At 64.3% G+C, this 55813-nt stretch carries 53 protein-coding genes and 2 pseudogenes (2 of these 55 only partly in view); 19 read left to right on the top strand and 36 right to left on the bottom strand.

The genetic code is table 11. From position 1 onward, the window contains the following. The 3 genes in view from puuE to AVO45_RS17350 are tightly spaced (at most 54 nt apart) and all read left to right on the top strand, a layout consistent with a single transcriptional unit that may run on beyond the window. Positions 1–970, top strand: partial view of an allantoinase PuuE gene (gene puuE / locus AVO45_RS17360; protein ID WP_068349642.1) — the 3' portion only. The gene continues 443 nt to the left of window position 1, outside the view; the window shows 970 of its 1413 coding nt (coding positions 444–1413); its start codon lies beyond the left edge, outside the window; the stop codon is at positions 968–970. Then, entirely contained in the window at positions 967–1452 is a 486-nt protein-coding gene (locus AVO45_RS17355) for an ureidoglycolate lyase (protein ID WP_068349540.1), read from the top strand. Before puuE ends, AVO45_RS17355 begins: the two co-directional genes overlap by 4 nt. A gap of 54 nt (positions 1453–1506) precedes the next feature. Continuing rightward, entirely contained in the window at positions 1507–2931 is a 1425-nt protein-coding gene (locus AVO45_RS17350) for a uracil-xanthine permease family protein (protein WP_068349539.1), read from the top strand. A 195-nt stretch (positions 2932–3126) separates the two neighbouring features. Here AVO45_RS17350 and bhcD read toward each other — a convergent pair whose 3' ends face one another. The 4 genes from bhcD to bhcA all read right to left on the bottom strand — a co-directional run bounded on the left by bhcD (position 3127) and on the right by bhcA (position 7564). Beyond that, a complete protein-coding gene (gene bhcD / locus AVO45_RS17345) occupies positions 3127–4092 on the bottom strand; it encodes an iminosuccinate reductase BhcD (protein WP_068349537.1) in 966 nt (321 codons plus the stop codon). Positions 4093–4199: 107 nt separating this feature from the next. Beyond that, positions 4200–5363 carry a 3-hydroxy-D-aspartate aldolase BhcC gene (gene bhcC, locus AVO45_RS17340; RefSeq protein ID WP_068349535.1) on the bottom strand — a complete coding sequence of 388 codons (1164 nt, stop codon included), beginning with the start codon at positions 5361–5363 and terminating at the stop codon, positions 4200–4202. Between the two features lie 42 nt (positions 5364–5405). Next, complete coding sequence (bhcB, locus tag AVO45_RS17335; protein WP_068349533.1) at positions 5406–6374, bottom strand: beta-hydroxyaspartate dehydratase BhcB; 969 nt, start codon at positions 6372–6374, stop codon at positions 5406–5408. Further along, entirely contained in the window at positions 6374–7564 is a 1191-nt protein-coding gene (gene bhcA, locus AVO45_RS17330) for an L-aspartate--glyoxylate aminotransferase BhcA (protein ID WP_068349532.1), read from the bottom strand. Before bhcA ends, bhcB begins: the two co-directional genes overlap by 1 nt. A 168-nt stretch (positions 7565–7732) precedes the next feature. Here bhcA and bhcR point away from each other — a divergent pair, with 168 nt between their 5' ends. Next, on the top strand, positions 7733–8581 hold the full coding sequence (gene bhcR / locus AVO45_RS17325) for an HTH-type transcriptional regulator BhcR (protein ID WP_068349640.1): 849 nt from the start codon (positions 7733–7735) through the stop codon (positions 8579–8581). A gap of 108 nt (positions 8582–8689) precedes the next feature. Continuing rightward, a pseudogene (locus AVO45_RS19595) lies at positions 8690–8806 on the top strand (IS481 family transposase); the annotation flags it as partial. Here AVO45_RS19595 and AVO45_RS17320 read toward each other — a convergent pair. The 13 genes and pseudogenes from AVO45_RS17320 to AVO45_RS17260 form a co-directional block, all read right to left on the bottom strand. Continuing rightward, complete coding sequence (locus AVO45_RS17320) at positions 8803–9567, bottom strand: TIGR02186 family protein (RefSeq protein WP_068349531.1); 765 nt, start codon at positions 9565–9567, stop codon at positions 8803–8805. The pseudogene AVO45_RS19595 and the gene AVO45_RS17320 overlap by 4 nt on opposite strands. Before the next feature lie 2 nt (positions 9568–9569). Then, positions 9570–10493 carry a sulfite exporter TauE/SafE family protein gene (locus tag AVO45_RS17315; RefSeq protein ID WP_068349529.1) on the bottom strand — a complete coding sequence of 308 codons (924 nt, stop codon included), beginning with the start codon at positions 10491–10493 and terminating at the stop codon, positions 9570–9572. Between the two features lie 217 nt (positions 10494–10710). Beyond that, positions 10711–11037, bottom strand: a pseudogene (locus AVO45_RS17310) (sulfite exporter TauE/SafE family protein); the annotation flags it as partial. A 91-nt stretch (positions 11038–11128) separates the two neighbouring features. Continuing rightward, positions 11129–12094 (bottom strand): ABC transporter permease, encoded by a 966-nt coding sequence (locus tag AVO45_RS17305; RefSeq protein ID WP_068349526.1) that lies wholly within the window; start codon positions 12092–12094, stop codon positions 11129–11131. Further along, the gene (locus AVO45_RS17300; protein ID WP_068349524.1) at positions 12094–13188 is read right to left on the bottom strand and encodes an ABC transporter permease; all 1095 of its coding nucleotides are present in this window, start codon (positions 13186–13188) and stop codon (positions 12094–12096) included. Before AVO45_RS17300 ends, AVO45_RS17305 begins: the two co-directional genes overlap by 1 nt. 1 nt (position 13189) lies before the next feature. Continuing rightward, positions 13190–14719, bottom strand: a complete 1530-nt coding sequence (locus AVO45_RS17295; RefSeq protein ID WP_068349522.1) for an ABC transporter ATP-binding protein — start codon at positions 14717–14719, stop codon at positions 13190–13192. 122 nt (positions 14720–14841) lie between these two features. After that, complete coding sequence (locus tag AVO45_RS17290; RefSeq protein ID WP_068349521.1) at positions 14842–15840, bottom strand: BMP family lipoprotein; 999 nt, start codon at positions 15838–15840, stop codon at positions 14842–14844. Between the two features lie 159 nt (positions 15841–15999). Beyond that, the gene (gene rimI, locus AVO45_RS17285) at positions 16000–16413 is read right to left on the bottom strand and encodes a ribosomal protein S18-alanine N-acetyltransferase (protein WP_082688860.1); all 414 of its coding nucleotides are present in this window, start codon (positions 16411–16413) and stop codon (positions 16000–16002) included. Next, the gene (gene tsaB / locus AVO45_RS17280; protein ID WP_068349519.1) at positions 16413–17000 is read right to left on the bottom strand and encodes a tRNA (adenosine(37)-N6)-threonylcarbamoyltransferase complex dimerization subunit type 1 TsaB; all 588 of its coding nucleotides are present in this window, start codon (positions 16998–17000) and stop codon (positions 16413–16415) included. Before tsaB ends, rimI begins: the two co-directional genes overlap by 1 nt. Then, on the bottom strand, positions 16990–17553 hold the full coding sequence (locus tag AVO45_RS17275) for a NifU family protein (RefSeq protein ID WP_068349517.1): 564 nt from the start codon (positions 17551–17553) through the stop codon (positions 16990–16992). The genes tsaB and AVO45_RS17275 overlap by 11 nt, the downstream gene beginning before the upstream one ends. Positions 17554–17636: 83 nt before the next feature. Beyond that, on the bottom strand, positions 17637–18092 hold the full coding sequence (locus tag AVO45_RS17270) for a universal stress protein (protein ID WP_068349516.1): 456 nt from the start codon (positions 18090–18092) through the stop codon (positions 17637–17639). Between the two features lie 73 nt (positions 18093–18165). Further along, positions 18166–19029, bottom strand: coding sequence for a branched-chain amino acid aminotransferase (locus AVO45_RS17265; protein ID WP_068349514.1), 864 nt, complete (start codon positions 19027–19029; stop codon positions 18166–18168). A 63-nt stretch (positions 19030–19092) separates the two neighbouring features. Then, the gene (locus tag AVO45_RS17260; protein ID WP_068349513.1) at positions 19093–19551 is read right to left on the bottom strand and encodes an Lrp/AsnC family transcriptional regulator; all 459 of its coding nucleotides are present in this window, start codon (positions 19549–19551) and stop codon (positions 19093–19095) included. Positions 19552–19688: 137 nt separating this feature from the next. Here AVO45_RS17260 and AVO45_RS17255 point away from each other — a divergent pair, with 137 nt between their 5' ends. After that, the gene (locus AVO45_RS17255; protein WP_068349511.1) at positions 19689–20738 is read left to right on the top strand and encodes a Glu/Leu/Phe/Val family dehydrogenase; all 1050 of its coding nucleotides are present in this window, start codon (positions 19689–19691) and stop codon (positions 20736–20738) included. A 72-nt stretch (positions 20739–20810) separates the two neighbouring features. Here AVO45_RS17255 and trpS read toward each other — a convergent pair whose 3' ends face one another. Further along, complete coding sequence (gene trpS / locus AVO45_RS17250) at positions 20811–21839, bottom strand: tryptophan--tRNA ligase (protein ID WP_068349509.1); 1029 nt, start codon at positions 21837–21839, stop codon at positions 20811–20813. 85 nt (positions 21840–21924) lie between these two features. Between trpS and AVO45_RS17245 the strand changes: the two genes are divergently transcribed. Further along, positions 21925–22611, top strand: coding sequence for a rhomboid family intramembrane serine protease (locus tag AVO45_RS17245; RefSeq protein WP_068349507.1), 687 nt, complete (start codon positions 21925–21927; stop codon positions 22609–22611). Between the two features lie 27 nt (positions 22612–22638). Here the strand turns inward: AVO45_RS17245 and AVO45_RS17240 are convergent, their stop codons facing one another. From AVO45_RS17240 to AVO45_RS17220, 5 genes are all read right to left on the bottom strand, one after another. Further along, positions 22639–22830: a YgaP family membrane protein gene (locus tag AVO45_RS17240; protein ID WP_068349505.1), complete on the bottom strand. Its 192-nt coding sequence runs from the start codon at positions 22828–22830 to the stop codon at positions 22639–22641. An 81-nt stretch (positions 22831–22911) separates the two neighbouring features. Beyond that, the gene (locus AVO45_RS17235; RefSeq protein ID WP_068349503.1) at positions 22912–23496 is read right to left on the bottom strand and encodes a Crp/Fnr family transcriptional regulator; all 585 of its coding nucleotides are present in this window, start codon (positions 23494–23496) and stop codon (positions 22912–22914) included. Beyond that, on the bottom strand, positions 23493–25034 hold the full coding sequence (gene murJ / locus AVO45_RS17230; protein WP_068349501.1) for a murein biosynthesis integral membrane protein MurJ: 1542 nt from the start codon (positions 25032–25034) through the stop codon (positions 23493–23495). The genes AVO45_RS17235 and murJ overlap by 4 nt, the downstream gene beginning before the upstream one ends. Beyond that, positions 25031–27850 carry a [protein-PII] uridylyltransferase gene (locus tag AVO45_RS17225; RefSeq protein WP_068349500.1) on the bottom strand — a complete coding sequence of 940 codons (2820 nt, stop codon included), beginning with the start codon at positions 27848–27850 and terminating at the stop codon, positions 25031–25033. The genes murJ and AVO45_RS17225 overlap by 4 nt, the downstream gene beginning before the upstream one ends. Then, positions 27810–28985, bottom strand: a complete 1176-nt coding sequence (locus AVO45_RS17220; RefSeq protein ID WP_068349498.1) for a penicillin-binding protein activator — start codon at positions 28983–28985, stop codon at positions 27810–27812. The genes AVO45_RS17225 and AVO45_RS17220 overlap by 41 nt, the downstream gene beginning before the upstream one ends. A gap of 87 nt (positions 28986–29072) precedes the next feature. On the opposite strand from AVO45_RS17220, the gene rsmI reads away from it, so the two are divergent. From rsmI to gshB, 3 genes are all read left to right on the top strand, one after another. After that, positions 29073–29939: a 16S rRNA (cytidine(1402)-2'-O)-methyltransferase gene (gene rsmI, locus AVO45_RS17215; protein WP_068349496.1), complete on the top strand. Its 867-nt coding sequence runs from the start codon at positions 29073–29075 to the stop codon at positions 29937–29939. Position 29940: 1 nt separating this feature from the next. Further along, positions 29941–30312 (top strand): YraN family protein, encoded by a 372-nt coding sequence (locus AVO45_RS17210; RefSeq protein WP_068349494.1) that lies wholly within the window; start codon positions 29941–29943, stop codon positions 30310–30312. Between the two features lie 61 nt (positions 30313–30373). Beyond that, positions 30374–31306, top strand: a complete 933-nt coding sequence (gene gshB, locus AVO45_RS17205; RefSeq protein ID WP_068349493.1) for a glutathione synthase — start codon at positions 30374–30376, stop codon at positions 31304–31306. On the opposite strand, the gene AVO45_RS17200 is transcribed toward gshB, so the two are convergent. The 4 genes from AVO45_RS17200 to cobU are packed head-to-tail and all read right to left on the bottom strand — an operon-like array spanning position 31303 to position 34723. Continuing rightward, positions 31303–32817: a YifB family Mg chelatase-like AAA ATPase gene (locus AVO45_RS17200; RefSeq protein ID WP_068349491.1), complete on the bottom strand. Its 1515-nt coding sequence runs from the start codon at positions 32815–32817 to the stop codon at positions 31303–31305. The two genes, gshB and AVO45_RS17200, sit on opposite strands and share 4 nt — an antisense overlap. A gap of 57 nt (positions 32818–32874) precedes the next feature. Continuing rightward, positions 32875–33567, bottom strand: coding sequence for a glutathione S-transferase (locus AVO45_RS17195; protein WP_068349490.1), 693 nt, complete (start codon positions 33565–33567; stop codon positions 32875–32877). A 59-nt stretch (positions 33568–33626) separates the two neighbouring features. Continuing rightward, positions 33627–34205: a histidine phosphatase family protein gene (locus AVO45_RS17190; RefSeq protein ID WP_068349487.1), complete on the bottom strand. Its 579-nt coding sequence runs from the start codon at positions 34203–34205 to the stop codon at positions 33627–33629. Further along, positions 34202–34723, bottom strand: coding sequence for a bifunctional adenosylcobinamide kinase/adenosylcobinamide-phosphate guanylyltransferase (gene cobU / locus AVO45_RS17185; RefSeq protein WP_068349485.1), 522 nt, complete (start codon positions 34721–34723; stop codon positions 34202–34204). The genes AVO45_RS17190 and cobU overlap by 4 nt, the downstream gene beginning before the upstream one ends. Positions 34724–34823: 100 nt before the next feature. Between cobU and AVO45_RS17180 the strand changes: the two genes are divergently transcribed. The 5 genes from AVO45_RS17180 to AVO45_RS17160 all read left to right on the top strand — a co-directional run bounded on the left by AVO45_RS17180 (position 34824) and on the right by AVO45_RS17160 (position 39360). Next, complete coding sequence (locus AVO45_RS17180; protein WP_068349483.1) at positions 34824–35702, top strand: RNA polymerase factor sigma-32; 879 nt, start codon at positions 34824–34826, stop codon at positions 35700–35702. Then, on the top strand, positions 35699–36526 hold the full coding sequence (locus AVO45_RS17175; protein WP_068349481.1) for a ChaN family lipoprotein: 828 nt from the start codon (positions 35699–35701) through the stop codon (positions 36524–36526). Before AVO45_RS17180 ends, AVO45_RS17175 begins: the two co-directional genes overlap by 4 nt. Positions 36527–36604: 78 nt before the next feature. Continuing rightward, the gene (coaBC, locus tag AVO45_RS17170; RefSeq protein WP_068349480.1) at positions 36605–37801 is read left to right on the top strand and encodes a bifunctional phosphopantothenoylcysteine decarboxylase/phosphopantothenate--cysteine ligase CoaBC; all 1197 of its coding nucleotides are present in this window, start codon (positions 36605–36607) and stop codon (positions 37799–37801) included. A 54-nt stretch (positions 37802–37855) separates the two neighbouring features. Further along, positions 37856–38311, top strand: a complete 456-nt coding sequence (gene dut, locus AVO45_RS17165; protein ID WP_068349478.1) for a dUTP diphosphatase — start codon at positions 37856–37858, stop codon at positions 38309–38311. Continuing rightward, positions 38311–39360 (top strand): HesA/MoeB/ThiF family protein, encoded by a 1050-nt coding sequence (locus tag AVO45_RS17160; RefSeq protein WP_068349476.1) that lies wholly within the window; start codon positions 38311–38313, stop codon positions 39358–39360. Before dut ends, AVO45_RS17160 begins: the two co-directional genes overlap by 1 nt. 92 nt (positions 39361–39452) lie before the next feature. Here AVO45_RS17160 and AVO45_RS17155 read toward each other — a convergent pair whose 3' ends face one another. Beyond that, positions 39453–40664 carry a trans-sulfuration enzyme family protein gene (locus AVO45_RS17155; RefSeq protein ID WP_068349474.1) on the bottom strand — a complete coding sequence of 404 codons (1212 nt, stop codon included), beginning with the start codon at positions 40662–40664 and terminating at the stop codon, positions 39453–39455. Between the two features lie 140 nt (positions 40665–40804). Here AVO45_RS17155 and AVO45_RS17150 point away from each other — a divergent pair, with 140 nt between their 5' ends. Continuing rightward, on the top strand, positions 40805–42820 hold the full coding sequence (locus tag AVO45_RS17150; protein WP_068349472.1) for a M3 family metallopeptidase: 2016 nt from the start codon (positions 40805–40807) through the stop codon (positions 42818–42820). A gap of 85 nt (positions 42821–42905) precedes the next feature. Here AVO45_RS17150 and AVO45_RS17145 read toward each other — a convergent pair whose 3' ends face one another. From AVO45_RS17145 to AVO45_RS17120, 6 genes are all read right to left on the bottom strand, one after another. Next, the gene (locus AVO45_RS17145; protein ID WP_068349470.1) at positions 42906–43838 is read right to left on the bottom strand and encodes a 2-hydroxyacid dehydrogenase; all 933 of its coding nucleotides are present in this window, start codon (positions 43836–43838) and stop codon (positions 42906–42908) included. Positions 43839–43857: 19 nt separating this feature from the next. Further along, positions 43858–44997 (bottom strand): rod shape-determining protein RodA, encoded by a 1140-nt coding sequence (rodA, locus tag AVO45_RS17140; protein WP_068349469.1) that lies wholly within the window; start codon positions 44995–44997, stop codon positions 43858–43860. After that, entirely contained in the window at positions 44994–46940 is a 1947-nt protein-coding gene (mrdA, locus tag AVO45_RS17135; protein ID WP_068349468.1) for a penicillin-binding protein 2, read from the bottom strand. The genes rodA and mrdA overlap by 4 nt, the downstream gene beginning before the upstream one ends. Beyond that, positions 46937–47473 (bottom strand): rod shape-determining protein MreD, encoded by a 537-nt coding sequence (locus tag AVO45_RS17130; RefSeq protein ID WP_068349467.1) that lies wholly within the window; start codon positions 47471–47473, stop codon positions 46937–46939. Before AVO45_RS17130 ends, mrdA begins: the two co-directional genes overlap by 4 nt. Continuing rightward, a complete protein-coding gene (gene mreC / locus AVO45_RS17125; RefSeq protein WP_068349465.1) occupies positions 47466–48368 on the bottom strand; it encodes a rod shape-determining protein MreC in 903 nt (300 codons plus the stop codon). Before mreC ends, AVO45_RS17130 begins: the two co-directional genes overlap by 8 nt. A 61-nt stretch (positions 48369–48429) precedes the next feature. Then, positions 48430–49476 carry a rod shape-determining protein gene (locus tag AVO45_RS17120; RefSeq protein WP_068349464.1) on the bottom strand — a complete coding sequence of 349 codons (1047 nt, stop codon included), beginning with the start codon at positions 49474–49476 and terminating at the stop codon, positions 48430–48432. A gap of 154 nt (positions 49477–49630) precedes the next feature. On the opposite strand from AVO45_RS17120, the gene AVO45_RS17115 reads away from it, so the two are divergent. After that, positions 49631–50425, top strand: a complete 795-nt coding sequence (locus tag AVO45_RS17115) for a 23S rRNA (adenine(2030)-N(6))-methyltransferase RlmJ (protein ID WP_068349463.1) — start codon at positions 49631–49633, stop codon at positions 50423–50425. Positions 50426–50519: 94 nt separating this feature from the next. Then, entirely contained in the window at positions 50520–52262 is a 1743-nt protein-coding gene (locus AVO45_RS17110; protein WP_068349461.1) for an adenylate/guanylate cyclase domain-containing protein, read from the top strand. Between the two features lie 64 nt (positions 52263–52326). Here the strand turns inward: AVO45_RS17110 and AVO45_RS17105 are convergent, their stop codons facing one another. Both AVO45_RS17105 and AVO45_RS17100 read right to left on the bottom strand, forming a co-directional pair. Beyond that, on the bottom strand, positions 52327–53655 hold the full coding sequence (locus AVO45_RS17105; protein ID WP_068349636.1) for an adenylate/guanylate cyclase domain-containing protein: 1329 nt from the start codon (positions 53653–53655) through the stop codon (positions 52327–52329). Positions 53656–53856: 201 nt separating this feature from the next. Next, positions 53857–55431: a 2-isopropylmalate synthase gene (locus AVO45_RS17100; protein ID WP_068349459.1), complete on the bottom strand. Its 1575-nt coding sequence runs from the start codon at positions 55429–55431 to the stop codon at positions 53857–53859. 285 nt (positions 55432–55716) lie between these two features. Between AVO45_RS17100 and AVO45_RS17095 the strand changes: the two genes are divergently transcribed. Beyond that, positions 55717–55813, top strand: partial view of an SDR family NAD(P)-dependent oxidoreductase gene (locus tag AVO45_RS17095; RefSeq protein ID WP_068349635.1) — the start only. 569 nt of this gene lie beyond the right edge of the window; 97 of the gene's 666 nt are visible here — the first part of the coding sequence; the start codon lies at positions 55717–55719; the stop codon falls past the right edge of the window.

Here is a 55813-nt window from a genome sequence, read left to right as displayed (position 1 = left end):
GCATACCGAAGTCACGGGCCAGCGGCCACGCGGATGGTATACCGGCCGCTGTTCGATGAACACCATCGATCTGGTCGCCGCAGAAGGCGATTTTGCCTATGTCGCGGACAGCTATGCCGATGATCTGCCCTATTGGGTCAAGGCGGGCGGCAAGGATCAGCTGATCGTGCCGTACACGATGGATTGCAACGACATGCGCTTTGCGATCCAGGCGGGCTTTACCACCGGTGCGCAGTTCGAAAGCTATCTGAAGGACAGCTTTGACATGCTGTATGCCGAAGGCGAGGCCGGGGCGCCGAAGATGCTCTCGATCGGGTTGCATTGCCGTCTGATCGGGCGGCCCGGCCGCGCAATGGCGCTGAAACGGGCACTGGAGCATTTCGCCAGCCATGACGGTGTCTGGTTCGCCACGCGCGAACAGATCGCGGACCATTGGGCAAGGGAACATCCTCCGGTGAAGCGCCTTGCCCCATCGGAGATGAACAAGGAAAGCTTTGTCGCCGAATTCGGTGGCGTGTTCGAACACAGCCCGTGGATCGCCGAAGGCGCCTTTGACCTGGAGCTTGGCCCGACCCATGACAACGCGGCCGGCATTCACAGCGCGTTGGCGCGGGTGTTTCGCTCGGCCACGACCGAGCAGCGCCTTGGTGTCCTCAACGCGCACCCGGATCTGGCCGGAAAGCTGGCCGCCGCAGGCCGTCTGACCAGGGAAAGCACGGCCGAGCAGGCCGGTGCCGGGCTGGACATGCTGACCGATGAGGAGCGCGCGGAATTCACGGCGCTGAACCAGGCCTATACCTCGAAATTCGGCTTTCCCTTCATCATCGCGGTCAAGGACAACACCAAGGCCAGCATTCTCGAGGCCTTCCACCGCCGCCTGAACAACGACCGGGACACCGAGTTTGCCGAGGCCTGCCGTCAGGTCGAACGGATCGCCGGGTTGCGGCTGATCGAGAAGTTTTCGGCATGAGCCGGACGCTGAAGCTCCGGCCATTGACGGCGCAGGCCTTCGCGCCATTCGGTGACGTCATCGAAGCGGCCGGGGCGGTGGACAAATACATCAACCAGGGCAAATGCGCGCGGTATCACGACCGCGCGCAACTGGATTTCAGCGACGGGCGCGCGGGGATCAGCGTGTTCCAGTCGCAAGCCTTCAACCTGCCCATCACACTGGACATGGTCGAACGTCACCCGGATGGCAGCCAGGCCTTCCTGCCGCTGTCTGACAAGCCGTTCGTGGTGGTGGTGGCGCCCGACATCGACGGCACGCCGGGCCAGCCCCTCGCCTTCAAGACCGCGCCGGGTCAGGGGGTGAACTATCACCGCAACACCTGGCATGGCGTGCTGACGCCGCTTTTTGCGCCGGGACTGTTCGCCGTTGTCGACCGTATCGGAAGCGGCCCCAACCTCGAGGAACACTGGTTCCAGGAGGCGTACACGATCACAGATTAGCGCAACCGCCGGAGGAGGAGCCGGCTTGCGCATCACCAGGGAGGGAAAGACCCAATGTCAGATGCAACTATCGGTACCCCGGAACAGCTCCGGGATCCGAATTACTCGCCGCCGATCCTCAAGGCGGTTCCACTGGGCATTCAGCATGTGCTGGCGATGTTCGTGTCCAATGTCACGCCGGCCATCATCGTCTGCGGTGCAGCCGGGTTCGGGTTCGGATCGAACAGCCCTGATTTTCCGCAGATGATCTACATGATCCAGATGTCGATGTTTTTTGCCGGCGTCGCGACTCTGTTCCAGTCGGTCGGGGTCGGCCCCGTCGGCGCCCGATTGCCGATCGTGCAGGGCACATCCTTTGCGTTCATTCCGATCATGATCCCGCTGGTGGCGGGCAAAGGGGTCGATGCAATCGCCGTGCTGATGGGGGGCATCGTCGTCGGCGGCCTGTTCCACGCCTTCCTCGGCCTGTTCATCGGCCGCATCCGGTTCGCGCTGCCGCCGCTGGTCACCGGGCTGGTGGTCACGATGATCGGCCTGGCGCTGGTCAAGGTCGGCATTCAATACGCGGCCGGAGGCGTGCCCGCGATCGGCACCGAGGAATACGGATCGGGGCTGAACTGGTTCATGGCCGGAACCGTGATCGTCGTGACGCTGGGTCTGAAATTCTTTGCCCGCGGCATGTTGTCGGTTTCGGCGGTTCTGATCGGTCTTCTGGTCGGGTATGCCGTGGCCTTTGCACTTGGCCAGGTGAATCTGGGCAATGTCGGCCGCGCCGCGTCCTTCGCTCTGCCCAATCCGCTGCATTTCGGGCTGGAATTCTCGGTGGCTGCGATCGTCGGCTTCTGCGCGATGTCCTTCGTCTCGGCGGTGGAAACCGTGGGCGACGTTTCGGGGATCACCAAGGGCGGCGCCGGGCGCGAGGCCACCGACAAGGAAATCCAGGGCGCGACATTCGCCGACGGTATCGGCACCGCCATCTCGGGGCTGTTTGGCGCGCTGCCGAACACCTCGTTCAGCCAGAATGTCGGCCTGATCGCCATGACCGGGGTCATGAGCCGCATGGTCGTCACCATCGGCGCGATTTTCCTGATCCTGTGCGGGCTGATCCCGAAGATCGGCGCGATCATCTCGTCGATCCCGATCGAGGTTCTGGGCGGCGGCGTCATCGTGATGTTCGGGATGGTGGTTGCCGCTGGCATCTCGATGCTGTCCGACGTGAACTGGAACCGCCGCAATATGGTGATCTTCGCGATCTCGCTGAGCTTGGGCCTTGGCCTGCAGCTTGAGCCCGACGCACTGCAATACCTGCCTGGAACGCTCAAGGTTCTGGCCACATCCGGGATTCTGCCGGCGGCGGTCATCGCGATCGTGTTGAACCTGCTGCTGCCCGAGGAACTGTCGGACGAGGCCACCGAAGAGGTCTCGGGCGGTCTGGCCGGCCATGGCCGCGGGTCACTTGGCAACGACGATCACGTGTGATCGATCGGGACAACACGCCCGGCGCACAGCCGGGCCAACACCAAGGCGGCGCAGGTGACTGCGCCGCTTTTTTTTGGTCGCCAGGCGGTTGCCACTGGCCATGAAAAACCCCGCTCGATGAGCGGGGCAGAAGTGGACACGGAGGCGACGTGCCCCGCTGCGACCCCGGCACGGGCCGGTCGCAGCGGTCCATGTTCAGAAATCGACCTCGATCGCGATGCCCTTGCGCACCGCAAGCTCGACCACCGAAGCGGCCACCGCAAGATCCTGAAGCCCGACACCGGTTCCGTCGAACAGGGTGATCTGGTCATCCGACGACCGGCCCGGATGGGTGCCGTTGATCACCGCGCCCAGCTGCGCCACGTCGCTTTCCTTGATCAGCCCCTCGGCCACCGCGTGCTGGGCTTCTCCGATGGTGACGGACTGCGCCACCTCGTCGGTGAACACGCCGGCCCCGGCCAGCAGTGCCGATTCGACCTCCTGCTTGCCCTTGGTGTCGGTCCCCATGCAGGCGACATGGGTCCCGGCACTCACATGATCTGCCATCAGCGACGGTGCGAAGGCGGATGTGATCGAGATGATCACATCCGCTTGCCGCATCCCGTCCAGTGGGACAGCCTCGAACGGAATGCCGGCTTCGGCGGCGACCTTCTCGATATTCGGCAGCATCTCGGGGTGATAATTCCAGCCGATGACCTTCTCGAAGTTGCGCTGTTCCAGCGCTGCCCGGAGCTGAAAGGCCGCCTGGTGGCCCGCGCCGATCATGCCGAGAATCTTGGCGTCGGTGCGCGCAAGATGCTTGATCGACACCGAAGATGCCGCCGCCGTGCGCAAGGCGGTCAGCAGGTTGCCCCCGACCATTGCCGTGGGCCTGCCGGTGTCTGGATCGAACAGGAAGACGGTTGACTGATGGTTGATCAACCCGTGCTTTTCCAGGTTGTTCGGCCAATAGCCGCCCGCCTTCAGACCCAGCGTCAGCCCGGCCCGGTCGAACCCTCCCTTGAAGCCGTAAAGCGCATCCTCGTGACCGATGGCCTCGCGCACGACGGGGAAGTTGTAGGCATCGCCTGATGCCATGGACGCAAAGACCTGTTCGACGGCATCAAAGGCCGCTTCGCGGGTCATCAGATCGGCGATCTCGCGTTCGGGAACAATCAACATGGGTTTCTCCACTGGATATTTGTGCGCCCGCGCGACGGTGCCGGAAAGCGCATGTCACACGGGCGGCTGTCCGGCGCATCCGGCCGGACCGTGCTGTTTGATATTGCTCAGTAGGCGCGGCCGCGGGCGGATACCGGCCAGACGCATTCGACCTTGCCGTTGCGGACGCCGACATACCAGTCGTGCACATTCGCGGTCGGGTCGCAGTGGCCCGGCACCAGCCTCAGCTTGTCATTGACCTTCAGCACGCCCTTCGGGTCCATGACGACGCCGTGCTCGTCCGAGCATTTGACGTATTCCACATCGTCGCGGCCAAAAACGACCGGCAGGCCGCTGTCCACCGATTGCGCCTTGAGGCCCGCATCCACGATCGCCTTGTCCGGCTTTGCATGGCTCATGACGCTGGTCAGAATGAAAAAGGCGTTTTCCCATTCGCCCTGATCGATCCGGTTGCCGTCCTTGTCGAGGATCCGGCCATAGTCGGCATCCATGAAGGCGTAGGAGCCACACTGAAGCTCGTTGTACACGCCCGAGTTCGACTCGAAATAGTAAGAGCCGGTTCCGCCGCCCGAGACCAGCTCGCAGGTGATGCCCACGGCCTTCAGGCCGTCAACGGCGTCTTTCACCATCGCGATGGCGATATCCAGCTTTTCCTTGCGCGCCTCGTAGCTGTCGAGGTGCTGCATCGCGCCCTGATAGGCCTGAATGCCGGCGAATTTCAGGTTCGGCGCCGCTTCCACGGCCTTGGCGATCTCGACCACCTCGGGCGTGGTGGTGACGCCGCAGCGCCCTGCGCCGCAGTCGATTTCGACGAAGACTTCGATTTGCGTGCCGTGTTTGACGGCGGCGGCGGACAGTTCGGCCACGTTGTCGAGATCATCGACACAGACGATGATGCGGCTGCCCAGCTTGGGCAGACGGGCCAGACGGTCGATCTTGGCCGGATCCCGCACTTGGTTCGAGACCAGGACGTCCCTGATGCCGCCCCGGACGAAAACCTCGGCCTCGGACACTTTCTGACAGCAGACGCCGACGGCGCCGCCCAGCCTTTCCTGCAGTTTTGCCACATCCACCGATTTGTGCATCTTGCCGTGTACCCGGTGCCGCATGTCATGCGCCTTGGCATAATCGCCCATCTTCCGGATGTTGCGTTCGAGCGCATCCAGATCCAGCACAAGGCAGGGGGTCTGGATGTCCGCTTCGTCCATGCCGGGCTTGGCCGGGATGTCGAAGCCCACTTCGAATGCGTCGAGATTGGTCATGTCTTTCATGTCCGTTTCCTGTGTCGGGTTGCGTTTCAATTGTGCCAGGGGTCAGGCAGCCAGCCAGGGCAGTCTGTCCAGATCGACATTGCCCCCGGTGATGATCACGCCGACGCGTTTGCCCCGAAAGGCGTCGGGATTTTTCAGCACCGTCGCCAGCGGCACCGCCGAGGACGGCTCCATCACCACGCGCAGGTGTTTCCAGGTCAGTTTCATCGCGTCGACAATCTCCTGCTCGGTCGCGGTGTAGATCTCCGAGACATGGTTGGACACGAAGTGCCAGGTCAGTTCCTTCAGCGGCACCAGCAGCCCATCCGCGATGGTCTTGGGCGCGTCGTCGGCGATGATGTGACCGGCCTTGAAGCTGCGATAGGCGTCGTCGGCCTGTTCCGGTTCGGCCGCGATGATCCGGGTTTCCGGGGCCAGGGTCGACAGGGTCAGGCAGGTGCCCGACACCATGCCCCCGCCGCCGATGGGCGCGACGACCATATCCAGCCCGTCGGTCTGTTCCATGAACTCGCGCGCGCAGGTGCCTTGTCCGGCGATCACCCGAGGGTCGTTGTAGGGATGGACAAAATCTCCGCCCGTGGCCGCCTGGACCTCGGCAAAGGTCGCCTCGCGCGACGAGGTCGACGGTTCACATTCGGTGATCTTGCCGCCATAGCGACGCACGGTGTCCTTCTTGGCCTGCGGTGCGGTGCGCGGCATGACGACATTGCAGGGGATGCCCCGCTTCATTGCTGCATATGACAGGCACGAGGCATGATTGCCCGAGGAATGGGTCGCGACGCCTTTTCTGGCCTGTTCATCGTCCAGGCCGAACACCGCATTTGCAGCGCCGCGCACCTTGAACGCGCCCGGTTCCTGAAAGTTCTCGCATTTGAAGAACAGTTGCGCCCCGGTCAGTTCGTTGAGGTAATCCGACGTCCGGATCGGGGTTCGGCGGATATGAGGCGCGATCCGGTCGTGGGCCGCCAGCATGTCGTCGTAGGTCGGGATGTACATGGTGCAATCCTTCATCAGGCAGCGTCCTTGTGTGCTTCGGCCGGGTGCCCGCGGTAATAGTCCTGTGCGGCGGCCACACCCGAGCCGAGTTTGATGTCCAGCCCCAGATCCGCCATGCACATCTCGGCGGTGGCGATGCCGGACAGGGCCATCACATCCGTCAGGCTTCCCAGATGCCCGATGCGGAACACCTTGCCCGCGACCTCGCCGAGCCCCACACCGAAGGCCACGCCGTATTTCTCGGCCGCATGGGTGACGATGTCGGTCGCGTTGAAACCCTCGGGCGTGCGGATCGCGCTGACCGTGTCGGAATAGACCGACGGGTCCACCGCACATAGGTCGAGGCCCCAGGCGCGCACCGCTGCGCGCACACCCTCGGCAATGCGGTGATGCCGGGCAAAGACGTTCTCCAGACCTTCGCGCAGCAGCAGGTCGCAAGCCTGGTTGAGTCCGTTCAGCAACCCGACGGCGGGGGTATAGGGATAGGCATTGCTGGCATATCCCTTGGCCATGTCGTGCACGTCAAAGAAGGTGCGCGGCAGTGTCCCGGTCCTTGTCGCGTCCATCGCCTTCCGGCTGAACCCGACAATGGCCAGGCCCGCCGGCAGCATGAAGCCTTTCTGCGACCCGGTGACGGCCACGTCCACGCCCCATTCATCGAACCGGAAATCCATGGATGCGATCGAGGACACGCCATCCACGAACAGCATGGCCGGATGACCGGCAGCATCCAATGCGCGGCGCACGGCGGCGATGTCCGATTTCACGCCGGTCGCGGTTTCGTTGTGGGTGGCCAGCACCGCCCTGATCTCGTGGGCCGTGTCTGCCGCCAGAATCTCGGCATAGCGGTCGGCCGGCAGCCCTTCGCCCCAGGCGGTTTCGACGATATCGACCTTCAGCCCGTGCCGCTGACACATGTCGATCCAGCGATGGCTGAACATGCCGTTGCGGGCCGCCAGAACCGTGTCGCCGGCCGACAGGGTGTTGGTCAGCGCGGTTTCCCAGCCCCCGGTCCCCGTGGAGGGGAAGATGAAAATCTCGGCGCTGTCGCTTTTGAGCACCTTCCGGACTCCTTCGCGGGCCGGGTGCAGAATCTGCCCGAACAACGGCGAGCGATGGTCGATGGTCGGCATGTCGCAGGCTTTGCGGAGGCTTTCCGGAATGTTGGTCGGGCCCGGGATGAAAACGGGATTCTGAAAGCTCATGGATGGTCTCCTTGCGTCGTTGGCCCCACAATATCGGGCGGCCCGACGCGGCGAAACTTTTTTGAAATCGCATTTCAAAAAGCCCAGAGCGTGATTTCTTTACTGTTGGCAATATGTTAAATTTTTCATATGGTGAATTAGTTTTTCACTAACGGTTGGATGGTTTTTATGGAATCGCAAGAAAATCGCTCTGGATCTGTCCGGAGAGCCCGGGGCCGGCCGCGCGGGTGGGACGACAAGACGGCCCAGAACACGATCAAATCGCTGGATCGGGCAATGGAAGTGTTCGAACACCTGAGTGAAGCCCAGGGAAAGACATTGAGCACGATTTCCGCGGAAACCGGGCAGGCGCCGGCCACGGTTTACCGCATTCTCGTGACGCTCGAGGGCAGGGGGCTTGTCGAATTCGACCACAAGGAACAGATCTGGCATATCGGGCCGCAAGCCTTCGTGATCGGATCCCGGTTCCTTCGGCGCACCAGCCTTGTGGACCGGGCCCGGCCGATCCTGCGCAAGCTTATGGAGGTCACCGGCGAGACCGCCAACCTGGGAGTCGAGAAGGAAGGCGCGGTGCTGTTCCTGAGCCAGGTGGAGACACATGCCAGCATCCGGGCCTTCTTTCCGCCCGGCACCCTGTCGCCGATGCATGCGTCGGGCATCGGCAAGGCACTGCTGGCGTATATGGACACCGAGCGGCTTGACAGGGTGCTGGCAAGCGCCGAACTGCAAGCTTTCACGGAACGCTCCATTACAGCGCCCGACGCGTTGAGGGCGGACCTCGCCCGGATCCGGGCGCGGGGCTATTCGGTGGACAACGAAGAAAAGAACGCAGGCATGCGCTGCATCGCGGCCCCGGTTTTTGACGCCACCCGCGAGGCCGTTGCCGGGATCTCGGTTTCCGGCCCGACCAGCCGGGTCAGCGAGTCTGAGATCGACCGGCTGAGCCGCCCGGTCATCGAGGCAGCGCAGCGGTTGACGCAGGCCATCGGCGGAACGTTCAACGATCCCCGGACTTGAGGCGCCCCCGCTGCACAGAGGCAGAAGATCCCGGCTGCAGTGGTGGCGTGCGCCGGTTCAGATCCTTACGCAGCAGACCCCGAAATTTTCTAGGACCGCCCGCTTGCCAGGCATGAGGCCCTCAGCGGCCTCACGCTTTACGAATACATCTGCAAGGTCTGGACATCAGAACCAGACAGATTCATCGTCGATCCGATCCGCCAGGTGCCGGGACTGAACACCTAGCTGTTCCTGAGCAGGCGGAAGGCCGTCGATGCGCCCCATCCGGCCGCGATCGCGATGGCCAGCGACATGAGACCGTAAACGATCGGTTGCTGCCGCGACATGGTGTACAGGATGCGCTCCAGCCCGACCTTGCGCACGTGGATGGTGGTTTCGGTGAACGAAACCACCTGCCCCCCCCGCGTAAGGAAGATACGGGTGCTGTATTCCCCTTCGGTCAGATCGGCGGGCATATCGATCGATGTCCGAAACAGGGTTTGCTCGTCCACGGCCACCGTGTTTTCGCGGATCGAGTAGAGCCCGTTGTCGGTGCGAATGCGCACGACGGCATCGGCAAAATCCTGTGCGCTGCGTATGTGCATCGCGGCGCCGACGGACCGGATGGCCCGCTCGATCGAAATGCGATACCTCAGGTCCTCGGTATCCGAGATCACGTCGTGGAAAGGCCCGCTTGTTGCAACCGCATAGAAGCTCGGGGCGGAATCCACCAGAACGCTGTCAGTGTTCACCCAGATGCCGAACTTCTTTTCCTTGCGGCGCACCATGACCGGTTCCGATGGGCCCGAGACCGCAACGATGACCTGCAAAGGTTCTCCTGGCGGGATTGGTGTTTCCCGTTTGATGGCGCCGAACACCAGGATGTTCGACCCGTCGAAATTGGCCGTGATTGCCACGCGATCCTGGCTGAGTCCCAGGACGACCGTCTCTTCCTCGGCGAAAGCGGGCAGGGCGAACAGGACGAGGGCAAGCAGAAAACGCAGCAAGGTCAGTGCCCTCCCAGTTCGCCAAGCGAATACAACTCGGTCGGCTGGAGCAGCAGGTCGGCCGCCAGCTTGCCGCAAACGACCAGCACCAACAGCGCCAGCAGAATCCGCAATTGTTCGGCCTTCATGCGGGCGCCGATCACCGTTCCGAACTGCGCCCCGACGACCCCCCCGACAAGCAGCAGCACGGCGAGCACGACATCGACGGTGAAGTTGGTCGTTGCGTGCAGCATGGTGGTGAACGCCGTCACGAAAATGATCTGGAACAGCGACGTGCCCACCACGACCTTGGTCGGCATACCCAGCAGGTAGATCATCGCGGGCACCATGATGAACCCGCCACCAACGCCCATGATGGCGGACAGAACGCCCACGCTGAGGCCCACGAGCAGCGGCGGTATCACCGAGATGTAGAGGCCGGAGGTGCGGAAGCGCATCTTGAACGGCAAGGCGTGTATCCAGCCACGCTGGCGCCTCTTGGCTGGCGGCGACCCACCCGCCTTGCGCGATCTTCGGATGGCATTGAGGCTTTCGACGAACATCAGCCCGCCGATGACGCCCAGAAAAACGACGTAGCAGAGTTTGACGAGCAGATCGACTTGCCCGAGGCTCTTGAGATAGTTGAAAACGACCACCCCCAACGCGGCCCCGGTCAGGCCGCCCACCAGCAAGACTGCCCCCATTTTCAGATCCACCGTCCTTCGCCGGAAATGCGCCAGCACGCCGGAGAAAGAAGAGGCGACGATCTGATTGGCCTCGGTCGCCACCGCCACCGCCGGCGGGATGCCGATGAAAAACAGCAAGGGCGTCATGAGGAAACCACCGCCGACACCGAACATGCCCGACAGGACACCGACCAGGCCACCCAGCCCCAGCAAAAGGAAGGCGTTGACGGAAACTTCGGCAATGGGGAGGTAGATGTGCATGTTTTTTTCTAGTCTGGCCAGATCACGCCTTGCAACAGGACAAAAATGCTCAGGCGGCGACCCTTGGTGGTGAAAGGGTTCGTTCCGGTTCTTGGTTTCACCAGGCTGGGTGCCTCGGAACGCATGATCAGTGTCCCTCCGGTTCGGAAAGATTTAAAAGATCGACGGGCTGCTGCAGCAACTCGAAAGCAATCTTTGCGGAAACAGCCAGAACCAGCAGGGATAGCAGGATTCTAAGCTGCTCTGCTTTCAGGCGAGCTCCGATTTGGGTGCCAAGTTGAGCGCCAAGCACGCCGCCCATCCGCAGGTCAACCGTTCTTTTCTTGAAATGCGCCAGGACACCCGAGAAAGACGAAGCGACCACCTGATTGGCCGATGTGGCGACGGCCACCGCCGGGGGAATGCCGATCAGAAACAGCAGCGGCGTGATCAGAAAGCCTCCGCCCACGCCGAACATGCCGGACAGCACGCCAACCAAGGCTCCGATGCCCAGAAGGACAAAGGGGCTCACCGAAACTTCAGCGATTGGGAGGTAGACGTGCATGTTCATCTTAGAGCCGCTTTGACATGCAAAATCAACAAAGCAGGCGGCCCTGCAGCGAACAGGACCGCCATTTTTCAGCGAACTGGCTCTATCAGCGTTCCTTCACATAGGGTTCGCCGCCGGCCTTGGGCGGGATCGCCTTGCCCACGAACCCGGCCAGGATCACCACGGTCAGGATGTAGGGAAGCGCATCCATGGCCTGCACCGGGATCACAACCCCGCCCAGGTCGATGTTCTGGAACCGCAGCGCGACGGCTTGCAGCAGGCCGAACAGCAGACAAGCCCACATGGCGTGCCAGGGGCGCCACTTGGCAAAGATCAGGGCCGCCAGCGCGATGAAGCCACGCCCCGCGGTCATGTCCTTTACGAACCCGGCCTGCAGGGCCGTTGCCAGATAGGCGCCGGCGATGCCGCAGAGCACGCCGCAGATGGCCACCGCAGCATAGCGCAGGCCCACGACCGAAACCCCCGCCGTATCGACCGCGGCGGGGTTTTCGCCCACCGCCCGCAGGCGCAGGCCAAAACGGGTGCGATAGAGAACCCACCAGGTCGCCGGAACCGCCAGGAAGGCGATGTAGACCAGCACCGAATGCCCCGAGAGCAGCTCGGAATAGATCGGGCCGACGACGGGAACGCCGCTCAGCGCCTCGGCGAAGGGCCAGTCGATGGGTTCGAACCGCGCGCCACCGAAGAGCGACGGAGTTCGCCCGCCCTGCTGGAACCAGTCCTGCGCGATCAGAACGGTCATGCCGGCGGCCAAAAAGTTGATCGCCACGCCCGAGATCAGCTGGTTGCCCCGGAAGGTGATCGAGGCCAGCCCGTGCAGTCCCGCCAGCAGCAGAGAGGACGCGATCCCGGCCAACAGCCCGAGCCAGACGGACCCGGTGACAGCTGCGACGGCGGCCGAGAAAAAGGCCGACATCAGCATCTTGCCTTCCAGCCCGATGTCGAAGATGCCCGCGCGCTCGGAATAGAGGCCCGCAAGGCAGGCCAGCAGCAGTGGTGTCGCCAGACGGATGGTCGAGTCGAAGATCTGGATGAGTGTCAGGAAATCCATCAGGCCGACCCTTTCCGCAGGCTGAGGAAGAGCTTTTCAAGCGGCATCCGCACCATGTTATCCAGCGCCCCGGTGAACAGGATCACCAGCGCCTGAATGACCACGATCAGCTCGCGCGGGATCGACGTCCACAGCGCCAACTCGGCGCCGCCCTGATAGAGGAACCCGAACAGGAGCGCCGCCAGGAACACGCCGAACGGGTGCGAGCGGCCCATCAGGGCCACGGCGATCCCGATGAAGCCTGCGCCCTCGGTCGAGTTCAGCACCAGCCGTTCGGCCTCGCCCATGACGTTGTTGATCGCCATCAGGCCCGCCAGCGCGCCCGAGATCAGCATGGTGACGATGGTGATCCGAACCGGCGAGATGCCGGCGTAGAGCGCGCCGGTTTCCGAATGTCCATAGGCTCGGATCTCGTATCCCAGACGGGTGCGCCAGATCAGCGCCCAGACCACGAAACAGGCCAGAATGGCCACCAGGAAGGACACGTTGGCCGGTGCGGCCTTGGAAAAGCTGATGCCGATCGGCGCCAGAAGCTCGTGCAGCGTGGGCAGATGCACCGCCTCGGGGAAGCGCTCGGTCGCCGGGTCCATCGAGCCTTCGGGGCGCATCACGTTGACCAGCATGTAGTTCAGGAAAGCCGCGGCGATGAAGTTGAACATGATCGTGGTGATCACGATATGGCTGCCGCGCTTGGCCTGCAGATAGGCCGGAATCGCCGCCCAGGCCGCGCCGAACACCATCGCGGCCGCCATGGCGGCCAGCAGGGCGATGCTCCAATGCGGCCATGGGACATAGAGACAGACCATGGCCACGCCCAAGCCGCCCAGCATCGCCTGGCCTTCGCCGCCGATGTTGAACAGCCGCGCGTGAAAGGCCACCGCGACCGCCAGGCCCGTGAACACGAAATTGGTGGCGTAATACAGTGTATAGCCCCAGCCATAGGTCGAGCCGAGCGCACCCGACACCATCAGCTTGACGGCGGCAACCGGGTCTTCTCCGATACCGAGGATCACCAGCGCCGACAGGATCGCCGCAAGGATCAGGCTGATCAGCGGGATCAGCACCACATCGGCCCATTTGGGCATTTTATCCATGTTACGCGGCCTCCCCCGCAACACCGGCCATCAGCAGGCCCAGTTCTCTTTCATCCGTTTCATGGGGCAGACGTTCGCCCATGATATGACCATCGAACATCACGGCGATCCGGTCGGAGAGCGAGAAGATCTCCTCAAGCTCCACCGAGACCAGCAGGATCGCCTTGCCCTGATCGCGCAGGGCGACGATCTGCTTGTGAATGAATTCGATCGCTCCGATATCGACACCGCGCGTCGGCTGACCCACCAGCAGCAGGTCCGGGTTGCGCTCGATCTCGCGTGCCACGACGATCTTTTGCTGGTTGCCGCCCGAGAAGTTCTTGGCCGCCAACCAGGCATCGGCGGGGCGGACGTCGAATTTCTCGATCTTGCGTTCGGTATCGGCGCGCAGGGCGGCGTTGTCCATGAAGATCCCGCGCTGGTAAGCCGGGTCGCGGTGATAGCCGAAAGCGACGTTTTCCCAGGCATGGAACTCCATGATCAGGCCCTCGCGCTGCCGGTCCTCGGGCACATGGGCGATATGCCTCGCCCGCCGGGCCTGCCCGTCCGCGCCGGGGCCGCTCAGCGGCAGGGACTCACCGTTCAGCCGGATCGAGCCAGTGGCAGGGCGCATCCCGCCCAGCACCTCGAGCAGTTCCGACTGTCCATTCCCGGCGACGCCGGCGATGCCGACGATTTCCCCGGCCCGCACCGTCAGGTCGATACCCTTCACACGCTCGACGCCCGCCTCGTCGGTCACCCGCAGGTTCTCGATCTCGAGGATCGGCTTGCCCGGCTTTGCCGGTGCCTTGTCCACCCGCAGCAGCACCTTGCGACCCACCATCAGCTCGGCCAGTTGCTCGGGGCTGGTTTCCGAGGTCTTGACGGTCGCGGTCATCTCGCCACGGCGCATCACCGAAACCGTATCGGTGGCCTCCATGATCTCGCGCAGCTTGTGGGTGATCAGGATGATCGTCTTGCCCTCTTCCTTCAGGCGGTGAAGGATGCGGAACAGCTGATCCGCCTCGGCCGGGGTCAGCACGCCGGTCGGCTCGTCCAGGATCAGGATCTCGGCCTTGCGGTAGAGCGCCTTGAGGATCTCGACCCGCTGCTGCATGCCGACGCCGATCTCGTCGATGCGCTTGTCGGGATCGACGAAGAGTTCATACTCTTCCTCGAGGTCCTCCAGTTCCTTGCGCGCCTTGGCCAGCGACGGCGCAAGCAGGCCCCCGTCCTCGGCGCCCAGCACGATGTTTTCCAGAACCGTGAAATTCTCGACCAGCTTGAAGTGCTGGAACACCATGCCGATGCCGGCGGCGATGGCCGCCTGGCTGTCGGGGATCTCGGTCTTTTCGCCGTTGATCCAGATCTCTCCGGCGTCGGCCTTGTAGAAGCCGTAGAGAATGCTCATCAGCGTGGACTTGCCCGCGCCGTTCTCGCCGATGATCCCGTGGATCGTACCGGGCGCGACGCTGATGGAAATGTTCTTGTTTGCCTGAACCGGTCCAAAGGATTTCGAGATCCCTTTGAGCTCGATAGCGGGGACGGTCATGTCTTGTCCTCAGGGCAGAAGGGCCGCCCCTCCGATTTGGGTGTCCCTTGCGGGAAATGCCTATTGGTCATCGGAGAGCGGCACAATGGGTGCGGGACGGGGATGCCCCGTCCCGCGCAACATCAGAATTGCAGCGCCGGGCAGCTGTCGTTTTCGTAATAGCTTACGACTTCCAGCTCTCCGTCGATGATCTTCTGGCGGGCCTCGTCCACCGCGGCTTTCATTTCATCGGTGATCAGAGGCGCGTTGTGCTCGTCCAGAGCGTAACCTACGCCGTCTTCGGCCAGGCCAAGGGTGAACACGCCGGTCTCCAGGTTCTCACCGGCCTTCATCGCGTCATACACGGCCACGTCCACGCGCTTGAGCATCGAGGTCAGAACCTTGCCCGGATGCAGGTGGTTCTGGTTGCTGTCCACGCCGATCGACAGGATGCCTTCGTCCGCCGCGGTCTGCAGAACACCCACGCCGGTGCCGCCGGCTGCCGCATAGATCACGTCAGCGCCCTGGCTGATCTGCGCCTTGGTCAGTTCCGACCCCTTCACCGGGTCGTTCCACGCGGCCGGGGTGGTGCCGGTCATGTTGGCGACGATCTTGATGTCGGGGTTCACGGCCTTGGCACCCTGCGCGTAACCGCAGCCAAAGTGGCGAATCAGCGGGATGTCCATGCCGCCGATGAAGCCGACTGTGCCGGTTTTCGAGGCCATCGCCGCCAGCATGCCGACCAGATACGAGCCTTCGTGCTCGGCAAAGCCGATCTGGCGGACGTTCGGTGCGTCCAGCCAGGTGACGTCAACCGCGACGAACTTGGTGTCGGGATAGTCGGGGGCCACTGCGCTCAGCGGATCGGCCATGGCGAAACCCATGGTGATGACCGGGTTTGCGCCAGCCTCGGCAAAGCGGCGCAGGGCCTGTTCGCGCTGGGCTTCGGACTGAAGCTCGATCTCGCGATAGGTTCCGCCGGTTTCGTTGGCCCAGCGCTGCGCGCCGTTGTGGGCGGCCTCGTTGAACGATTTGTCGAACTTGCCGCCCAGATCGAAGATCAGGGCCGGCTCGGCGAGCGCCGCACCCGCAGTCAGCGCAAGGGCCGCCGCAGCACTCATCATGGATTTCATCAAGGTCATTTTGTACTCCCGTTGGTTTTATCGTTCCGGGGCGCAGTTGTGCCCCAAAGCCCCACCCAAAGCGAGCAGAACTGCCGTCATGCTGGCAATTAAGGCCGTTTGCAGGATCGACGGTCAACCGCTTTTTGACCAGATGGTCCGAAATCCGCGAGGCTGCCCTTAGGGCAATGGGCGTTCCATCAGTATCGCATCCACGTTCGTTCCGGTGGGGCGCCGATAGTAGCCCTTGCGAATTCCGCAGCGCGTGTAACCGCAGCTTTCGTAGAGTGCAATGGCCGGAATGTTGTCAGCCGCCACGTCGAGAAAGGCGCGTTTCGCCCCGAGGCGCGCCGCCTCGTTCTGCCAGCTTTCCATCAGAAGGCGGGCAAGGCCCTTGCGCTGGTAGTAAGGGTGCGTGGCGATGGTCAGCAATTCGGCTTCGTCGGCGATCACTTGGAAGACGGCGAAACACTGGTTGTTCCCGACGCTGTGGGTGAAATTGTTGGACAGAAGCTCGCGAAACTCGTCCGCGCGCCAGGGGCGCGACTGGGTGAAGGCCGCCGCGTGGACGACCGCCATTTCTTCGGGGCTCATCAGTCCAGCAAGACCGGAGGGAGGTCGCGCGAAGGGGCCGCGTCCGCCGGTCTGACATAAAGTGGTGCGGGGGGGGCGGCCGTGTCGCGCCACCGCGAAGCCGCGACCCGCGCGACCGCTTCGGCAAGGGATGACGGTGTATCATCGACATGGAGCCGTCCGAGCGACTCCGCTTCGCTTGCGGGAAGCAGGGCCGGTGCCTGACCGGGCGCATGAACATAGAGTTGTTCTCGCGGGGCCGGAATCGCGGGCAGGTGCCCAGCCGGGGCATAGAGAGCCCGCGCCTCGAAGCCGGTCACGCCGACCGCCGGAATGCCAAGACCCAGCGCCAGTCCACGCGCGGCCGAAACCGAGATCCGGATGCCGGTGAAGTTTCCAGGGCCAACCCCCACACCGAGCGCGCGGATCTCGGCCCAGGACGCACCGGTGTCCGCCAGCAACTCCTCCAGCAAGGGCATCAACCGTTCGGCCTGTCCGCGTTTCATTTCCTCGGCGACGGATCGCACGATCCGATCCCCGTGCAACAAAGCGGCCGCGCAATGCGCGGCCGATGTGTCAAAACCGAGGATCAGGGCTTCAGACGGCAACGGGGCGCACCTCTGTCACCTCGGGGATGTAATGGCGCAGCAGGTTCTCGATCCCCATCTTCAGCGTCAGGGTCGAAGAGGGGCACCCGGCGCAGGCACCTTGCATGTGCAGGTAGACCACGCCGCGGTCGAACCCGTGGAAGGTGATGTCGCCGCCGTCCTGAGCCACGGCAGGGCGCACCCGGCTGTCCAGCAATTCCTTGATCTGGTTGACGATTTCGGAATCTTCACCACTGTGTTCCGCATGGCCCGAGGCGCCTTCGCCCTCGGCGCCCATCACCGGCTGACCGGACTGGTAATGCTCCATCACCGCGCCAAGAATGGCGGGCTTGATGTGATCCCATTCGACGCCTTCGGCCTTGGTCACGGTCACGAAATCATTGCCGAAGAAAACGCCGGTCACGCCGTTCACCGCAAAGATGCGGGCCGCCAGCGGCGATTTCACTGCCGCCTCGGCCGAGGGGAAATCGGCGGTGCCCACCTCCAGCACGGTCTGACCGGGCAGAAACTTCAGCGTTGCCGGGTTCGGGGTGGATTCGGTCTGGATGAACATTTGTGACTCCGTGATAGTTGACTTGGATATGCGCCGTCGGTTCTGCCAAGTCAAGAGTTTGGAATGATTCTAAGATTTCCGGTCTAGGTGATCTCTTCGAGCTTCTCCTTGCTCAGGTCGCCCGGCACGATGGTGATCGGGATCGGAAGACTCCCGGAATTCCGGCTGAGCTGGGTGATCAGGGGGCCCGGCCCCTTCTTGTCTGTCCCCGCGCCCAGAACCAGCACCCCGATTTCCGGGTCCGACTTGATATGGGCGATGATCTCGGGTACCGGTTCGCCTTCGCGGATCGCCAGTTCGGGCTCGATGCCCTGCTTGTCCCGCATCCACTTGGCAAAGACCTCGAAATGCGCGTGGATCCGTTCCCGCGCTTCTTCGCGCATGACTTCTCCGACGCCGATCCAGTGATTGAACTCGTCCGGCGGAATCACGGAAAGAATCGTCACGCCGCCGCCGGTATGCGCCGCACGCATGGCCGCGAAACGCATCGCGTTGAGGCATTCACGACTGTCGTCCAAGATGACCAGGAACTTGCGCATCGGTACCCTTTCTGTTTGCCGGGATCATGCCCGACCCAGGATTGGCTGGCAACAGAGTCGATGTAACGCACGATCAGCCGTGCGACGCGGCCCAGTCCCAATAAAGCTCGCGCGCGCGGCGCGCGATCGGCCCGATCTGGTATTGCGTGTCCTCGAATGCCGTCACCGGGGTCACCTTGTTCATGTTGCCCGACATGAACACCTCGTCCGCCCCGTGGAAATCCTCGAAGGTCAGCACGGCTTCGTGCACCTTCACGCCATCCTCGCGCAAGTTCTTCATGTGCCGCGCCCGCGTGATCCCCGCCAAGAAAGTGCCGTTGGCGATGGGGGTGAAAACCTCGCCATCCTTGACCATGAATATGTTGGCCGTGGCGGTCTCGGCCACGTTGCCCATCGCATCGGCCACCAGCGCATTGCCGAACCCCTTGGCACGCGCTTCGCGCAGCATGCGGGCATTGTTCGGGTACAGGCACCCGGCCTTTGCGTTGACCACGGCATTTTCCAGCACCGGGCGGCGGAAGCGGGTGGTGGTCAGCGTGACCGAGGCCGTCGGGGGCGCCAGGGGGATTTCCTCGAGACACACGGCGAAACCGGTCTTGTCCTCTTTCGGAACGATGGCCGTCGCATCTCCGTCGATTCCCCAATACATCGGCCGGATGTAAACGGCCTTGTCCCGGCCATAGGCTTCCAGCCCCTCGCGGATGATCTCGACCATCTGTTCGGTCGAGACCGTCGGGGTCAGCATCAGCGCCTCGGCGGACCGGTTGGTGCGGGCGCAATGCGCCTCGAGGTCGGGGGCCAGGCCATTGACATAGCGCGCGCCGTCGAACACCGACGAGCCCAGCCATGCGCCATGATCGGCAGCGCGCATGATCGGCGTGTCACCGTCATGCCATTTGCCATCGAAATAGGTGCGGATGTTCGTGCCCGTTGCCATTTTTCTCTCCATCGGTTTGGGCAGAGCGTAGGGCCGGGTGGGTCATAGGTCCAGACCTTTTCGTCAGTCCGGCATGGGCAGGGCTTCGCGTTTGACCATGGTGCGCAGGGCGAAGTTCGAGCGCAGGTTGCGAATGCCCGGAATCTGCATCAGCCGGTTCTCGAGAAAGGCATCAAAGGCCGACAGGTCCGGCGCCACGACCCGCAGCAGGATGTCGCGCGAGCCGGTCATCAGGTAACATTCCATGACCTCATCGCACAGGCGGATGGCGCGTTCGAAGGCATCGATGGCCGCGCGGTCCTGCTTGTCGAGTTCCACCGAGACAAAGATCGAAACGCCAAAGCCCAGCTTGCCCGGATCCACCTGCGCGGCGTATCCGGTGATGACTCCCTCCTTTTCCAGCCGGTCCAGGCGGCGCGAACAGGGGGTCGCCGACAGGCCCACGGATTCGGCCAGTTCGGTGATCGTCATGCGCCCGTTTTTCTGCAGGGCGCGTACAATCTTTCGGTCTATGCGGTCCATCGCGAAATGTCACCAAAATCCAATTCGAGATTGGTGAAAAACTCTAACATAAGACGGGTTGGCGGGCAATCTTGGTGAAAATCGCCACGATGTTTGTGGGAAAATCTGTGAACTCACCCGAGGAGAGATACAGAGACATGAAAATCACTACCGTCGATACACCCGAGCACGAGCAAGTCATCCGGTTCGAAGATGCAGCCAGTGGTCTGAAAGGGTTTATCGCCATTCATTCGACTCAGCTGGGCCCTGCTGCGGGTGGGGTTCGGATGCGGCCGTATGGACACCCGGACGAAGCCCTGAACGACGCGCTCCGCCTGTCGCGCGGAATGACCTACAAGAACGCCGCCGCCAATCTGCCCTTGGGGGGCGGAAAGGCCGTCATCATCGGTGACCCGGCAACGGAAAAGACGCCTGCGCTGTTGCGCGCCTTTGGCCGTGCGGTTCAAAGCCTCGAAGGCCGCTACTGGACCGCCGAGGACATGGGCATGAGCCCCGAGGACATGGCCCTGATCGGGCAGGAAACCCGTTTCGTGGCCGGTCTGGCGGATGGCGAGTTCGCCAGCGGCGACCCGTCGCCGATCACGGCCCGCGGCATCTTCAACGCGATCCGCACCACCGCGCGCCATCGCTTCGGTTCGGCGGACCTGACCGGCAAGACGGTTTCCGTGCAGGGGCTGGGCCATGTGGGCTATCACCTGTGCCGCCTGCTGCACGAGGCGGGCGCCAAGCTGATCGTCACCGATATCGATGCCGCGCAGGTTGCCGCGGTCGCCGGGGAATTCGGGGCCACGCCGGTGGCGCCCGACGAGATCTATGCGGTCGAGGCCGAAATTTTCGCCCCCTGCGCCATCGGCGCCGTGCTGAACGAAACCACCATTCCGCAGCTCAAGGTCGGCGCCGTCGCGGGCGGGGCCAACAACCAGCTTGCAACCGAAGAAGACGGTCAGCGCCTGCACGAGCGCGGCATTCTCTACGCGCCCGATTTCGTCGCCAATGGCGGCGGCATCATCAACGTGGCCACGGAAATCCTGCACATCGCCAACCGCGAGGAATGGGTTGCCGAAAAGCTCGAGGCGCTGGACCGGACCATGGACCGCATTCTCACCCGTGCGATCGCCCAGTCGGTCAGCCCGAACGACGTGGCCGAGGCGATCGTGCACGAGATCCTGCATCAAGAGGCCGCCTGAGAAGCGACCCGTTGAAAGAACTTGGGCCGCCCCTCGGGGCGGCCCTTTTTCTGTCTGGCGTCGAGACGGGGATCAGGCTGAGACAGCCCCGACCATGCCCACGATTTCGTAAGTGCGACGCAGGACCGGAACCGAGATCTCGCGGGCGCGCTCGGCGCCGCGGGCGAGGATCCGGTCGATCTCGGCCGGGTCGTCCATCAGCCGCGCCATCTCGGTCGAGATGGGCGACAGCTTGGCCACGGCCAGATCCGCCAGCGAGGGCTTGAAGGTGCCGAACATCTGCCCGGCATGTTCGGCGATCACCTGTTCGGGCGTCAGATCGGCCAGCGCCGCATAGATGTTCACCAGGTTGCGCGCCTCGGGGCGGTCCTCCAGCCCCTCCAGCGTTTCGGGCAGCGGGTCCGGGTCGGTGCGCGCCTTGCGGATCTTCAGCGCGATCGTGTCCGCATCGTCGGTCATGTTGATGCGGCTCATGTCCGACGGGTCGGATTTCGACATCTTCTTGGTGCCGTCGCGCAGGCTCATCACCCGGGTCGCGGCGCCTTCGATGACCGGCTCGGTCACCGGGAAGAAATCGACGCCATAGTCGTTGTTGAACTTGATGGCGATGTCGCGGGTCAGCTCGAGGTGCTGTTTCTGGTCTTCGCCCACCGGCACATGGGTGGCGTGATACAGCAGGATGTCCGCCGCCATCAGCGAGGGATACGCAAACAGGCCCAGCGAGGCGTTCTGCTGGTTCTTGCCGGCCTTGTCCTTCCACTGGGTCATCCGCTGCATCCAGCCCATGCGGGCGACGCAGTTGAAGATCCAGGCCAGCTGCGCGTGCTCGGGCACCTGGGACTGGTTGAACAGGATCGACTGTTCCGGGTCGATGCCGGCGGCGATGAAGCCCGCGCACAGTTCGCGCGTGTTGCGGGTAAGCGCGGCGGGATCCTGCCAGACGGTGATCGCGTGGAGATCGACCATGCAGTAGATGGTTTCGAACTCCGGTCCCTGCATTTCCACGAAGCGTTTCATCGCGCCCAGGTAGTTGCCCAGCGTCAACCCGCCCGAGGGCTGAATGCCGGAAAACACGCGCGGCGTGAACTTGGTTTCGGTCATGGAAGGGAACTCCCGTCTGGAAAAATGAGCCCCCGTCGCTTACCCATGAGGCCAAGGGACGTCAACCGCCGCGAAAGGCCAGCCCATGAGCAGTGACAATTACACACCCGCAGTGAACCCACTGCCGCCCGCCGTGGTGGCGCTGGTGCTGTTCATCATGGGGATCGAGTTGGCCTTTTCGCTGGGTGCCCGCGGGCTGGTCGGCGGACCCGAGGCCGTGGGCTGGCGGCTGTCCGCGATCCAGGCTTACGCCTTTTCCGCCGACATCCTCAACTGGATGATCGAGGTGGGGCGCTGGCCGGCCGAGCATGTGATCCGTTTCGTCACCTATCCCTTCGTGCATGGCAGCTTCACGCAGGCGCTTTTCGTCTGCGTCTTCGTTCTGGCCATGGGCAAGATGGTGGGAGAGGTCTTTGGCGGGTTCCAGATGCTCTTGATCTTTGTTCTGTCCGGTGTCGGCGGGGCGCTGGCCTATACGGTGTTTCTGGATCCGCGCTTTCCGCTGATCGGTGGCTTCCCGCCCGTTTACGGGCTGATCGGCGCGTTCACCTGGCTTCTGTGGCGCAGGTTGTCTCTGGTCGGGGAAAACCAGGGCCGCGCCTTCAACCTGATTGCCGTGCTGATGGGTATTCAGCTGCTGTTCGGCCTGCTCTTCGGCGGCACCTCGGACTGGGTGGCCGATCTGGGCGGCTTTGCAACCGGCTTTGGCCTGTCCTTCCTGGTCGCGCCCGGAGGCTGGGCGCGGCTCGTCAGCCGCCTGCGGCGGGATTGACCCGGCGCAGCGCCGGGTCGCACCACGTCATTTCTTCATCGGGCAGGTGCTGAGGCCAAAGATCCGGTACAGCGGGCAATAGCCCAGAAGACCGGTCAGCAGAGGCACAAGGCCAACCAGACCCCACATGGTCTGCGGCCCGGTGAAGGTCAGGGACAGAAGGATCAGGCCCAGAACAACACGGGCGGCGCGGTCGATGGTGCCTTCGTTGCGGATCATTGCGGAACTCCTTTTCGGATCGATTGGATTCGATTTGCGAACCCGTTCTGCCCTGTTCCGCGTTTGCAGTCGGTGACAGTGTCACCGTTCATCTGCGGCAAGTCGTTCCAATCCGGCCCGGTCCAGCAGGCTGATCCGGCCCCGCGCCAAGGCCACAAGCCCCTGTCGCGCGAATTCGGCCAGACGCCGGCTGACAAAGGCGCGGCCCGATGCGGTTTCGGCCGCCAGCGCGTCATGGGTCGCGTGCACCACGTCGTGCCGCGCCAGACGCAGCAGAACCCGGGCGAGCCGGGCATCGAACCCTGTCAGCGCCACATCCTCGACCAGTTGCTCGAAATCGGCAAAGCGCCGGGCCACGGCGCCCAGAACCTCGGCACGGAATGCGTCATCGCTCGCCATTGCCCGGCGAAAGCTGTCATGCGGCAGGATTTCCCCCTTGATCGGGGTTTCCGCGACGCCCTCGGCGGAATAGCTGCGCCCTTCGGTCAGGCAGGCGAAGGTCTGCAGGCAGACATCGCCGGGGCCGACGCGATAGAGCACCACCTCGCGCCCGTTCGCGGCGGTCAGGCTGACCCGGATCGATCCCTCATGCAGCCGGACATATCCGGGGCATTCCTGACCGGGGCGAAAAAGGACCGTTCCGGCGGGACATTCCAGCTTGCTCATGACCGGCGCAACGCTCCCCTGAGTTCCGAGATGCGGAATGCGCCCAGCATCTGGGCTGCGATGAAATAGACAAGCCCGGCGCAAACGACCAACCCCAACAGCGCCAGGTAGCGCCAGCTTGGAACCTCGAAGGCCCAGCCGAACATCTGCACGATGGCGAAAAGCGCGGCCCCCATGATCGCCGAGGCCGCCACGATGCGCCATGCCCGCGCATGAAAGCGGGCATCGAACCGGGCCACCTCTCCCATGCGGCGCGAGCCGAGGACCAGCAGGCCGACCATCACCCAACCGGCCACCGAGGTGGCGATCGCCGGGGCAATCCACCCCACCAATGGATAGAGGCCGAAGGCCAGCCCGGCATTGACCACCATCGCGACGACCGCGTAGCGGAAGGGCGATTTCGTGTCCTCGCGCGCAAAAAACAGCGGCTGCAGCAGTTTTTGCAGCATGAAAGAGGGCAGGCCGATCCCGTAGATCGCAACGGCCAAGGCGGTGGCCGCGCTGTCATCCGGGCCGAACTGCCCGCGCTCGAACAGGACCGAGACCAGCGGCAGCGGCGCAACCATCAGCGCGACCGTCGACGGGATGGTCAGCAGCAGCGAGAACTCTCCGGCCCGCGACAGGGCGTTGCGGGCACCGTCATCGTCGCCCGCCCGCAGGCGTCTGGACAGGTCGGGCAGCAGGACGATGCCCACGGCGATGCCGACGACCCCCAGGGGCAGCTGATACAGCCGGTCGGCCGCAAACAGCCAGCTGACCGCCTTTTCGGTCTTGGAGGCAACCAGTTGCCCGACGACAAGATTCACCTGCGTCACCCCCATGGCCAGTGCGGCTGGAACGGCCACGCGGAACATGCGCCGCATTTCCGGGGTGAGGCGCGGCAGGCCGGGGCGAATGCGGATGCCGGCCCGCTCTGTCGCGACCCAGACCAGAGCAAGCTGCGCGACACCGGCCAGCGGTATCACCCAGATCAGCCACATGACGACCTCGCCGCCCGAGAGGGCGCCGGCGACCATGGCGGCGCAGGCGAAGATGTTCAGCAGCACCGGTGCCGCAGCGGCGGCGGCGAACCGGCCGGTCGCGTTCAGAACGCCCGAGAACAGGGCGGCCAGCGACATGAACAGGATATAGGGGAACACGACATAGCCATAACTGACCGCCAGGTCGAAGCGCTCGTCACCATAGAACCCTTCGGCCGTGATCCAGACCAGCGCGGGCATGAAGATCATCGCCAGACCGATCAGCGCCAGCACCGCCGCATTGAGCAGGTTGAACGCGTCCTGCGCGAAACCCTCGGCATCTTCCTCGCCCTCCAGCCGCTTGGAGAACATGGGCACGAAAGCCGCGTTGAACGCGCCTTCGGCAAAGAACCGGCGGAACATGTTGGGCAGGCGAAAGGCGGCGACGAAAGCATCCATCACCGGGCCCGGGCCGATGAAGGCGGTCAGCAGCACCTCGCGCAGGAACCCCAGGACCCGGCTGGCCAGAGTCCAGAAGCCGACCGTGAACAGGCCCGAGATCAGACGGATCTGCTTCATGAAGCCGCGCGCTCCGCGCCTTCGGCAATGGCTTTGCGCAGCTTGGCCTCGAGGCCGCGCTGCTTGGCCTCGGAATGGTATTTCAGACCGAACATGTCCTTGACATAGAAGGTATCCACGACCTGCTCGCCATAGGTCGCGATGACGGCGTTGGCGATATAGACATTCGCCGCCGCCAGCGTGCGTGCCAGATCATACAGCAGGCCGGGCCGGTCGCGGGTGTCCACCTCGATGATCGTGTAGATTTCGGACCCCTCGTTGTCGAAGGTGATATGGGTCGGAACGTTGAACGCCTTTTCCCGTTTCTTGATCTTGTCGCGGGACTTCAGGGCATCGCGTGCGACCACCTCACCCTTGAGCGTCTTGTGGATCATCTGGGTCAGGCGGGGCAGGCGGGACGCCTCGAAGGGGTGGCCCTCGGCATCCTGAATCCAGAAGGCGTCGGTAACGTAGCCGTCCTTGGTGGTGTAGCTGCGCGCATCCACCACGTTGGCCCCGACCAGGGCCAGGGCGCCGGCAATGCGTGCGAAAATGCCCGGATGGTCGGTCATGGCGAAACAGGCGCGGGTCGCGTCGCGGTCTTCGTCCGGATCCAGATGGATCTCCATCGCGCCGGGATCGCCGCTGGCCTCGAGCGCCCGCAGCATCTTGGCGAACTCCATATGGGTCGACAGGTTGAGGCCCTGCCAATACGGGTCGTAATGCCGTGAGGTCTCGGCCTTGAGATCGGCCTTGGGCCAGTCTGACAGCGCCTCGCGCAGGGCCTTCTTGGCCTCGGCGCCGCGATTGGCGCGGTTGAGGTCCTCCATCCCGGTTTCCAGCGCGCGCTTGGTTTCCGCGTGCAGGGCCCGCAACAGAGTGGCCTTCCAGTTGTTCCAGGTGTTCGGGCCGACGCCGCGGATGTCGCAGACCGTCAGAACCGTCAGAAGGTCCAGCCGTTTGACGGTTTTCACGGCCTTGGCAAAATCCCGCACCGTGCGCGGGTCGGAAATGTCGCGTTTCTGCGCCATGTCCGACATCAGCAGGTGATAACGCACCAGCCATTCGACCGTTTCACATTCCTTCTTGTTCAGCCCCAGCCGCGGCGCGACCTTGCGGGCAATCTTGGCGCCCAGGATCGAGTGATCCTCGGGCCGCCCCTTGGCGATGTCATGCAACAGCAGGGCGACATACAGAACCTTGCGGTTCACGCCGCGCTTCAGGATCGACGAGGCCAGCGGCAGTTCCTCGACCAGTTCGCCCCGTTCGATCTGGGCCAGGTTGATGATGCACTGGATGGTATGCTCGTCCACCGTGTAGCTGTGATACATGTTGAACTGCATCATCGCCACGATCGGCTCGAACTCGGGGATGAAGGCCGACAGCACGCCCAGTTCGTTCATCCGGCGCAGGGCGCGTTCGGGGTTGCCATGTTTGAGCATCAGATCAAGGAAGATGCGCTGCGCCTCCTTGTCGTTGCGCATCTCGTCGTCGATCAGGTGCAGGTTGGCCGTCACCAGCCGCATCGCGTCCGGGTGGATCAGCATCCCCGTGCGCAGGCCCTCTTCGAAAAGGCGCAGAAGGTTCACCTTGTCCGAGAGGAATTTCCTGGGGTCGGCCACCGCAAGGCGACCATGCACCACCTTGTAGCCCGGCTTGACCTTCCGGCGGCGGCGGAAGATGCGTTCGAGCAGGGGTTCGCTTTTGACATGCGCCGCTTCCAGCTTGGTCAGGAAGATCCGTGTCAGCTCTCCGACCTGGGTGGCTTCGCGAAAGTATCTCTGCATGAAGATCTCGACCGCGCGCCGGCCGGCCCGGTCCTCGTAGCCCATGCGCTCGGCCACCTCGACCTGCAGATCGAAGGTGAGCTGTTCGCTCGCCCGGCCCGTCACCAGATGCAGATGCGAGCGCACCGCCCACAGAAACTCCTCGGCCTGAACGAACGTGTCGAACTCTTCACGGGTGAACAGGCCCAGCGGCACCAGCTCGGCAACGTCGTGAACGCCGTAGATGTATTTCGCGATCCAATAGAGCGATTGCAGGTCGCGCAGCCCGCCCTTGCCCTCCTTGACGTTGGGCTCGACCATGTATCGCTCGCCCTGCTTGTGGTGGCGCTCTTCGCGCTCCTTGAGCTTGGCCTCGATGAACTCCCGCCCTGTTCCCTTGAACAGCTCGTTCCTGAGTTGCCGGTCCAACTCGTCCGCCAAGGGTTTGTGGCCAGCCAGGAAACGCTGTTCCAGCATGGCGGTGCGAATGGTGAAATCCTCGGCCCCCAGTCGCAGGCAGTCCTTGATGGTGCGCGAGGAATGCCCGACCTTCAGCCGCAGATCCCACAGCATGTAGAGCATCGACTCGATGACGCTTTCGGCCCAGGCGGTGATCTTGTAGGGCGTCAGGAACAGCAGATCGACATCCGAAAACGGCGCCATCTCGCCCCGGCCATAGCCGCCCACGGCCAGAATGGCGATCCGCTCACCCTGGGTCGGGTTGGGCAGGGGGTGCAGCACCTCGCCCGCGACGTGAAGAGCCGTGCGCACCAGCCCGTCCGTCAGATAGGTATAGGCCCGCGTCAAAGGGCGCGCCGCGAACGGTTGCCGGGCGAAGGCTTCGGCAATCGCGGCGCGGCCGGATTTCTGAACGTCCCGCAGAACGCGCACCGCCTCGGCCCTCAGGGTCGCGTTGTCCTCGCAGGTCTTCGCGGCCTCCGCGATCTTGCGGGCAACGTCTTCGGCATCAAAGATCGACTCGGGCGGACAGATCAGTTCACCATCCGGCAGCGGGAGGCCGACTGACAGATCAGAAGCCGGCACCGGAGAAACTTTGTGGGGCAGGGTCAATCACAACCACCTGTTTGTTCTGGATCGTGGCCACGGCGAGCCCCCTCTCATTGGTGCCGTCCGGCAGCAAACGGAAGATGCCGCCAACACCTTGGAAACCCGCGCTCTGGGTCAGCGCGGCACCGGTCAGGGCGTTCGACTTGCCCGATCCGACCAGCGCGCCGATGGCCGCGATGCCGTCATAGGCCAGCCCGCCGATCGGATGCGGGGCGCCGCCATAGGTCGCCTGATACCGCGACCGGAAGGTCTGCGCCTTGACCGGGTCGGGCAGGGCGAACCAACCACCCTGCACGCCGGGCAGTTCCAGCGTCTGAGCGGGGATGTCCCATCGTGTCAGGCCGATGAACTGCGTCGTCGCCGGGGAAATGCCGGCCTCGGGCAGCAACTGGCTGTAGAGCGGCAGGGCGCCCGCCGTCGTGGCGGTCAGGAAGATCGAGTCGGCGCCCGAGGCGTCAACCGTGGCCTTGATCGTCGGGACCGAGGCGATGACCCCCTGCTGAGACCGTTCGTAGGCAACGCTGCCGGCACTTCTGACGCTTGTGCCGCCGATGGCTTTTTCGATCGCGGCACGGCCCAGCAGGCCGGCATCGTCATTGCTGTGGACGACGACCATGTTCCTTTTGCCTTGCCGCGCGGCATAGCGCACCAGGCGGTTCGCCGTGTTGTCGAAGGTCGGCCCCAGCACGAAGACGTTGCCGCCCGCGATGTTGGTGTTGTTGGAAAAGGACAGGACGTTGACGTTCTTGTTCAGAACCGCAAGGCCGGCGGAGTTGGCCGCCTGGGCATAGACCGGTCCCAGAATGATCTTCGCGCCATCGGCGACGGCCTGCTGGGCCACCGCAGCCGCTGTATTGGCATCGCCCGCCGTGTCATAGACCCGCAGGTCGATCTGCACGTTCTGCAGATCGGCCATGGCCAGCCGGGCCGAGTTTTCGAGGCTCTGGGCCAGAACGGCATCCCCCGACTGCGCCGATCCGCGCGGCACCAGAAGCGCCACGGGCACGGGCTCGGAGGTGTTGATCGACGGGCCGCCGGTGTTGACTGCCCCCGGTTCGCAGGCGGAAAGAAACGCTGCGGTGGCCAGCGCAATGGCGGAAAGGGCCAGCTTGCGGGCGGGCTTGAAAACGGCAAGCATCTAAATCAAAACTCCCTGATCCGGCGGTCTGAATAGCCGCGCCTTGTTGAGCCGCGATAATAAACGTCACACAGAAGGGGTCCAGCATTGAATTTTCAAAAAACCAGTTTGGCGCCCGGTCTGTATTTTGTTGCCACTCCGATCGGAACCGCGCGCGACATTACGCTCAGGGCGCTGGATATTCTGGCCTCGGCGGACATGATCGCGGCCGAAGACACGCGCAGCCTGCGGCGGCTGATGGAAATTCACGGCATCCCGCTCGAAGGGCGGCGCATCCTGGCCTATCACGACCACAGCGGCGCCGGGGCGCGCGGCAGGATTCTCGAAGCCCTGGAGACCGGGCAATCGGTGGCCTATGCCTCCGAGGCCGGTATGCCGCTGATTGCGGACCCAGGTTATGATCTGGGCCGCACGGCGGCCGAGGCCGGGCATATGGTGACCTGCGCGCCCGGGCCATCGGCCGTTCTGACGGCCCTCACCCTGGCGGGGCTGCCGACCGATGCGTTCTTTTTTGCGGGATTTTTGCCGAACGCGACGGGCGCCCGCAAATCCCGCCTTGAGGCGCTGCGGGACATCCCCGGAACGCTGGTCTTTTACGAATCGCCCAAGCGGGTCGCGGCCAGCCTGGCGGACATGGCCAACATCCTCGGCGCGGACCGCCAGGCGGCGCTTTGCCGGGAACTGACCAAGAAATTCGAAGAGATCCGGCGCGGCTCGTTGCAGGAGCTTGCCTCGGAATACCAGGGCGCATCGGTCAAGGGTGAGGTCGTGCTGCTCGTGGACCGGGCGCGTTCACAATCCGTTAGCGAAGCGGACATAGAAACGGATCTGAGGGCCGCATTGGAAACCCACTCGGTGCGGGACGCGGCGGATCTGGTGTCTGAAATGCACAACCTGCCACGGCGTCCGATCTACCAACTGGCCCTGAAGCTGGGCAAAGACGGAAAGGGATGACATGGCGACGCGGCAAGCCAGAGGCACGGTGGCCTATCACGCGGGACTTGCGGCCGAACTGCGAATCGCGGCGGATTACGAAAGGCGCGGTTTCGCCATCGCGCACCAGCGTTGGCGCGGCGCCGGGGGCGAGATCGACCTGATCGCGCGCGACGCGGATGGCATCGTCTTTGTCGAGGTCAAGAAAAGCGCGGATTTCGACCGCGCCGCACAGCGCCTGACCCGCCGCCAGATCGGACGCATCCTTGTTTCGGCTGAACAATTTCTGGCCGGTGAACCGCAAGGCCAGCTGACGAATACCCGGTTCGATGTTGCCTTGGTGGATTCCGCCGGCTCTTTCCGGATCATCGAAAACGCCTTTGGCCAACCCTGATCGCCATTGAACCCTCTGCCGCGCTGGGCCATGTATCGGGCGTGACTATGAGGTATGCACCATGAAGATCGCCTTTCAGATGGACCCGATCGGGGCCGTGGACATCAACGCAGACAGCACCTTCCGCCTGGCCGAAGAGGCGCAGGCGCGTGGTCACGATCTGTTTTTCTATGGCCCGGACCATCTGGCCTATCAGGAGGGGCGGATCACCGCGCGCGGCCACGACATGACGGTGCAGCGCGTGCCGGGCGATCCGGCTGTTCTGGGGCCGCTGCGCGAGGTCGATCTGGCCGAGTTCGGCGTGGTCTGGCTGCGGCAGGATCCGCCGTTCGACATGCACTACCTCACCTCGACCTATCTGCTGGACCGTCTAAAGGGGCAGACTTTGGTGGTGAATGACCCGTTCTGGGTGCGGAACTACCCCGAAAAGCTGCTGGTCCTGGAATTCCCGCACCTGACCCCGCCCACGACCATCGCCCGCGATCTGGAAACGATCCGCGAGTTCAAGGCGCGGCACGGTGATGTCATCCTCAAGCCGCTCTACGGCAATGGCGGCGCGGGCGTGTTCCGGCTGGATGAAAACGACCGCAACCTGTCGGCGCTCTACGAATTGTTCACCGGATTCTCGCGCGAGCCGCTGATCGTTCAGAAATTCCTGCCCGACGTGAGCAATGGCGACAAGCGGGTGATCCTCGTGGATGGCGAGCCCGTGGGCGCGATCAACCGGGTTCCGGCGCCGGGCGAGACGCGCTCGAACATGCATGTGGGCGGACGCCCCGAAAAGATCGGCCTGAGCGAGCGCGATCTGGCAATCTGCGCCGAGATCGGGCCGTTGCTGAAGGAAAAGGGCCAGGTGTTCGTCGGCATCGACGTGATCGGCGACTACCTGACCGAGATCAACGTGACCTCGCCCACCGGCATTCAGGAGCTGGAGCGTTTCAACGGCGTGAACATCGCCGAACAGATCTGGCAGGCCATCGAAGCCAAATTCTAGGCAGCCACCTTGGCGCTGATGCGGAAACTCAGCGCCTCGGCGACATGCGGGCGGCGGACGTCCGGCGCGCCTTCCAGATCGGCGATGGTGCGCGCCACCCGCAGGATGCGGTGATAGGCGCGGGCCGACAGGCCGAACTGATCGGACGCCTTCAGCAAAAGCGCGCGGCCTTCGGCATCGGGGGCGGCGATCTCTTCCAGTATCTGGCCTTCGGCATCGGCGTTCTGCCGGATCGAGGGGTGCTCGCGATAGCGGTCGGCCTGAACCTCGCGCGCGGCCAGGACGCGGGCGGCGACGGTGGCCGAAGTGTCACCCGAAGGCGGCAGGTCAAGGTCGGCATAGCCCACGGGCGGCACTTCGAGGCGCAGGTCGAACCTGTCCATCAACGGTCCCGAGATCCGGCCAAGGTAGTCCTCGCCGCAATTCGGCGCCCGGCTGCAGGCCTTCGAGGCATCCGTCAGGTATCCGCATTTGCAGGGGTTCGCCGCAGCAACCAGCATGAAGCGGCAGGGGTATTTCACGTGTGCGTTGGCCCGCGCGACCATCACTTCGCCGGTTTCGATGGGCTGCCGCAGGGTTTCGAGAACGGTGCGCGGAAACTCCGGGAACTCGTCCATGAACAGAACCCCGTTATGGGCCAGCGAGATCTCGCCGGGTTTCGCGCCCTTGCCGCCCCCGACGATCGCGGCCATCGACGCGGTGTGATGCGGCTCTCGAAAGGGCCGGGCGCGGCTGATGCCGCCCTCGTCCAGCAGGCCGCAGAGCGACTGGATCATCGAGGTCTCCAGCGCCTCGGCGGCGGTGAGCGGCGGCAGGATGCCGGGGATGCGCGCGGCGAGCATGGATTTTCCCGATCCGGGACTGCCGATCATGATCAGGTGGTGACGGCCCGCCGCCGCGATTTCCAGCGCGCGCTTGGCCCGTTCCTGCCCCTTCACGTCGCGCAGATCGCGTGCGCAGGGGGTTTGGTCAACCTCGCCGGGTCTCGCCGCAGGCAGGGGCGACTGGCCCGAGAAATGCCGCACGACGGCACCAAGGCTCTCGGCTCCGATCACCTGCGCTGCTCCGACCCAGGCGGCCTCGGCGCTCGAGGCGCGGGGGCAGATCAGGGCGCGGTCTTCGGCCGCGGCCGTCATGGCAGCGGGCAGCGCCCCGACCACGGGCATCAGTGTTCCGTCCAGCGACAGCTCGCCCAGGGCGACGCTGCTTTCGACCGCGTCCAGCGGGATGATCTCGATGGCCGCCAGCAGCGCCAAGGCGATCGGCAGGTCGAAATGGCTGCCTTCCTTGGGCAGGTCGGCGGGCGACAGGTTGATGGTGATGCGTTTCGAGGGCAGGGCGATCGCCATGGCACTCAGCGCGCTGCGGACGCGCTCGCGGGCTTCGGACACGGCCTTGTCGGGCAGGCCGACGATCGAAAAGGCGGGCAGGCCGGGGGCGACGGCGCATTGCACCTCGACCGGCCGGGCTTCGACCCCCTGGAACGCGACGGTATGGGCGCGGGCGACCATGGCTCTCCTGCTCGTGGTAAACAGGAGATTGCTAGCCCGCCCGCGGTTTAGGAAGCGTTAACGCATTTCGTAGTCCGGCCATTCCGTGACGGGCGGATACACCGGATAGGGGAACGGGTCATAGGTGATTTTCAACGCCTCTTCCCGCCAACGCAGCACGGCCGGGTCCGCCAGCAGCATGTCGCAATAGGCACGGCCTTCGGCCGAAACCGGCAGCCCATAGCCCACGATGCGCGCCGCGATCGGGGTGTAGAACACATCCGCCAGCGAATAGCGCCCGAACAATGGGCCGGCCTCGGCGCCAGAGACGGACCGGGCATGGCCCCAAAGGGCTTCGACGCGGCCCAGATCGGCTTGGGCGTCCGGGGACGGGACAAAACCCTGATAGCAGTGCAAAAGTTGCATCGGGCATTCGCCGCGCAGCGCCGGGAACCCGGCCGCCATCTCGGCGCAAAGCCAGCGGGCCGTGGCGCGCGCTGACGGATCCTCGGGCCAAAGCCCGGCCTCCGGGTGCCGCTCGGCCAGCGTTTCGGCGATGGCGAGGCTTTCTCCGACAACCGTGCCGTCGGGCAGGCGCAAGGTGGGCACCAGCCGCGCGGGCGCCAGCGCGGCCATGTCCGCGGCCATCGTGCCGGAATAGAGGCCGATCATGTGGGTGCGGTAAGGCAGGCCGAATTTCTCGAGCATCAGCCAACCGCGCAGCGACCAACTGGAAAACAGGCGGTCGCCGAGGAAAAGATCATAGGTCATCAGGCGATGATATCCGCCGCGTCAGCTGCCGGCCAAACGGCGATTTGTGCGCTGTTGCATCACGGGCGGTGATTGATCCGGCCCACGTCCCATCCCGTGTCCAGACGGGTGATCTCGGTGACCGACAGGTTGTCGATCCGGTGCGAGAGCGCCTCTTGCGCGTCAAGCTCCAGCGCGCGCTGGATCTGGGTGAGGATGACGCCGAAATGGGCGACGACGATCAAATCCTGCCCTGTATGCATTGCGATAAGCGTGTCGATGGCGGCATCCACACGGGCGCGCACGTCGTTCCAGCTTTCGCCCTTGGGCGGGCGCACCTCGCCGGGATAGTCCCAATAGGCGCGGGCAAGCTCGGGGTCCTCGGCCTCGATCTCGGGGTAGGAGCGCAACTCCCAGCTGCCGAAATGGATTTCGCGCAGGTCGGTCCGGTGGGGCAATCGGGGCCGGCGGCCCTGAATCGCGGTGGCCGTGTCGGCGGCGCGGGACAGGTCGGACGAGATGACCAGCGCCTCCTGGGGCAGGTAGGCCGACAGCCTTTCGATCGCGGCGCGGTCGCTCAGATCGGCAGGCAGATCCGACCAGCCGACCATGGTCCTGGCATGGGTCGGTCCGTGGCGCACGAGATGCAATCGTGTCATGGCAGCTGTCCTTTCAGCACCAATGGCAGCCCGGCCGTGACCTGAACCACGAGATCGGCCTCGGCCGCCAAAGCGATGTTCAACCGGCCCTGCGCCTCGCGGAACTTCCGCGCCAGCGCGTTGTCGGGAACGATGCCTTGGCCGACCTCGTTGGAAACGACGACCACCTGCGCCTCGCAGTCGCGCAGGGCAGTCAGCAGATCGGTCCGGGCCTTGTCCAGATCGCTCTCCGCCAGCAGATGGTTGCTGAGCCACATGGTCGCGCAATCCACGAGGCAGACCTGATCTGCCGTCAGTTCCGACAGCGCCGGGCCAAGGTCCAGAGGTTCCTCGATCGTGGTCCAATCCGGGCCTCGCTGCATGATATGCTGCTCAACCTTCAGGCGCATCTCGTCATCAAATACTTGTGATGTTGCGAGATAAACCCGTGGTTTCCCAGTAGAATCAACGAGTTGCTCGGAAAATGCCGACTTCCCCGAGGCGGCGCCACCAAGAATTAAGGTTAAACTTGGATACACATTTATTACCTTTCTAGTGATCCACCCGGTTTTGTTCTGCGTACTGACGGCAAAACCACAAGGCAAGCCCGGCTCTTGCACATGCTCATGGGAGAACAGCATGGCTTTGGACCACCGGCACGACATGTCGATGTCGCGGCAGGCTATGAAGGCCGAGCTTCTCGATGCTGAAACCGAGAGGCGGCTGGCCTATGCCTGGCGCGACCAGCGGGACGAAAAGGCGCTGCACCGCCTGATCACCGCCTACATGCGGCTAGCGATTTCGATGGCCGCCAAGTTCAAGCGGTATGGCGCGCCGATGAACGACCTGATTCAAGAGGCCGGCCTGGGCCTGATGAAGGCCGCCGACAAGTTCGACCCGGATCGCGGCGTGCGTTTCTCCACCTATGCGACCTGGTGGATCAAGGCCAGCATCCAGGACTATGTGATGCGCAACTGGTCGATGGTGCGGACCGGCTCGACCTCGTCGCAGAAGTCGCTCTTCTTCAACATGCGTCGCGTGCAGGCGCGGCTGGAGCGCGAGGCGGCGCACGAGGGCGTGAAGCTGGATTCGCACCAGATGCACCAGATGATCGCGGCCGAGATCGGCGTCCCGCTGCGGGATGTCGAGATGATGGAGGGCCGTCTGGCCGGCTCGGACTTCTCGCTGAACGCCGTGCAATCCTCGGAAGAGGAAGGGCGCGAGTGGATCGATGTTCTGGAAGATGATCGCGAACAGGCCGCCGAAACCGTCGAGAACCGCCATGACACCGCGCAGCTGCGCGAATGGCTGCTGTCGGCGATGCAGTCCCTGAACGAGCGCGAACGCTTCATCGTGCGCGAACGCAAGCTGCGCGAACCGGCGCGCACGCTGGAAAGCCTCGGCCAGGAACTGGGCCTGTCCAAGGAAAGGGTGCGTCAGCTCGAGGCGGCGGCCTTTTCCAAGATGCGCAAGAGCCTTGAAGCGCAATCGCGCGAGGTGCAACACTTCCTCGCATGAGACAACTTGCGATTCTGGCCTGTGCCTGCCTGGTTTTCGCAGCCGCCCCGTTTCGGGCGGCTGTGGCGTCTGAACTCATTCCCGATGACATCCTGAACCAGATGACCGCCGCCGACGTGGTGATCCTGGGTGAGGTCCACGACAACCCACAGCATCACCGTGTCCAGACCGAGGCGGTCAAGGCGATCAAGCCTTCCGCCGTTGTCTGGGAAATGGTCACGGAAGAGGGCGCGCAGCGCCTTGCGCAAAAGGCGGCCACGAACCCTGAGGAACTGGCCAGGATACTGCGCTGGGCCGAGTCGGGCTGGCCGCCGCTCAGCATGTACTACCCGGTGTTCCAGGCCTCGGACGCGCCGGTCTACGGAGCGATGGTCCCGCGCGCGGCGGCTCAGCACGCGATGGAGGCCGGCCCCGCTGCGGCCATGGGGGCGGACGCGGCACTGTACGGTCTGACCATTCCGCTGCCGCCCGAAGAACAGGCTGCCCGCGAGGCCGATCAACTGGCGGCGCATTGCGATGCGATCCCGCAGGACCTGCTGCCCAAGCTCGTGGCGGCCCAGCGTTTGCGCGATGCAGTTCTAACCCGCGCGATACGTCAGGCGCTGGCCGACACTGGCGGGCCGGTGGTCGTCATCACCGGCAATGGCCACGCGCGCAAGGATCGGGGCATTCCCACCTTCCTGTCGCGGCTGGAGCCGGGCCTGCGCATTTTCGTGCTGGGCCAGTCCGAGGACGGTGCGATTTCAGGCGAGTATGACGCCGTGCTCGACAGCCCCGCCGTCGAACGCGAAGACCCTTGCGAGGCGTTCCGGAAACAGGGCTGACGCGGCGGATTATCCGCTGGCGGAAGCCGAGGCTCTTGCATAATGTCGGGGCGACCCGGGGACTGAAAGAGGCTGGAAATGCTGGCGTCGAAACGCATCTTGCTGATCATCGGAGGCGGGATTGCCGCCTACAAGTCGCTGGACCTGATCCGGCGGCTGCGTGAACGCGGTGCCTCGGTGACGCCGGTCCTGACCCGCGCGGGCGAAGAATTCGTGACTCCGCTTTCCGTTTCGGCCCTGGCGGGGGAAAAGGTTTATCGCGATCTGTTCGACCTGACCGACGAGGCCGAGATGGGTCACATCCAGCTGTCGCGCTCGGCCGATCTGGTGGTGGTGGCGCCGGCGACGGCGGATCTCATGGGCAAGATGGTGGCGGGGCTGGCGAACGATCTGGCGTCGACGCTGCTGATGGCGACGGATACGCCGGTGCTGATCGCGCCGGCCATGAACGTGCGCATGTGGGAACATCCGGCGACCCGCCGCAACCGCGAACAGCTTGTCGCGGACGGGATCACGTTCGTCGGTCCGAACGAGGGCGACATGGCCTGCGGCGAACACGGCCCGGGCCGCATGGCCGAGCCGCTGGAGATCGTCGCCGCGATCGAAGCGGCGCTGGGCAAGGGGCCATTGACTGGCAAACGCATTCTCGTCACTTCGGGCCCCACGCACGAGCCGATAGACCCCGTCCGTTACATCGCCAACCGCTCGTCGGGCGCCCAGGGCACGGCGGTGGCCAGGGCGCTGGCATCGCTCGGGGCCGAGGTCGTTTTCATCACCGGCCCGGCCGAGGTGCCGCCCCCCGATGGCGTTCGGGTCGTGCGGGTCGAAAGCGCACGCGAGATGTCGGATGCAGTGGACGCGGCGCTGCCCGTGGATGCCGGGGTGTTTGCCGCCGCCGTGGCCGACTGGCGAGTGGCCGCCGCGTCGGAGCGCAAGCTGAAGAAAAGCAAGGATGGTTTGCCGGTGCTGGAATTCACTGAAAACCCCGACATTCTGAAGCGGGTGTCGCGGATGGGCGAAGGGCGGCCGGGGCTGGTCGTGGGTTTTGCCGCCGAGACCGACAACGTGATCGAACACGCGACTGCCAAGCGCGCGCGCAAGGGTTGCGACTGGATCGTGGCCAACGATGTCTCTCCCGCGACGGGGATCATGGGCGGTTCCGAGAATGCGGTGACGCTGATAACGGATGCGGGGGCGGAAGAGTGGCCGCGCATGGGCAAGGATGCGGTTGCCGAGCGTCTGGCGCAACGGATCGCTGCTGCGTTGACCGGGTGACAGGTCCGCCTCCGGCGGGAGTATTTTTGAAAAGATGAAGCAGGGGGTGCGCTGATGGTGGCAATCCGTGTGATCCGTGAAGAAGGGGCCGATCCGGCCGTTCCGCTGCCGTCCTACGAGACGGCGGGGGCGGCTGGCGCGGATGTGCGGGCCAACCTTCCCGACCGGGGTTCGATCATGCTCGAGCCCGGACATCGGGTGCTGGTCCCCACCGGTCTGCGGATCGAGATTCCGGCAGGTTTCGAGGTGCAGGTCAGGCCGCGTTCGGGGCTGGCGCTGAAGCATGGGATCACCTTGCCCAACACGCCGGGCACGATCGACAGCGACTATCGCGGCCCGCTTGGGGTAATCGTTCTGAACGCGGGGCAGGAGGTTTTCGAAATCGCCCACGGAGACCGGATCGCGCAGCTTGTTGTCGCGCCGGTCGTGCAAGCGGATTTCGCGCTGGCGGAAGGGCTCAGCGACACGGCCCGCGGTGCGGGTGGCTTTGGATCGACGGGGCGCGGCTGATGGTTCTGGTATTCGTCCTCGCGGCGGCGCTCTGGGGGCTTGGGTATCTGATGGGCGTTTCCCGCGCGGCGCGCCTCGGCTCCGTTGGCGTCCTGTTTGCCGGGGTGCTGCTGGTTCAGTTCATTTTGCCGGACGGGCACCCCTTGCGCGAAGCCACCGGAGGGTCTCTGGCGCTATGGCTGATACTGGGCGGTTTTGCGCTGCTGGCCCTGCTTTATGGGCGGCTGCTTGCCGCTTTGCGCAAGCGGGCCGGTGGGGCAAAGCCCGAGGCGCAGCAGAAACAGCCCGGCAGCTTCTCGGATACCGAACTGGAACGTTATGCCCGCCATATCGTGCTGCGAGAACTCGGTGGCCCCGGGCAGAAAAAGCTGAAAAACGCCCGCGTGCTGGTGATCGGCGCCGGAGGGTTGGGGGCGCCCGCGCTGCAATATCTGGCGGCGGCAGGTGTCGGCACCGTCGGGGTCATCGACGATGACGTTGTCGAGAATGCGAACCTGCAGCGGCAGGTGATCCACCGGGACGCGGATATCGGGGTGCCCAAGGTGTTTTCGGCTCAGGCAGCAATGGTTGCGCAGAACCCGAATGTCACCGCGCGCCCCTATCACCGGCGGCTGACCGAAGACATCGCCGCCGATCTGTTTGCCGACTATGACCTGATCCTCGACGGCACCGACAATTTCGACACCCGCTATCTCTCCAACCGCACCGCGGTGGCCTTGGGAAAACCCCTGATCTCCGGCGCGCTGGCGCAGTGGGAGGGGCAGTTGAGCGTGTTTCACCCCGCCAGTTCGGGCCCCTGTTACCAGTGCATCTTCCCCGAGGCCCCGGCGGCCGGGCTTGCGCCGTCCTGTTCCGAGGCGGGTGTCATCGGGCCGTTGCCGGGGGTCGTCGGGTCGATGATGGCGGTCGAGGCGATCAAGCTGATCACCGGTGCGGGCCAGCCATTGGTGGGCGAAATGCTGATCTATGACGCGCTTTACGGCGAGTCCCGCAAGATCACCCTGTCGAAACGTGCTGATTGCCCGGTCTGCGGCGGCACTTCGACATAGGCGGAACCGCCGCGCGCCTTGGCGCGCGGCCCCGCCCAACGCCGCCAAGGCGCATCCCCGATGCGCCTGCGGGGGCGGGAGCGCCTCTTGGCTCAGCCCAGGGCGCGGTCAAGATCGGCGATCAGGTCCTCGGCATCTTCCAGCCCCACGGACAGCCGGAAAATCCCGTCGCCGGCATAGGCGCGGTAATCCTCCAGTTGCTTCCCTTCCAGCTTGAAGGAGGTGTCCATCAGCCCTTCGGTTCCCATCCAGAAGATCAGGCTGCGGTGGTGGCCAAGCGACACGGCATAGTGGACGACCTCCAAGCGTTCGATCATCTGGCGGGCCATGCGCTCACCGGTGGCGGCATCGCCCACCTGGAAGGAAATCATGCCCGAGGTATTGCTCATCTGCCGCGCCGCCAGTTCCGCCTGCGGGTGCGAGGCCAGACCCGGATAGATTACCCGCGTCACGCGGGGGTCGGCCTCCAGCCACTCGGCAACGGCCTGCGCCCCGGCCTGATGCGCCTTCATCCGCAAGGGCAGGGTCGAGGCCCCGCGCGCGATCAGCCATGCATTGAAGGGCGACAGGACGCCGCCGTGATGGATGGCCGCCTCGGCCCGCATCCGTGCGACCAGATCCGCAGGCCCCGCCACCGCGCCGCCGACCGCATCGCCGTGCCCGCCGATGTATTTCGTGGTCGAGTGCATGGTCAGATCAACCCCCAGCGCCACCGTGTCCAGGCCCAGCGGCGAGGCAAAGGTGGCGTCGCAGCTCAACAGCGCCCCCGCCTGCCGCGCCAGTTCTGATACCGCCGCAAGGTCGGTCAGCCGCCCGATCGGGTTCACGGGTGTCTCGGTGTGGATGAGGCGGGTATTGGGCCGGATCGCCGCCGCCACGGCCTCGATGTCCGACATGTTGACCGGGCTCACCTCGATCCCCATTCGCGGCAGCGTCTCGCGGGCCAGTTCCGCCACACCCGCATAGGAGACATCCGAGATGACCAGGTGATCGCCCGCCGACAGGAAGGTGAAGAAGATCGCGGCGGCCGCCGCCATCCCCGAGGCGGTGGCGAGACATGCTTCGGTGCCCTGCAAGGCCGCGATCTTGGCCTCAAGCCCCGCAACGGTCGGGTTGGCCCAGCGGGAATAGGCATAGGGGCTGTCCGGGGTCAGGTCGTGGGCCGAAAAGCCGGCAACGTCGTCCAACAGATAGGTCGAACTCATGTGGATCGGCGGGGCCGAGGCTTTGGTGGAAGGATCCGGCGGGTTGCCCGCGTGAATGGCTGTGGTCATTGGCCCGGCGTGCCGGTTGCTTTTCGTCATGTCAGATCTCCCTTCGCGCCGAGCCTGCTTGGGCCACGCGCGGGATGCAAGCCACTTCGCGACGGGCGGCGTCGTTTTGTGCGCGTCGCCTCTGGACCATCGGGGGCCGCGCTCCTAGCTTGGCGGCAAAGGAGATACGCATGACCAACCCGATCCTTGCCGACTGGCGGACACCGTTTGAAATCGCCCCCTTCGCACAGATCAGCGACGAGGATTTCGCGCCCGCGCTCGAGCAGGCGCTGGCGTCTCACCGCGCCGAGATCGACGCGATCGCCAACGATCCCGACGCGCCCAGCTTTGCCAATACCGTCGAGGCGCTCGAGGCATCGGGCGAAGATCTGGACAAGGTGCTGTCGGTGTTCTTCACCGTGGCCGGGGCCGACAGCAACCCGACGCGCGAGGCACTGCAGCGCGAATTTTCCCCAAAGCTTGCTGCGCATTACTCGGAGATTTCGGCCAACAAGGCCCTGTTCCGCCGCGTGGCGGATCTCTGGGAGAGGCGTGAGGAGTTGGACCTGACGGAGGAACAGCAGCGGGTTCTGATGCTGACCCATCGCAGTTTCGTCCGGGCCGGCGCGGCGCTGGAGGGGGCCGAGGAAGAGCGGATGAAAGAGATCAAGGCGCGTCTGGCGAGCCTCGGCACCGCCTTCACCCAGAACCTTCTGGCGGATGAGCGCGACTGGTTCATGCCGCTGGCCGAAGAGGACTTGGCCGGCCTGCCCGATTTCGTCGTCGATGCGGCCCGCGCGGCGGGGCGGGAAAAGGGGGCCGAGGGGCCGGTGGTCACCCTGTCGCGCTCGCTGATCGTGCCGTTTTTGCAATTCTCGCCGCGCCGGGATCTGCGCGAGAAAGCCTATCGTGCCTGGGCCGCGCGCGGGGCCAATGGTGGCGCGACCGACAACCGCGCCATCGCGGCCGAGATCCTGAAGCTGCGCGAAGAGCGCGCCAGGCTGCTCGGTTATGACAATTTCGCCGAATACAAGCTGGAAACCGAAATGGCCCGCACGCCGGACCGGGTGCGCGATCTGCTGATGCAGGTGTGGGAGCCCGCGAAAGCCCGAGCCGAGGCTGATGCCGAGGCGATGACCGAGATGCTGCGCGCCGACGGGGTCAACGGTCCGCTGGAGGCATGGGACTGGCGTTATTACGCGGAAAAGCGGCGCAAGGCCGAGCATGATCTCGATGAGGCGGCGCTGAAGCCCTATCTGCAGCTTGAGCGGATGATCGAGGCCTCGTTTGCCTGCGCCAACCGCCTGTTCGGGCTGGAGTTCCAGCCGTTGGATGTAGATCTATTCCACCCCGATTGCCGGGCCTGGGAGGTGACCCGCGAGGGCAAGCATGTGGCCGTGTTCATCGGCGACTATTTCGCGCGCGGCTCGAAACGCTCGGGGGCGTGGTGCAGCGCCATGCGCCAACAGGCGAAGTTCCCGAAGGAACAGGCGCCGGTGGTCATCAACGTGTGCAACTTCGCCAAGGGCGAGCCCGCGCTGTTGTCCTATGACGATGCCCGGACCCTGTTCCACGAATTCGGCCACGCGCTGCACCAGATGCTGTCGAACGTGACCTATGAAAGCATCTCGGGCACCAGCGTCGCGCGCGATTTCGTGGAACTGCCCAGCCAGCTCTACGAGCACTGGCTGGAGGTGCCCGAGGTGCTGTCGGAATTCGCCACCCATGCCGAGACCGGCGCGCCGATGCCGCAGGAGATGCTGGACAGGGTGCTGAAGGCCGCCAATTTCGACCAGGGGTTCCAGACCGTTGAATACGTCGCCTCTGCGCTGGTCGACCTGGCCTTCCATGACGGGCCGGCGCCGGCCGACCCGATGGCGAAACAGGCCGAGGTTCTGGCCGGGATCGGCATGCCTCATGCCATCGGAATGCGCCACGCGACGCCGCATTTCGCCCATGTGTTTGCCGGGGACGGCTACAGCTCGGGCTACTACAGCTACATGTGGTCCGAGGTCATGGATGCAGATGCCTTTGCCGCGTTCGAAGAGGCGGGCGGACCCTTCGACCCCGAGCGGGCCCGGGCGCTGGAGGAGAACATCCTGTCAACTGGTGGCTCGAAAGAGGCCGAAGAGCTGTACCTGGCTTTCCGCGGGCGCCTGCCGGGCGTCGAGGCCCTGCTCAAGGGGCGAGGTCTGGTGGCCGCCTGAGATCGGGGTTGCGCCCTGCGGGCGCAGCCTCCGGCGGGAGTATTTTTGAAAAGATGAAGTGGGTGGGCTGTCGCCTGCCTGTGGTTCAGTAGCCGAGGGTGCGGTCGACCAGGTGCAGGAACGGCTCGCCCGCCTCGCCGCGGCGGATGTTTTCGCAGATCACCTGCGCGGCGGTTTCCGGCCGCGTTTCGGAGGCGATATGCGGGGTGACGGTAACGTTGGGGTGCGACCAGTAGGGATGCTCGGGCGGCAGCGGCTCGGTTCGGAAAACGTCTAGCGTGGCATGGCCGATCTGGCCGGAGTCCAGCGCGGACAGCAGGGCCTCGTCATCTATCAGAGCGCCGCGGCCGGGATTGATGACGCGGGCGCCCTTGGGCAGCAGGGCCAGGGTCTCGGCGTTCAGCGTGTTTTCCGTGGCCGGGGTGTCGGGCAGCAGAAGAACGACGATCTCGGCCGATGACAGGGCGGCACACAGCCCGTCCGCGCCGTGCAGGCAGATCACCCCGGCGAGGGACTTGGGCGAGCGGCTCCAGCCCGTGACGTTGAAATTCAGGGCGGCCAGGGCTTGGGCTGCGGCCCTTCCCAAGGCGCCAAGCCCCAGGACGGCAACCCGGCGTTGGCTTGCCAGCGGCGGCGGATCGGGGATCCAGATCCCGTCCTGCCCCGTGATATGCCTGTCGATGCCCAGATGATAGCGCAGAACGTGGCCCACGACCCATTCGGTCATGCCTTGCGTCAGGCCGTGATCCACCATGCGGGCCAGCGGAACGGTCAGGGTGTCGTTGCCGACGATGCTCTCGACCCCGGCCCACAGGCTGAGAACCGCCTTGAGTCTTGTGTAGGGAGAGAAATCGCTCAGCCCGCCATTCGGCGCATAGACCACGTAGTCGACCTCATCGGCTGCAAGGTCGGTGGCCAGCGTGAAGTCCAGACCCGCGTCTTTCAGACCCTGTGTCAGAAGCGGTTGATATACCGGCCACAGGGCAGGGCGTGCTGAGAAGAGGATGTTCACGGGCATTTGGTGGACTCGCTACGGATTATCTTGGGCGGTGGATATGGGCGCTTTGGACGATGCCGAAGGCGGCCATGAGAACCAGCATGGCCGAGCCGCCATAGCTGACCATCGGCAGCGGCACGCCGACGACGGGGGCAAGACCCATCACCATCGACATGTTCACGGCAAAGAACAGGAAGAAGTTCAGTGCGATGCCCAGCGTGACCAGGGACGAAAACCGGTCTTTCGTGGCCAGCGCCGTGACCATGCAGAAGATCAGGATCAGCGCGTAGAGGGCCAGCAGGGAAATGCCGCCGACAAAGCCGAACTCCTCGGCCAGCGTCGTGAAGATGAAGTCGGTGTGTTTTTCCGGCAGGAAGTTCAGCCTGGACTGGGTTCCCTGCATGAAGCCCCGCCCGCTCCAGCCGCCCGATCCGAGCGCGATCTTGGACTGGGTGATGTGGTAGCCCGCCCCCAGCGGATCGGTCGAGGGGTCGAGAAAGGTGTCGATCCGCTTGAACTGGTAGTCCTTCAGCAGTTGCCAGTCGGTGCCGCGGCTCTTGAACACCGCCGTCACCAGGCCGACGCCTGCGGCGATCACCGCTGCGAAATAGGCCCAGTGAACCCCGGCCAGAAACATCAGGCCGCCGCCCGCGGCGAGCAGCAGGATGGAGGTGCCGAGATCGGGTTGTTTGAGAACCAGAAATGTCGGGAACAGGATGATGAGCACGGGCAGCAGCACCCAGAACGGACGCGAGGTCTTGTGTTCCGGCAACCAGTCGTAATAGGCGGCCAGCAGCATCACCAGGGTGATCTTCATCAACTCTGACGGCTGCAGGCGCATGAAGCCAAGATCGATCCATCGCTGCGCGCCCATGCCGACGGTTCCCATGAACTCGACGAGGATCAGCAGGACGACCGTGCCCAGATAGGCGAGCAGCGCCATGTTGCGCCAGAACCAGATCGGCACGAACGCCACGATGAACATCACCGCCAGCCCGAGGCCAAAGCGTTCCATCTGCGGTTCGGCCCACGGCATGAACGATCCGCCGGCGACGGAATAGAGCATGAGAAAGCCGGCGCTGGCCACGCTGATCAGCAGCAGCACCAATGGCCAGTTCAGGTAAAGAACCTTGCGGAAGCCGGTCGGCGTGGATTTGACCGCGTGTTCCAGATAGCTCATGCGCGATCCTTTTCATCCGGTCGTGCCCGGGGCCGGTGATCGCCCTCCAGGCGTTTCTGCTGTTCCTTGATGCGCTCGCGGTCTGCCACGGGATACGCCTCGAGCGGCGGGGTGCCCCCATAAAGCGCCTGAAGCATGATGTCCCGCGCCACCGGCGCCGCCGCCTTGGAGCCGCCGCCGCCATGCTCGACCACCACGGACACGGCGTATTTGGGCTTGTCGAACGGGGCGAAGCAGACGAACAGCGCGTGATCGCGGCGCTCCCACGGGAGGTCCTCGTTGCGGATGACGCCGGCCGCGCGCTCGGCGGCGGTGATGTTTCGGACCTGGCTGGTGCCGGTCTTGCCGGCCATGCGGTAGAGGTCTTCGATGATGCGGCTGCGATAGGCGGTGCCGCGGCGGTCATTGGATACCGCGAACATGGCTTTCTGCACCTGTTGCAGATTGTTCCTGTTGACCGGCAGGTCCTCGCCCGCGCCCGAGGGCTGTTCGACCCCGTTGATCGACTTGACCAGCCTTGGTGTGACCGAACGGCCTGTCGCGATCCGCGCCGACATGACGGCCAGTTGCAGCGGCGAGGCCAGCATGTAGCCCTGCCCGATGGAGGCGTTCGCCGTATCGCCCACCAGCCAGTCCTGCCCGTGAACGCGGCTCTTCCAATCCTGGTTCGGGGCCAGCCCTTCGGCAACGGCGGACATCGGCAGATCGTGGCGGATTCCCAACCCGAAGGTGCGCGCCATTTCCGATATCCGGTCGATGCCGACCTTCAGCGCCAAGTCGTAGTAGTAAACGTCGCAACTTTGCTTGAGCGAATTCTCCAGGTCCATGTGGCCATGGCCACCACGTTTCCAGCAGTGGAAACGACGGCTGCCGACCTTGAGGAAACCGGGGCAATACACCGTGTCATTCGGCCCGACGATACCGGCCTCGAGCGCGGCCATGGCGGTGATCATCTTGAAGGTCGAACCGGGCGGATAGGTGCCCTGAACACTCTTGTTCGACAGCGGGCGGTACTTGTCCTCGATCAGTGCCCGGTAGTCGGCAACCGAGATCCCGCGAACAAAGAGGTTCGGGTCGAAACTTGGGGCCGAGCAGATGGCCCTCAGGTCGCCGGTTTCGACGTCGATCACGACCGCCGCCGCGCTCTCGCCGCTCAGGCGGGCCTGGACGTATTGCTGCAAGTCCGCGTCAACGGTCAGCTGCAGGTCGGCCCCGGCCTGACCTTCGCGCCGGTCCAGTTCACGCATGATCCGGCCGGTCGCGTTGACCTCGACCCGCTTGGCCCCGGCCTTGCCACGCAGCAGGTCTTCCTTCTTGGCCTCAAGTCCGACCTTGCCGATCTGAAAGCGCGGGATCATCAACACCGGCTCGGGGTCTTCCATCTTGCTCAGGTCGTAGTCGCTGACAGGTCCGACATAGCCCACCACATGGGCGAAATCCTCGTAGCGCGGGTAGTGTCTGGTCAGGCCGACCTCGGGCGTGATGCCGGGCAGGGCGGGCGCGTTGATCGCGACCTTGGAAATATCCTCCCACGTCACCTGGTCGGCGAGTGTCACCGGCAGGAAGGGCGCGGAACGGCGCATTTCGGTGCGCGCGCGCTCGAGCTCTTCTTCCTGCAGCGGGATCAGTTTTGACAGGTTGGCGATCACAGCGTCGACATCCCCCGCATCTTCGCGCACGATGACGATGCGGTACGAGGGTGTATTCTGGCCTATGATCTTGCCGTTCCGGTCGAAAATTTCGCCCCGTTTCGGCGGAATGAGCCGGATGTTGATCCGGTTTTCCTCGGCCAGCAGCCGGAACTGATCGGCCTGCTCGACCTGCAGGTAGCGCATCCGCATCGCGAGGCCGCCCATGAAGACCGCCTGCAGTCCACCAACAAAAAGCGCGCGCCGCGTGAAACGTTTCTGGAGCCGGCCGAGTTCCTTGGGATTCCGTCTCACGCGCGCCCTCCCAGAGCATCGGATTCCGACAGCGCCGGGCGGCGGACCCCGAACAGGCCCTTGCTGATCCAGACCACCAGGGGATAGGTCGCGAGGGTTGCGGCGACCTGCAGAATGACCAGCCACAACGGTGCCTGTTGCACGGCGGTGATCCACAATACGGCACGGTTGCAAAAGGCGATTGCCACGATGACGATCCCGACCGTCAACCATTCTGCGGCGAACCCGGCATCGCGCATTCCCGGTGCCGCCGACCTCAGATAGGCGCTGCCCGCCACGACCAGCGCGGCCAGCAGGCCGGGGGGGCGCTGCAACAGCAGGTCGGCCATCAGCATCACCACGGCTATGCTGAGCAGGGGAACGTAGTCGGGTCGGCGCAGCACCCAGGCCAGGGTGAGCGCGACAAGCAGGTCCGGCGGCGCCCAGCGGGCCGGCAGGGTGCCCAGCGGCAAAAGGTGAAAGAACAGGATCAACAGCGCCAGCAAAGGATAGAGCGCCCGCATCAACCACAGGTGCAACTGGGGTCTATCCATCTGCGGCCTCCGCAGAGGGCAGAGGAGCGTGCGGGCTTCTGGAGCCGACGATTCCCCCCGGATCGCTGATCGGTTCCGGCGGGTGATAACGCAGCACGCGCAGGTACTCCAACCGTTCGAAATCCGCTGAAAGCCGGACGCGCAGACGCCCGCCGGGATCCTGAGCAACCTGCCCGATCAGAATGCCCGCAGGGAACACGCCGCCGTCGCCCGAGGTGATCACCCGGTCTCCAGGGCGCACCAGTTCGCGGTTTTCGAGAAAGTCGATCACGGGGGCCGCCGTGTTGTCGCCGACGATCAGGGCGGTCTGTCCCGACGGCTGGATCGTCGCTGGAATGGCGCTGGCGGCGTCCGTCACCAGGAGCACGCGCGATGTTTCCGTCCCGACCCCCGAGATCCGGCCGACCAGCCCGATCCCGTCCATCGCGGCCCAGCCATCGACGATCCCATCGCGCTCACCGATGTTGAGCAGCACCGATTGCCGGAACGGAGATCCGCTGTCGGCCATCACCACGCCCGTGACGTAGGTCAGGCGCGGGTCGAGGCGGACATTGTTCAGGTCCAGCAGGCGCGCATTCTCCTGCTCAAGCTGCAGGGCGGCCTCTTTCCAGGCCCGCATCCGGCGCAGCTCGCTGCGCAGTTCCCGGTTCTGCTCGCTCAGCCGCTGGTAGCTCTGGAAATCGCGCACCAGGTTGATGGTCGCCGTGACCGGAACCATGGCCCAGTCCATCGACGGCACGACCTTGTCGGCCACCTGCGCGCGAAACCGTTCGACGCGCGGGCTGTCGATCCGCCAGACAAGAAAGATCCCCAGCAGGCACAGCAGCAGAACCCCCAGAAGCAACCGGCGCAGGGGGGCTGAATAATCCTCGCGCTGTGATCGGTCCTTGCTCACAGGACTCCTTCCGGTGCGGTCCGCGCCGTAGTCTTGACCCGCGATTCAGAGGGTGCGCGCCTCAGCTGTCGTAGTCAATCGCGTGGCGCAGTTGTTTTTCGTATTCCAGCGCCTTGCCGGTGCCCAGCGCCACGCAGTTCAGGCTTTCGTCGGCGATCGACACGGCCAGGCCGGTCTGCTCGCGCAGGGCCAGATCCAGATCCCCCAGCAGAGCGCCGCCGCCGGTCAGCATGACGCCACGGTCAACGATGTCGGCCGCAAGATCGGGCGGAGTGGTTTCCAGCGCGGTCATCACGGCTTCGCAGATCTGTTGCACCGGCTCGGCAAGGGCCTCGGCAACCTGGGCCTGGCTGATCTCGATCTCTTTCGGAACGCCGTTCAGCAGGTCCCGGCCTCGGATCTGCATCGTCTGGCCGCGGCCGTCGTCGGGCATACGTGCGGTGCCGATGGTGGTCTTGATGCGCTCTGCCGTCGATTCGCCGACCAGCAGGTTCTGCTGGCGGCGCAGGTAGTTGATGATCGCCTCGTCCATGCGGTCGCCGCCGACGCGGACCGAGCGGGCATAGACGATGTCGCCCAGCGACAGGACCGCAACCTCGGTGGTGCCGCCGCCGATATCCACGACCATGTTGCCGGTGGGATCGGTGATCGGCATGCCCGCGCCGATGGCCGCCGCGATCGGTTCGGCGATCAGACCGGCGCGGCGGGCGCCTGCCGACAGAACCGACTGGCGGATGGCGCGCTTTTCAACCGGGGTCGCGCCATGCGGCACGCAGACGATGATCTTGGGTTTCGAAAAGGTCGAGCGCTTGTGCACCTTGCGGATGAAATGCTTGATCATCTCTTCGGCGGTGTCGAAGTCGGCGATGACACCTTCGCGCATCGGGCGGATGGCCTCGATCGAGCCGGGGGTGCGGCCCAGCATGAGCTTGGCGTCCTCGCCCACGGCCAGAACCTTTTTCATGCCGTCCTTGACGTGGTAGGCGACAACCGATGGCTCGGACAGGATCACGCCGCGGCCCTTGACATAGACCAGCGTGTTCGCCGTCCCGAGGTCGATGGCCATGTCCGCTGTGAACAGGCCGCCCAGATTGTCAAAGATCCCCATGTCTTGTGGTCCTGCTTTTCAGATTATTCTCTCGTCCTCGACTCGACGGGTTCGGGACGGATGACTTATAGGGTGCCAAGCCGCCCTGTAAAAGGCCTGATTCCGTGACGATCAGCGCCTTTCCGCCTCTTTTGGAAGGACATTAGAAGGCAATATGCTGTCATATCAACATATTTACCACGCCGGCAATCTGGCGGATGTGCACAAGCACGCGCTTTTGGCTTGGATTCTCAGCTATTTGGCGAAAAAGGACAAACCGCTGAGCTATGTCGAAACGCATTCGGGGCGCGGGCTGTATCAGCTCGACGCCGACGAGGCGGTGCGCACCGGCGAGGCCGCGGCAGGGATCGAGCGGGTCGAGCGCGAGGCCTGGTTCGGCGAGGAACACCCCTTGGCGCGGGCCCTGGCCAAAGTGCGCGCGCAATACGGGGCCAAGGCCTATCCCGGCTCGCCCCTGATCGCGGCCAGCCTGCTGCGGCCGCAGGACAGCCTGCATTTCGCCGAACTGCACCCGCGGGAACACGCCGCGCTGCGCAAGGCCCTGACGCCTTTCGGCGCCAAGGTCTATCGGCAGGACGGGTTCGAGCTGGCCCAGTCTCTGCTGCCGCCGACCCCGCGGCGGGGCATGCTGCTGATCGACCCCAGCTACGAGGTCAAGGCAGACTATGACCGCCTGCCCGGCATCATCGCCAAGCTGCACCGCAAGTGGAACGTGGGCGTGATCGCCCTGTGGTATCCGATCCTGACCGATGGCCGCCACAAGCCGATGGTCGAGGCGCTCAAGAGGCAGAACCTTCCCAAGGCGGTCTGCCACGAGGTTCGCTTTCCGGCGGCGCGGGAAGGTCATCGCATGGTCGGTTCGGGCATGTTCGTCATCAACGCACCGTTCGGGATCGAGGATGAAACCGCGGCGCTGGACGCTCTGTTCGGACAGCGTGCGGCGCGATAGGCCCGCTGCACCCGTGTTCCGGCCGCCCGGCCCTCAACCGAAAGAATTTGGAGAACCGCCAGCCGCGGACTAGTATCCCATTGGGAGGGTCGCGATGGATCGCAGACTTGCGGCCGTATTGGCGGCTGACATGGTGGGGTACAGCCGGTTGATGGAATCCGACGAGCAGGGCACGCTCGCCCGGCTCCGGACTCATCGGATCGAGTTGATCGACCCGTCGATCTCAAGACACCGGGGCACCATCATCAAGACCACCGGCGACGGCATGCTGGTGGAGTTTGCCAGCGCGCAAGACGCCGTGGCCTGCGCGGTCGAGGTGCAGACCCGCATGTGCCGGCGCAACATGGACGTGCCCGAGGATCGCCGCATCCGTTTTCGCATCGGGGTCAATCTCGGCGACATCATCTTTGAGGACGACGACATATTCGGCAGCGGCGTCAACGTCGCGGCACGGCTCGAACAGGCCGCCGGGGTGGGGGAAATCCTGATCTCCTCTGCCGTGCACGAGCAGGTCTGTCGCCGGATGGAGCTGCAGTTCGAGGACATGGGCAACCTTGAACTGAAGAACATCAGCCAGCCCGTTCAGGCCTTCCGGGTGGCGCTCGACATGCCGGCCCCGCCGGTCGCGCAAGGCGAAACGGCCGGCGGAGGCGACACGCGGGTCGTCAAGCCCACCATCGCGGTTCTGCCCTTTGCGAACATGAGCGGGGATCCCGACCAGGAGTTCTTCGTCGATGGCCTGACCGAGGATCTGCTGACCGAACTCAGCCGCCGGCACGAATTGTTCGTGATCTCGCGCAACTCCAGCTTCGTCTACAAGGGGCAGGCGGTGAATGTCCGCGAGGTGGCCGAGAAACTGGGGGCGCAATACATCGTCGAGGGCAGCGTCCGAAAGGCCGGCAACCGGCTGCGGGTCACGGTCCAGCTGATCGACAGCCACAACGACGCCCATGTCTGGGCCGAGAAATACGACCGGGATCTGGACGACATCTTCGCCATTCAGGACGAGATCACATCGTCCGTGGTGGCGACTCTGCCGGGGCGGATCGAGGCCTCGCAGCAGGAAGAGCTGTCGCGCAAGAAACCGTCGAACCTGGCGGCCTATGAATGCGTGCTGGCTGCCAAGGTGCTGCATCACCGCAGCGCGCGGGAGGACAATGCCGAGGCGCAGAAACTGATCGACCGCGCGATAGAACTGGACCCGGACTATGCCCATGCCCATGCCTGGCGCGGCTGCATCCGCGGGCAGGCCTGGGCCTATGGCTGGTGCGACGATCCCGAAAAGATGCTGGAAAAATGCGTCGAGTCCGTCACCAAGGCGGCCGCGCTGGACGACAATGACGCCGACGTGCACCGGCTGATGGCCGCGGTCGAGATCATCCGCAACAATCTGGGCCGGGCGCGCTATCACCAGGAACGAGCGCTGTCGCTCAATCCGAACTACGATCTGGTCGTCGTGCAGATGGGCGAATTGCTGACCTGGAGCGGCCAACCCGAAGAGGGGGCCGAGTGGATCGAGAAGGCGATGCGCCTGAACCCGCACCACCCCGCGCGCTTCTGGAGCCATCTGGGCAAGGCGCATTTCTGCGGGCGGCACTACGAGCAGGCCATCGAGGACTTCCACCGCCTGCCGATGCTGGATGAATCGCAGCACGCCTTCGTCGCGGCCTGCCACGGCTGGTTGGGCAACGAGACCGAAGCCAGGCGCCACGCCGACGCGATCCGCGCGGCCAACCCGGATTTCAAGGCCGAAGACCTGCTTGCCGCGATGCACTACGGCCGTGCGGAAGACCTGCAACATTTCCGGCAGGGTCTGGAAAAGGCGGGACTAACCTGAGAGCGGCGGTTTTGTATGGTGCAGGTAGATATGGCCTGTCGGGTTCAAAGGCGTTCTCGTGGCGTCAATCCGTCAAGGCAAACGGGGTCCATTTCCCTGGGATCCCACGAAGTTTCCTCGGTTCCAGCCTGTGAAATTCACGCTCTGACCCGAGGGTCAAGTCCTTGACGGTTTGCGAGGTCAGGATCTCATCAGGCGCGGCTTCGTGCATGAGACGCGCGGCCACATGTACGGTCGCGCCGCTCAAGTCCTGCCCCCGGATTTCGCATTCGCCCGTATGTACGCCGGTGCGACTTTGCAGGCCCAAACCTGCCACGTCCCGGCGCAGAGTCAGGGCGCATTCCAGCGCGCTTGTTGGCCCCCGGAATGACAGCAGGTAGCCGTCGCCGGTGTGTTTGACCGTCGTGCCGCCATATGCGCTGACGTGTCGCCGCACGGTGTGGTCGAGTTGCTCCAGCACACTGCGCCAACGTTCGTCTCCCATTCGCGCAAGATGTTCCGTCGAATCCACGAGATCGAGAAACACGAGCGTCAGAAGCGTTCGCTCGGTTGGGGTCGAAACCGTGTCGCCGGTCACGAAGGCACGGATTTCCGAAACCAGCCGGTCTTGATCGCCATACCAGGCAATGTGATCCTCGCCCGGCAATACGCGCAATTTTGCACCGGGGATGTGTTCGGCAAGGTATTTTGCATTCGCCAGATCGCACCAGTTTTCATTTTCGCGGTGCAGCACCAGCGTTGGTGCCCGGATGGAGGAAAGCACACTGCGAACGTCAATGTCATAATTCATTTCCGCCAGGTTGCGGAGGGCACGGGGGCTTGCGGCATAGCGAAAATAGGTGTCGAGCCAGCGCTGCGCCGCCGGATCGTCGGCAATGCTGGGCGCGCCGTCGATTCCCAGAAAGTGGCCGCCGGCATAGTTGGAAAAATACTCGATTGAGGCCTGCACTTCGTCGGGTTTCAGCCCGTGGGGGTAATCCGGAGCCCATCTGTAACGTGCACGGCACCCGAAGAGGATCAGATGGCTGACGCGCTCTGGATAGGTGGCTGAAAAGACGCATGAAATCGCGCCCCCTTCGGACATGCCGAAAATCGCCGCCCTGTCGGTTCCCACTGCATCCAGCACCGCGTTGATATCCTGCGAGCGCTCTTCGAGCGTGGGGTATCCCACGTCCCTGTCCGACATGCCAACGCCGCGCTTGTCAAAGAAAATCACCCGGGCGAACCGGCTTATCTTGGTCAGGAACCGCGCATAGTCGGGGCTTTCCCAAGCATATTCGATATGGGTCGCCCAGCCCTGTGCCCACAGCAGATCAATGGGTCCGTCTCCAAAGACCTGATAGGCTATGTGGATATCGCCTGCCTTCGCATATCGGGTTCGAGGCCGCTCCATCATTCCAAGATCGCGGGTTGCGTCACCTGGGTCAAGCGGCAGCTTGGATGGAACGGGCAGCTGGGCGGGGAAGGCAGACCGGCTGCGAAAAACCGGCTCCCGGTGGAGGGTGCAGGTCATCACTTCGTTTTCGGGATGCCCCGCGGGTCAGTTGGCACGAGCGGTCAATTGGTCAGGACCGCTCGCGCCCGTCTCAGCGGATCAGGTCAGATCCTTGTAGCTGATCTCGCGCGCATCCGCGCCCGGGCCGGCCTTTTCCCGCCGCACGATCAAGCGGTTCAGCGCGTTGATATAGGCCTTGGCGCTGGCCACCACGGTGTCGGTATTGGCCGACTGGCCGGTGGCGATCATGCCGTCCTCTTCCAGCCGGACCGAAACGGTGGCCTGCGCATCGGTGCCTTCGGTGACCGCGTGCACCTGGTAGAGCTGCAGATGCGCCGTGCTGGGATGCAGCTTGCGGATCGCCTTGAAGGTCGCATCCACCGGGCCGTCGCCCTGCTCGGTGGCGGTGACATCCTTGCCGTCGATCTCCATTTCCACGGTTGCTTCGGCCGGCCCGCCGGTGCCGCAGATGACCTTCATCGACACCAGTTGCAGGTGATCGTTCTCGGCATCCTCGCCCGAGCGCATCAGCGCGACGATATCGTCGTCGAACACCTCTTTCTTGCGGTCGGCCAGTTCCTTGAAGCGGATGAAGATGTCCTTGAGCTGGTTGTCGCCCACCTCGTAGCCGAGGTTGCTCAGCTTGTCGCGCAGCGCCGCGCGGCCGGAATGCTTGCCCAGCGGCAGCGAGGTGCCCGAAAGGCCCACGTCCTCGGGGCGCATGATCTCGAAGGTTTCCTTGTTCTTCAGCATCCCGTCCTGGTGGATGCCGCTTTCATGCGCAAAGGCGTTCTTGCCGACGATGGCCTTGTTGAACTGCACCGGAAAGCCCGACACGGTCGAGACGCGGCGCGAGATATGCATGATCTTGGTGGTGTCGATGCCTGTGTGCCACGGCATGATGTCGTTGCGCACCTTGAGCGCCATCACCACCTCTTCCAGCGCGGTGTTGCCGGCGCGCTCGCCCAGGCCGTTGACGGTGCATTCGATCTGCCGCGCGCCGCCCGCCACGGCGGCCAGCGCGTTGGCGGTCGCCATGCCCAGGTCGTTGTGGCAGTGGGTGGCGAAAACCACCTCGTCCGCGCCGGGCACGGTTTCGATCAGCCTGCGGATCAGGTCGGCCGATTCCACCGGCGCGGTATAGCCCACCGTGTCGGGAATGTTGATCGTGGTGGCGCCCGCCTTGATGGCGATCTCGATCACCCGGCACAGGTAGTCCCACTCGGTCCGGGTCGCATCCATCGGCGACCACTGCACGTTTTCGCACAGGTTGCGGGCATGGCTGACGGTCTCGTGGATCTTGTCGGCCATCTCGTCCATGGTCAGGTTCGGAATCGCCCGGTGCAGCGGAGAAGTGCCGATGAAGGTGTGAATCCGGTTCTTCTCGGCGTGTTTCACCGCCTCCCAGCAGCGGTCGATGTCGGCGAAATTGGCGCGGGCCAGGCCGCAGATGCGGGCGTTCTTGGCCCGCTTGGCGATCTCGCTCACCGCCTTGAAATCCCCCTCGGAGGCGATCGGGAAACCGGCCTCGATGATGTCGACGCCCATCTCGTCGAGCAACTCGGCGATCTCGAGCTTTTCGTCATGGGTCATGGTGGCGCCGGGGCTCTGTTCGCCGTCGCGGAGCGTGGTGTCAAAGATCAAGACGCGGTCTTGGTCGGTCGCATTGGTCATGTCGGTATCTTTCGTGTCTGTCCTAAAGCCATTTGGCGCGCAGGCGTCCTCCTCTGAGCGGGCGCGCCGGATGGCACGCTCAGAGGCGGATTAGGATCAGTAGGCCACGCAGGGACGCGCCACGGGCGGCGTCGAACGAGGGGATATCTGCGCGGTTGATCATGGGGCGAGGTTATACACCCCAAGCCGGGAATGAAAAGAAGGAAAATGCGCAAAGCGGTGATTTCGCGAAAGGATCGCCAAGCGGGATTGATCGCGCGGGCAACGCCGCTAGCTGAGGGGGTCATGAAGACAGCATTGATCCTGGGGAGCAGCGGCGGGATCGGTCGCGCCGTCAGCAACCGCCTGCTGGCGCGGTCGGTGCGTGTCTCGGGTCTGTCGC

It is taken from the genome of Ruegeria marisrubri (genome assembly GCF_001507595.1).
Taxonomy (GTDB): Bacteria; Pseudomonadota; Alphaproteobacteria; order Rhodobacterales; family Rhodobacteraceae; genus Ruegeria; species Ruegeria marisrubri.
This window is presented reverse-complemented; position numbering and strand designations above follow the sequence as displayed.

What these genes read in the sequence shown, in the direction of transcription:
- AVO45_RS17355 (WP_068349540.1), top strand. Translation starts at nt 967, where the DNA reads ATGAGCCGGACGCTGAAGCTCCGGCCATTGACGGCGCAGGCCTTCGCG.
- AVO45_RS17350 (WP_068349539.1), top strand. Translation starts at nt 1,507, where the DNA reads ATGTCAGATGCAACTATCGGTACCCCGGAACAGCTCCGGGATCCGAAT.
- bhcD (WP_068349537.1), bottom strand. Translation starts at nt 4,092, where the DNA reads ATGTTGATTGTTCCCGAACGCGAGATCGCCGATCTGATGACCCGCGAA.
- bhcC (WP_068349535.1), bottom strand. Translation starts at nt 5,363, where the DNA reads ATGAAAGACATGACCAATCTCGACGCATTCGAAGTGGGCTTCGACATC.
- bhcB (WP_068349533.1), bottom strand. Translation starts at nt 6,374, where the DNA reads ATGAAGGATTGCACCATGTACATCCCGACCTACGACGACATGCTGGCG.
- bhcA (WP_068349532.1), bottom strand. Translation starts at nt 7,564, where the DNA reads ATGAGCTTTCAGAATCCCGTTTTCATCCCGGGCCCGACCAACATTCCG.
- bhcR (WP_068349640.1), top strand. Translation starts at nt 7,733, where the DNA reads ATGGAATCGCAAGAAAATCGCTCTGGATCTGTCCGGAGAGCCCGGGGC.
- AVO45_RS17315 (WP_068349529.1), bottom strand. Translation starts at nt 10,493, where the DNA reads ATGCACATCTACCTCCCCATTGCCGAAGTTTCCGTCAACGCCTTCCTT.
- AVO45_RS17305 (WP_068349526.1), bottom strand. Translation starts at nt 12,094, where the DNA reads ATGGATTTCCTGACACTCATCCAGATCTTCGACTCGACCATCCGTCTG.
- AVO45_RS17300 (WP_068349524.1), bottom strand. Translation starts at nt 13,188, where the DNA reads ATGGATAAAATGCCCAAATGGGCCGATGTGGTGCTGATCCCGCTGATC.
- AVO45_RS17295 (WP_068349522.1), bottom strand. Translation starts at nt 14,719, where the DNA reads ATGACCGTCCCCGCTATCGAGCTCAAAGGGATCTCGAAATCCTTTGGA.
- AVO45_RS17290 (WP_068349521.1), bottom strand. Translation starts at nt 15,840, where the DNA reads ATGACCTTGATGAAATCCATGATGAGTGCTGCGGCGGCCCTTGCGCTG.
- rimI (WP_082688860.1), bottom strand. Translation starts at nt 16,413, where the DNA reads ATGAGCCCCGAAGAAATGGCGGTCGTCCACGCGGCGGCCTTCACCCAG.
- AVO45_RS17275 (WP_068349517.1), bottom strand. Translation starts at nt 17,553, where the DNA reads ATGTTCATCCAGACCGAATCCACCCCGAACCCGGCAACGCTGAAGTTT.
- AVO45_RS17270 (WP_068349516.1), bottom strand. Translation starts at nt 18,092, where the DNA reads ATGCGCAAGTTCCTGGTCATCTTGGACGACAGTCGTGAATGCCTCAAC.
- AVO45_RS17265 (WP_068349514.1), bottom strand. Translation starts at nt 19,029, where the DNA reads ATGGCAACGGGCACGAACATCCGCACCTATTTCGATGGCAAATGGCAT.
- AVO45_RS17260 (WP_068349513.1), bottom strand. Translation starts at nt 19,551, where the DNA reads ATGGACCGCATAGACCGAAAGATTGTACGCGCCCTGCAGAAAAACGGG.
- AVO45_RS17255 (WP_068349511.1), top strand. Translation starts at nt 19,689, where the DNA reads ATGAAAATCACTACCGTCGATACACCCGAGCACGAGCAAGTCATCCGG.
- trpS (WP_068349509.1), bottom strand. Translation starts at nt 21,839, where the DNA reads ATGACCGAAACCAAGTTCACGCCGCGCGTGTTTTCCGGCATTCAGCCC.
- AVO45_RS17245 (WP_068349507.1), top strand. Translation starts at nt 21,925, where the DNA reads ATGAGCAGTGACAATTACACACCCGCAGTGAACCCACTGCCGCCCGCC.
- AVO45_RS17240 (WP_068349505.1), bottom strand. Translation starts at nt 22,830, where the DNA reads ATGATCCGCAACGAAGGCACCATCGACCGCGCCGCCCGTGTTGTTCTG.
- AVO45_RS17235 (WP_068349503.1), bottom strand. Translation starts at nt 23,496, where the DNA reads ATGAGCAAGCTGGAATGTCCCGCCGGAACGGTCCTTTTTCGCCCCGGT.
- murJ (WP_068349501.1), bottom strand. Translation starts at nt 25,034, where the DNA reads ATGAAGCAGATCCGTCTGATCTCGGGCCTGTTCACGGTCGGCTTCTGG.
- AVO45_RS17220 (WP_068349498.1), bottom strand. Translation starts at nt 28,985, where the DNA reads ATGCTTGCCGTTTTCAAGCCCGCCCGCAAGCTGGCCCTTTCCGCCATT.
- AVO45_RS17210 (WP_068349494.1), top strand. Translation starts at nt 29,941, where the DNA reads ATGGCGACGCGGCAAGCCAGAGGCACGGTGGCCTATCACGCGGGACTT.
- gshB (WP_068349493.1), top strand. Translation starts at nt 30,374, where the DNA reads ATGAAGATCGCCTTTCAGATGGACCCGATCGGGGCCGTGGACATCAAC.
- AVO45_RS17200 (WP_068349491.1), bottom strand. Translation starts at nt 32,817, where the DNA reads ATGGTCGCCCGCGCCCATACCGTCGCGTTCCAGGGGGTCGAAGCCCGG.
- AVO45_RS17195 (WP_068349490.1), bottom strand. Translation starts at nt 33,567, where the DNA reads ATGACCTATGATCTTTTCCTCGGCGACCGCCTGTTTTCCAGTTGGTCG.
- AVO45_RS17190 (WP_068349487.1), bottom strand. Translation starts at nt 34,205, where the DNA reads ATGACACGATTGCATCTCGTGCGCCACGGACCGACCCATGCCAGGACC.
- AVO45_RS17180 (WP_068349483.1), top strand. Translation starts at nt 34,824, where the DNA reads ATGGCTTTGGACCACCGGCACGACATGTCGATGTCGCGGCAGGCTATG.
- AVO45_RS17175 (WP_068349481.1), top strand. Translation starts at nt 35,699, where the DNA reads ATGAGACAACTTGCGATTCTGGCCTGTGCCTGCCTGGTTTTCGCAGCC.
- coaBC (WP_068349480.1), top strand. Translation starts at nt 36,605, where the DNA reads ATGCTGGCGTCGAAACGCATCTTGCTGATCATCGGAGGCGGGATTGCC.
- dut (WP_068349478.1), top strand. Translation starts at nt 37,856, where the DNA reads ATGGTGGCAATCCGTGTGATCCGTGAAGAAGGGGCCGATCCGGCCGTT.
- AVO45_RS17160 (WP_068349476.1), top strand. Translation starts at nt 38,311, where the DNA reads ATGGTTCTGGTATTCGTCCTCGCGGCGGCGCTCTGGGGGCTTGGGTAT.
- AVO45_RS17155 (WP_068349474.1), bottom strand. Translation starts at nt 40,664, where the DNA reads ATGACGAAAAGCAACCGGCACGCCGGGCCAATGACCACAGCCATTCAC.
- AVO45_RS17150 (WP_068349472.1), top strand. Translation starts at nt 40,805, where the DNA reads ATGACCAACCCGATCCTTGCCGACTGGCGGACACCGTTTGAAATCGCC.
- AVO45_RS17145 (WP_068349470.1), bottom strand. Translation starts at nt 43,838, where the DNA reads ATGCCCGTGAACATCCTCTTCTCAGCACGCCCTGCCCTGTGGCCGGTA.
- rodA (WP_068349469.1), bottom strand. Translation starts at nt 44,997, where the DNA reads ATGAGCTATCTGGAACACGCGGTCAAATCCACGCCGACCGGCTTCCGC.
- AVO45_RS17130 (WP_068349467.1), bottom strand. Translation starts at nt 47,473, where the DNA reads ATGGATAGACCCCAGTTGCACCTGTGGTTGATGCGGGCGCTCTATCCT.
- AVO45_RS17120 (WP_068349464.1), bottom strand. Translation starts at nt 49,476, where the DNA reads ATGGGGATCTTTGACAATCTGGGCGGCCTGTTCACAGCGGACATGGCC.
- AVO45_RS17115 (WP_068349463.1), top strand. Translation starts at nt 49,631, where the DNA reads ATGCTGTCATATCAACATATTTACCACGCCGGCAATCTGGCGGATGTG.
- AVO45_RS17110 (WP_068349461.1), top strand. Translation starts at nt 50,520, where the DNA reads ATGGATCGCAGACTTGCGGCCGTATTGGCGGCTGACATGGTGGGGTAC.
- AVO45_RS17105 (WP_068349636.1), bottom strand. Translation starts at nt 53,655, where the DNA reads ATGGAGCGGCCTCGAACCCGATATGCGAAGGCAGGCGATATCCACATA.
- AVO45_RS17100 (WP_068349459.1), bottom strand. Translation starts at nt 55,431, where the DNA reads ATGACCAATGCGACCGACCAAGACCGCGTCTTGATCTTTGACACCACG.